General features: G+C 58.8%; 45 protein-coding genes and 1 pseudogene. 13 read left to right on the top strand and 33 right to left on the bottom strand.

Annotation, left to right across the window (positions count from 1 at the left end):
* The first annotated feature begins 95 nt into the window (after positions 1–95).
* Positions 96–1,631, top strand: coding sequence for an FAD-dependent oxidoreductase (locus tag IV01_RS08475; RefSeq protein WP_032629939.1), 1,536 nt, complete (start codon positions 96–98; stop codon positions 1,629–1,631).
* Positions 1,632–1,832: 201 nt separating this feature from the next.
* Here the strand turns inward: IV01_RS08475 and IV01_RS08470 are convergent, their stop codons facing one another.
* Positions 1,833–2,210 carry a VOC family protein gene (locus IV01_RS08470; RefSeq protein ID WP_032629940.1) on the bottom strand — a complete coding sequence of 126 codons (378 nt, stop codon included), beginning with the start codon at positions 2,208–2,210 and terminating at the stop codon, positions 1,833–1,835.
* Positions 2,211–2,486: 276 nt separating this feature from the next.
* On the opposite strand from IV01_RS08470, the gene IV01_RS08465 reads away from it, so the two are divergent.
* A complete protein-coding gene (locus tag IV01_RS08465) occupies positions 2,487–3,602 on the top strand; it encodes an alpha/beta fold hydrolase (protein ID WP_050507778.1) in 1,116 nt (371 codons plus the stop codon).
* A 115-nt stretch (positions 3,603–3,717) separates the two neighbouring features.
* Here the strand turns inward: IV01_RS08465 and IV01_RS08460 are convergent, their stop codons facing one another.
* Positions 3,718–4,431, bottom strand: coding sequence for a FadR/GntR family transcriptional regulator (locus IV01_RS08460; RefSeq protein WP_032629942.1), 714 nt, complete (start codon positions 4,429–4,431; stop codon positions 3,718–3,720).
* Positions 4,432–4,904: 473 nt separating this feature from the next.
* On the opposite strand from IV01_RS08460, the gene gudD reads away from it, so the two are divergent.
* From gudD to pncA, 4 genes are all read left to right on the top strand, one after another.
* Positions 4,905–6,245, top strand: coding sequence for a glucarate dehydratase (gudD, locus tag IV01_RS08455; protein WP_032629943.1), 1,341 nt, complete (start codon positions 4,905–4,907; stop codon positions 6,243–6,245).
* A 242-nt stretch (positions 6,246–6,487) separates the two neighbouring features.
* Positions 6,488–7,141 carry a DUF1345 domain-containing protein gene (locus tag IV01_RS08450; RefSeq protein WP_032629945.1) on the top strand — a complete coding sequence of 218 codons (654 nt, stop codon included), beginning with the start codon at positions 6,488–6,490 and terminating at the stop codon, positions 7,139–7,141.
* Positions 7,142–7,201: 60 nt separating this feature from the next.
* Positions 7,202–8,158, top strand: a complete 957-nt coding sequence (locus tag IV01_RS08445) for a D-2-hydroxyacid dehydrogenase family protein (protein WP_032629946.1) — start codon at positions 7,202–7,204, stop codon at positions 8,156–8,158.
* A gap of 133 nt (positions 8,159–8,291) precedes the next feature.
* Positions 8,292–8,927 carry a bifunctional nicotinamidase/pyrazinamidase gene (gene pncA, locus IV01_RS08440; RefSeq protein ID WP_032629947.1) on the top strand — a complete coding sequence of 212 codons (636 nt, stop codon included), beginning with the start codon at positions 8,292–8,294 and terminating at the stop codon, positions 8,925–8,927.
* A gap of 220 nt (positions 8,928–9,147) precedes the next feature.
* Here the strand turns inward: pncA and IV01_RS08435 are convergent, their stop codons facing one another.
* Together IV01_RS08435 and IV01_RS08430 are read right to left on the bottom strand one after the other, a co-directional pair.
* Positions 9,148–10,902, bottom strand: coding sequence for a S8/S53 family peptidase (locus IV01_RS08435; protein WP_418903546.1), 1,755 nt, complete (start codon positions 10,900–10,902; stop codon positions 9,148–9,150).
* A 100-nt stretch (positions 10,903–11,002) separates the two neighbouring features.
* On the bottom strand, positions 11,003–11,488 hold the full coding sequence (locus IV01_RS08430; protein WP_032629950.1) for a GNAT family N-acetyltransferase: 486 nt from the start codon (positions 11,486–11,488) through the stop codon (positions 11,003–11,005).
* A 127-nt stretch (positions 11,489–11,615) separates the two neighbouring features.
* Here IV01_RS08430 and IV01_RS08425 point away from each other — a divergent pair, with 127 nt between their 5' ends.
* The 3 genes from IV01_RS08425 (at position 11,616) to IV01_RS08415 (ending at position 14,779) form a co-directional block, all read left to right on the top strand.
* Positions 11,616–12,539, top strand: coding sequence for a formate/nitrite transporter family protein (locus tag IV01_RS08425; protein ID WP_032629951.1), 924 nt, complete (start codon positions 11,616–11,618; stop codon positions 12,537–12,539).
* A 187-nt stretch (positions 12,540–12,726) separates the two neighbouring features.
* Positions 12,727–13,410: a response regulator transcription factor gene (locus IV01_RS08420; protein ID WP_032629952.1), complete on the top strand. Its 684-nt coding sequence runs from the start codon at positions 12,727–12,729 to the stop codon at positions 13,408–13,410.
* Complete coding sequence (locus IV01_RS08415; protein ID WP_032629953.1) at positions 13,388–14,779, top strand: sensor histidine kinase; 1,392 nt, start codon at positions 13,388–13,390, stop codon at positions 14,777–14,779. Before IV01_RS08420 ends, IV01_RS08415 begins: the two co-directional genes overlap by 23 nt.
* A 227-nt stretch (positions 14,780–15,006) precedes the next feature.
* On the opposite strand, the gene IV01_RS08410 is transcribed toward IV01_RS08415, so the two are convergent.
* The 3 genes from IV01_RS08410 to IV01_RS08400 form a co-directional block, all read right to left on the bottom strand.
* Positions 15,007–15,855: an amidohydrolase family protein gene (locus tag IV01_RS08410; RefSeq protein WP_032629954.1), complete on the bottom strand. Its 849-nt coding sequence runs from the start codon at positions 15,853–15,855 to the stop codon at positions 15,007–15,009.
* 56 nt (positions 15,856–15,911) lie between these two features.
* Positions 15,912–17,201, bottom strand: coding sequence for an MFS transporter (locus IV01_RS08405; RefSeq protein WP_032629955.1), 1,290 nt, complete (start codon positions 17,199–17,201; stop codon positions 15,912–15,914).
* A gap of 208 nt (positions 17,202–17,409) precedes the next feature.
* On the bottom strand, positions 17,410–18,141 hold the full coding sequence (locus IV01_RS08400; RefSeq protein ID WP_032629956.1) for a GntR family transcriptional regulator: 732 nt from the start codon (positions 18,139–18,141) through the stop codon (positions 17,410–17,412).
* A gap of 171 nt (positions 18,142–18,312) precedes the next feature.
* Here IV01_RS08400 and IV01_RS08395 point away from each other — a divergent pair, with 171 nt between their 5' ends.
* Positions 18,313–19,314 carry a DUF4917 family protein gene (locus tag IV01_RS08395; protein WP_032629957.1) on the top strand — a complete coding sequence of 334 codons (1,002 nt, stop codon included), beginning with the start codon at positions 18,313–18,315 and terminating at the stop codon, positions 19,312–19,314.
* Between the two features lie 282 nt (positions 19,315–19,596).
* Here IV01_RS08395 and IV01_RS08390 read toward each other — a convergent pair whose 3' ends face one another.
* From IV01_RS08390 to IV01_RS08360, 7 genes are all read right to left on the bottom strand, one after another.
* A complete protein-coding gene (locus tag IV01_RS08390) occupies positions 19,597–20,907 on the bottom strand; it encodes an MSMEG_0569 family flavin-dependent oxidoreductase (protein WP_032629958.1) in 1,311 nt (436 codons plus the stop codon).
* 128 nt (positions 20,908–21,035) lie between these two features.
* Positions 21,036–21,356 (bottom strand): MSMEG_0570 family nitrogen starvation response protein, encoded by a 321-nt coding sequence (locus IV01_RS08385; RefSeq protein WP_032629959.1) that lies wholly within the window; start codon positions 21,354–21,356, stop codon positions 21,036–21,038.
* Between the two features lies 1 nt (position 21,357).
* Positions 21,358–22,386 carry a sll0787 family AIR synthase-like protein gene (locus IV01_RS08380; RefSeq protein WP_032629960.1) on the bottom strand — a complete coding sequence of 343 codons (1,029 nt, stop codon included), beginning with the start codon at positions 22,384–22,386 and terminating at the stop codon, positions 21,358–21,360.
* A complete protein-coding gene (locus IV01_RS08375) occupies positions 22,379–22,939 on the bottom strand; it encodes an MSMEG_0567/Sll0786 family nitrogen starvation N-acetyltransferase (protein ID WP_032629961.1) in 561 nt (186 codons plus the stop codon). The genes IV01_RS08380 and IV01_RS08375 overlap by 8 nt, the downstream gene beginning before the upstream one ends.
* Before the next feature lie 26 nt (positions 22,940–22,965).
* Entirely contained in the window at positions 22,966–24,048 is a 1,083-nt protein-coding gene (locus IV01_RS08370; RefSeq protein ID WP_032629962.1) for an MSMEG_0568 family radical SAM protein, read from the bottom strand.
* Positions 24,035–25,003, bottom strand: a complete 969-nt coding sequence (locus tag IV01_RS08365) for a Nit6803 family nitrilase (protein WP_032629963.1) — start codon at positions 25,001–25,003, stop codon at positions 24,035–24,037. Before IV01_RS08365 ends, IV01_RS08370 begins: the two co-directional genes overlap by 14 nt.
* Positions 25,004–25,190: 187 nt before the next feature.
* A complete protein-coding gene (locus IV01_RS08360; protein WP_004879505.1) occupies positions 25,191–25,673 on the bottom strand; it encodes an MSMEG_0572/Sll0783 family nitrogen starvation response protein in 483 nt (160 codons plus the stop codon).
* A gap of 237 nt (positions 25,674–25,910) precedes the next feature.
* Here IV01_RS08360 and IV01_RS08355 point away from each other — a divergent pair, with 237 nt between their 5' ends.
* Positions 25,911–27,815 (top strand): sigma 54-interacting transcriptional regulator, encoded by a 1,905-nt coding sequence (locus IV01_RS08355; protein WP_050507773.1) that lies wholly within the window; start codon positions 25,911–25,913, stop codon positions 27,813–27,815.
* A gap of 4 nt (positions 27,816–27,819) precedes the next feature.
* On the opposite strand, the gene IV01_RS08350 is transcribed toward IV01_RS08355, so the two are convergent.
* The 16 genes from IV01_RS08350 to IV01_RS08275 all read right to left on the bottom strand — a co-directional run bounded on the left by IV01_RS08350 (position 27,820) and on the right by IV01_RS08275 (position 42,106).
* Positions 27,820–28,467, bottom strand: coding sequence for a hypothetical protein (locus IV01_RS08350; protein WP_032629964.1), 648 nt, complete (start codon positions 28,465–28,467; stop codon positions 27,820–27,822).
* Complete coding sequence (locus tag IV01_RS08345; protein ID WP_032629965.1) at positions 28,454–29,812, bottom strand: AAA family ATPase; 1,359 nt, start codon at positions 29,810–29,812, stop codon at positions 28,454–28,456. The genes IV01_RS08350 and IV01_RS08345 overlap by 14 nt, the downstream gene beginning before the upstream one ends.
* A gap of 152 nt (positions 29,813–29,964) precedes the next feature.
* Positions 29,965–30,714: a hypothetical protein gene (locus tag IV01_RS08340; RefSeq protein ID WP_032629966.1), complete on the bottom strand. Its 750-nt coding sequence runs from the start codon at positions 30,712–30,714 to the stop codon at positions 29,965–29,967.
* Between the two features lie 144 nt (positions 30,715–30,858).
* Positions 30,859–31,584: an alpha/beta hydrolase gene (locus IV01_RS08335; protein ID WP_032629967.1), complete on the bottom strand. Its 726-nt coding sequence runs from the start codon at positions 31,582–31,584 to the stop codon at positions 30,859–30,861.
* Positions 31,585–31,660: 76 nt separating this feature from the next.
* A complete protein-coding gene (gene gspD / locus IV01_RS08330; protein ID WP_050507775.1) occupies positions 31,661–33,946 on the bottom strand; it encodes a type II secretion system secretin GspD in 2,286 nt (761 codons plus the stop codon).
* Positions 33,947–33,993: 47 nt separating this feature from the next.
* Positions 33,994–34,518 carry a general secretion pathway protein GspN gene (locus IV01_RS08325; protein WP_032629969.1) on the bottom strand — a complete coding sequence of 175 codons (525 nt, stop codon included), beginning with the start codon at positions 34,516–34,518 and terminating at the stop codon, positions 33,994–33,996.
* Positions 34,515–35,126, bottom strand: coding sequence for a type II secretion system protein GspM (gene gspM, locus IV01_RS08320; protein WP_032629970.1), 612 nt, complete (start codon positions 35,124–35,126; stop codon positions 34,515–34,517). The genes IV01_RS08325 and gspM overlap by 4 nt, the downstream gene beginning before the upstream one ends.
* The gene (locus IV01_RS08315; RefSeq protein WP_032629971.1) at positions 35,101–36,174 is read right to left on the bottom strand and encodes a type II secretion system protein GspL; all 1,074 of its coding nucleotides are present in this window, start codon (positions 36,172–36,174) and stop codon (positions 35,101–35,103) included. Before IV01_RS08315 ends, gspM begins: the two co-directional genes overlap by 26 nt.
* Positions 36,171–36,905 (bottom strand): type II secretion system protein GspK, encoded by a 735-nt coding sequence (locus IV01_RS08310; protein ID WP_032629972.1) that lies wholly within the window; start codon positions 36,903–36,905, stop codon positions 36,171–36,173. The genes IV01_RS08315 and IV01_RS08310 overlap by 4 nt, the downstream gene beginning before the upstream one ends.
* Positions 36,906–36,919: 14 nt before the next feature.
* The gene (locus IV01_RS08305) at positions 36,920–37,558 is read right to left on the bottom strand and encodes a prepilin-type N-terminal cleavage/methylation domain-containing protein (RefSeq protein WP_032629973.1); all 639 of its coding nucleotides are present in this window, start codon (positions 37,556–37,558) and stop codon (positions 36,920–36,922) included.
* Entirely contained in the window at positions 37,555–37,932 is a 378-nt protein-coding gene (locus tag IV01_RS08300) for a type II secretion system protein (protein ID WP_032629974.1), read from the bottom strand. Before IV01_RS08300 ends, IV01_RS08305 begins: the two co-directional genes overlap by 4 nt.
* On the bottom strand, positions 37,929–38,366 hold the full coding sequence (locus IV01_RS08295; RefSeq protein WP_080290354.1) for a GspH/FimT family pseudopilin: 438 nt from the start codon (positions 38,364–38,366) through the stop codon (positions 37,929–37,931). Before IV01_RS08295 ends, IV01_RS08300 begins: the two co-directional genes overlap by 4 nt.
* Positions 38,367–38,375: 9 nt before the next feature.
* Positions 38,376–38,807, bottom strand: a complete 432-nt coding sequence (gene gspG / locus IV01_RS08290; protein WP_032629975.1) for a type II secretion system major pseudopilin GspG — start codon at positions 38,805–38,807, stop codon at positions 38,376–38,378.
* 24 nt (positions 38,808–38,831) lie between these two features.
* A complete protein-coding gene (gene gspF / locus IV01_RS08285; protein WP_032629976.1) occupies positions 38,832–40,034 on the bottom strand; it encodes a type II secretion system inner membrane protein GspF in 1,203 nt (400 codons plus the stop codon).
* Positions 40,031–41,767 (bottom strand): type II secretion system ATPase GspE, encoded by a 1,737-nt coding sequence (gspE, locus tag IV01_RS08280; protein ID WP_032629977.1) that lies wholly within the window; start codon positions 41,765–41,767, stop codon positions 40,031–40,033. Before gspE ends, gspF begins: the two co-directional genes overlap by 4 nt.
* A 99-nt stretch (positions 41,768–41,866) precedes the next feature.
* Complete coding sequence (locus IV01_RS08275; protein ID WP_032629978.1) at positions 41,867–42,106, bottom strand: hypothetical protein; 240 nt, start codon at positions 42,104–42,106, stop codon at positions 41,867–41,869.
* A 514-nt stretch (positions 42,107–42,620) separates the two neighbouring features.
* Between IV01_RS08275 and IV01_RS08270 the strand changes: the two genes are divergently transcribed.
* The gene (locus tag IV01_RS08270; protein ID WP_032629980.1) at positions 42,621–45,374 is read left to right on the top strand and encodes a beta-glucosidase; all 2,754 of its coding nucleotides are present in this window, start codon (positions 42,621–42,623) and stop codon (positions 45,372–45,374) included.
* A gap of 51 nt (positions 45,375–45,425) precedes the next feature.
* Here the strand turns inward: IV01_RS08270 and IV01_RS08265 are convergent, their stop codons facing one another.
* A complete protein-coding gene (locus IV01_RS08265; RefSeq protein ID WP_154232246.1) occupies positions 45,426–46,049 on the bottom strand; it encodes a TetR/AcrR family transcriptional regulator in 624 nt (207 codons plus the stop codon).
* Positions 46,050–46,339: 290 nt separating this feature from the next.
* Between IV01_RS08265 and IV01_RS08260 the strand changes: the two genes are divergently transcribed.
* Positions 46,340–46,588, top strand: coding sequence for a hypothetical protein (locus IV01_RS08260; RefSeq protein ID WP_032629983.1), 249 nt, complete (start codon positions 46,340–46,342; stop codon positions 46,586–46,588).
* Between the two features lie 69 nt (positions 46,589–46,657).
* On the opposite strand, the gene IV01_RS08255 is transcribed toward IV01_RS08260, so the two are convergent.
* Both IV01_RS08255 and IV01_RS27115 read right to left on the bottom strand, forming a co-directional pair.
* On the bottom strand, positions 46,658–47,194 hold the full coding sequence (locus IV01_RS08255; RefSeq protein ID WP_032629984.1) for a GNAT family N-acetyltransferase: 537 nt from the start codon (positions 47,192–47,194) through the stop codon (positions 46,658–46,660).
* Between the two features lie 46 nt (positions 47,195–47,240).
* A pseudogene (locus tag IV01_RS27115) lies at positions 47,241–48,110 on the bottom strand (hypothetical protein); the annotation flags it as partial.

The following is a 48,110-nucleotide window of genomic DNA, read 5'->3' on the forward strand; positions in this document are numbered from 1 at the left end:
TTGTGTCAGAGAAAAATCTATGGCCTGACACAACGCAATCGCGGGCAAGCGCGCTCCTACAGGAGGTATGTGCCAAATTTATTCAGGAGAACCCCATGCCTCTCCATCCAGTAGCCCGCTTTGCCGATCTGCCTCTGGACCGTGCAACGCAGGTCAAGATCGGTGACAAGAAAATCGCCCTCATCCGTATCGATGATCAGATTCGCGCGTATCAGGGCGAATGCCCTCATGCCGGCGCGCCGTTGGCGAAAGGTGCGATCTGCAACGGCAAGCTGATTTGCCCGTGGCACAACGCTGCATTTGCTATCGCGGACGGCAGCCTGTGCGAGCCGCCGGCATTGGATAGCTTGCGACGCTATCCGGCCAGGGTGGTGGACGGCCAGGTGGTGATCGATGATCAGCCTTTGCCAACGGGCAAAGAAGAAAGTGCATCGGCCGATTCACGTTGCTTCGTGATCGTAGGCGCTGGCGCTGCGGGTACTGCGGCAGCGTCTGCGTTGCGGGAAATGGGCTTCGCCGGCGGGCTGGTTTTGATCGACCCGCAGCAGCAGCCAGGCTACGACCGAACCGCCTTGAGCAAATTCGTGATCGCTGGTCAGATGCCACCTGATGAAGTACCGCCGTTGCGCGACGAGAGTTTTTATAGCGAACAGCGGATCCAGCGTATTCAGGCAATGGTTACCGGCATGGACATGCCGAGTAAAATGCTGACGCTCAGCAACGGACAGCAGTTGAGGTACGACGCAGCACTGATCGCGACCGGAGGCATACCCAAGCGCCCGAAACTGCCCGGTGCAGATTTGCCGCAAGTGCTCACATTGCGCTCCCGCGATGATGCTCGCGCGCTGCTCGATGCTGCGCAGCCCGGCGGTCATGCGGTGATCATCGGCGACAGTTTTATTGGCCTGGAGGCAGCCTCGGCGCTGTGTAAACGTGGTTTGGACGTCACCGTCCTGGCCCGTCATGAAATACCCTTCGAGAAACAATTCGGCCCACGCATTGGCAAAGCGCTGCGCAAGCTCCACGAACAAAACGGCGTATTGTTTCGCACCCATGTGGAAGCGGTGAGATTCGAGGGTGAGGTGCAACTCACGGATGTGGTGCTCAATAACGGCGAGCGCTTGCCAGCCGATCTGGTACTGCTGGGAACCGGCGTACGTCCGGCGACTGATTTTCTCCACGGCGTCGCCCGCGAAGAAGACGATTCGTTGCCGGTGGATGCGGGTATGCGACTAGGCGATGCGGTTTGGGCTGCCGGAGATATTGCGACCTTTCCGCTTGCCGGAACACCTTTGCGCATCGAGCACTGGCGCGTGGCACAACAACAGGCGCGTATCGCTGCCCGAAATATGCTCGGCGGCACAGATCGCTATATTGACGTGCCGTTCTTCTGGACCTTCCATTTCGGCAAACGCATCGACTATCTAGGCCACGCCGAGCATTGGGATGACATCATCTTCAAAGGGGAACCGGAAAACTTCGATTTCATTGCGTTGATCTGCCGGGAAGGTCAAGTCGACGCGATTGTGGCCTGCCAATACGAGCGCGTTATGGCGATGTTTGCCGAAAGGATGAAGCAACCGTTGATGGCGGACGACGCCTTGGGGTTGATTGATGGATTCGCACATTGATGTGCGGGGTCGTGGGAGATTCAATTGTTTGCCCGCAAGGTGGCCTGATGACGTGGGACCGGCTTCAGCCGGGAAGAGGCCAGTACCTCCGAGCCATATTTATCGTCTGGAATGCTGCCTTCCCGGCTGAAGCCGGTCCCACGTCAGCTTGCGGGCAACCAGAAAATCTCCCACACAATAGATCGTGTGCCACCTCATCACTCACACCAACTCAGAGATCTCGATCAGGTTCAGATCCGGGTCTCGCACATACACCGAGCGAATCGGGCCGGTCGCCCCGGTGCGTAAAACCGGCCCTTCGATAATCGGCCAGTCGCAGGCTTGTAGCCGCTGGATAACTTGCTCCAGCGGGACAGCGGCGATGAAACACAGGTCCAGCGCGCCGGGCACCGGCAAGTGAGCCTTGGGCTCGAACTCTGCCCCACGAATGTGCAAATTGATCTTCTGCGCGCCGAACCTGAAAGCCATCCGGCCGGAACCAAAGGTTTCCAGTTGCATGCCCATTACCCGGACGTAAAAGTCCTGAGTGGCTTCGGCATTTGTGGCGGTCAGGACGAGATGGTCAAGGTGGTCGATCATGGATAATGCTCCTGGGTCGCACAGGCAGATGTTTTGCTGGCGCGCTGATTTGTGCGGTCAAGTTATGCCAAGAAAGGCTGCCTCACAACGAGAACCTTTTCCACACGCGCCCCTCAACAAGAAAGCACTCCGGCCAACTGGCCGTCACAACCCTGGTCATGGCACAGTGCTTGCGCTCTCAAGTATTTGAAGCCATTTGACGCGATGCACTGTCCTCCTTGAAGAGAATCACTCTTGGCCAGACCCAACATCATCTTCCTGTTTCCTGCCTTGCTCATGCTCCAGTCATGCACCTTGCTGGCCAGTGCGGACAAACCATCCCCCAGCTTCGCCGACTATCGCCAGCAGACTCTGGAGATCCTTGAGCAACGCCGCGTCTTTCAAACCAACGATCGTGCCGTCGAGCTGCAATGGAACGCGCCTCAGGAATGGCGGCCGAACGGCCAGCCCAAGGGCGGGATTCTGCTGGTTCACGGTCTGGGGGACTCGCCATGGTCTTTTCATGACGTCGGCGCCCGGCTTGCTGCCCAGGGTTTTCTGGTTCGCACCGTGCTGTTGCCTGGGCACGGCACGCAGCCGTCCGACATGCTCGATGTGACCCTTGAGCAGTGGCAGAACGTGGTTCGTGAACAGGCAAAGACCCTGAGCGAGGAAGTGCCCAAGGTGTATCTGGGCGGGTTTTCCACCGGGGCGAATCTGGTTCTGGATTACGCCTACGACCACGATGAAATTGCCGGACTGGTGTTGTTCTCACCGGCCTTTCGCTCTGATAGCCCTTATGCCTGGCTGACCCAATGGATCTCCTGGGCACGTCCGTGGCTGGCCAGCCCGAACGACCCGCTGCGCCCACTGCAAACCCCGGTGCGTTACCTGAATGTGCCCACTAACGGATTTGCGCAGTTCTATCGCAGCAGCGTGCTGGCGCAAAAGCGCCTGGATCAGCGTAGCTATGACAAACCGGTGTTCGTCGCCATTACCCAGCACGATTCGGTGCTGGATACGGGTTATGTGCTGGATACCTTCAACGCGCGCTTCACCCACCCCGCGAGTCGGCTGATCTGGTACGGGGATAGCCCGGCCCCTGCCGCAAAAAATACCCGAGTGCTGGTGCGCGAGGATTATCTGCCGCAGTACCGCATCAGCCAGTTTTCCCATATGGGTCTGCTGTTCTCCCCGGATAACGCTCTGTACGGCGTGGACGGCAAACAGCGCATCTGCTGGAACGGCCAGGAAACCCCGGACATGCAGAAATGCCTGGCGGGCCAGCCGGTCTGGTATTCGGATTGGGGCCATCGCGAAGCGGGAAAAATTCACGCACGCCTGACCTTCAATCCGTATTTCGAGTGGCAGTCAACGGTGATGATGGGGGTGTTGGGAGCTGAAGCTAAATGACTGACCTGTAGGAGCTCACGAGCACCGCGAGGCAGCGATGGCGTCCAGCCTGACACACCGCCATCGCGGCCTCGCGGTGCTCGTGCGCTCCTACAGAAAATAGCCCGTTCAACACTCACTCCAGCGGCGCCAGCCGCTCGCGGCTGTTGCTCAGGTGTGTCCACATCGCCGCGCGGGCGGCGTCGGGATCCTGGCGGCGGATGGCGGCGAGCAACGCTTCGTGCTCCAGGTTGGCCAGATAACCATGGCGCGCAAGGTTGGTGCCGGCACGTTCACTGGCATTGATCCGGCTGCGGGGTATCACCGCGCTGCCCAGGTGTTGCATGATTTCCGTGAAGTACGAGTTGCCCGTCGCCTCGGCGATCAACATGTGAAAACGCTTGTCCGCCTCCACGCAGCTGTCGGCATTGGCCAGCTGATTCTGATAATCATCCAGCGCCTGACGCATCGCGGCCAGTTGCTCGTCGGTGCGCCGCAACGCTGCCAGCGCCACCGCCTGAGTTTCCAGGCCCATGCGCAACTCAATGATGTCTCGCACGCTGGCGGCGGTCTCGACCTTCAGGTGCAGCCCGGTCTGATTGCCGCGATCAAGAACGAAGGTGCCGACCCCATGATGGGTTTCCACCAACCCCGACGCCTGCAGTTTGGAGATGGCCTCGCGCACCACCGTCCGGCTGACCCCATGCTGGCGAACGATTTCGTTTTCAGACGGCAGCTTCTGCCCCGCCGGTATCTTGCCCAACAGAATGCGCTGGCTAAGGTCCGTCACCAGATCTGTGGCGAGATTATGTTGCCGCCGCTTTGGGGCAGGCTGGGTTGGCTCTTGCATGAAGTGTTTTCCTGAACAGCCGTTCGTGAGTCGGTCTGAGGCCGTTATGTGGCTCCATGAACCCGCTTGGCAACCACAAGATGTTGCAAATATATCACCTCGCCGCTGGCACTTGTCAGACAAGCAGCCCTGTAAAACTCATCCAGCTTGTATGACAACCCGGTTAGGCGAGCTTTAACTCCAATCGCTGAAAGCCTCGAAATCAGTGACCTTGCTGTGCAAGGCCGAGATTACCCATACCTCACCCGCCCGCAAGATAAAGCCATAAACACCCGTATTCATGGGGATAAACCAGAATAAATGTACTTGTCTAGCGGACCAGGCGCGGCGGATCACCTTAATAATTCCCACCCCAAATTTCTAAAAACAAGTGAACGACTAGTTGCACACCGGCGCCTTACTTGTATGATGTCTCTCAAGGCAAGCGACAAGCGTGAGCAACCCGCATAAAAATAACGAGTGGGATTTACAACATGAATCAGAATCTGAACAAGGCACCCGTGATCACCAGCATGCAAGTCATCCCAGTGGCCGGCCACGATGACATGCTGCTCAACCTCAGCGGCGCCCACGGGCCTTACTTCACCCGCAATATCGTGATCCTGCAGGACAACGCCGGGCACACGGGTGTCGGCGAAATCCCCGGCGGTGAACGCATTCGCCAGACCCTGGAAGACGCCCGGCAACTGTTGGTAGGCAGCCCGATCGGCACCTATCAGAAAATCCTCAATGAAGTGCGCAAGACCTTTGCCGAGCGCGATTCCGGTGGTCGTGGCCTGCAGACTTTCGACTTGCGGGTGACGATCCATGCCGTGACCGGCCTGGAGGCCGCCCTCCTCGACCTGCTTGGCCAACACCTGGACGTGCCAGTCGCAGCGCTGCTTGGTGAAGGCCAGCAGCGCGATGAAGTGAAGATGCTCGGCTATCTGTTTTACGTGGGCGATCAAGGCAAGACCAATCTGGCGTATCGCCGTGAAGAAGATGCCGACAACGACTGGTTCCGCGTCCGCCACGAAGAGGCCCTGACTCCCGAAGCCGTGGTGCGTCTGGCCGAGGCTGCGCAAGCGCGCTATGGCTTCCAGGATTTCAAACTCAAAGGCGGCGTGCTCAGCGGCGATGCGGAAATCGAAGCGGTAACCGCCCTTGCCGAACGCTTCCCCGAAGCCCGTATCACACTTGATCCCAATGGCGCCTGGTCACTGAAAGAAGCCATCCGCCTGTGCCGCGATCAACATCACGTACTGGCTTACGCCGAAGACCCTTGTGGCGCTGAGAATGGTTATTCCGGTCGCGAAGTCATGGCCGAATTCCGCCGCGCCACGGGCTTGAAGACGGCCACCAACATGATCGCCACCGATTGGCGTGAAATGGGCCATGCCATTCAGTTGCAGTCAGTGGACATCCCGCTGGCGGACCCGCACTTCTGGACCATGCAGGGTTCGGTTCGGGTCGCACAGATGTGCAACGAGTGGGGCCTGACCTGGGGTTCGCATTCCAACAACCACTTTGATATTTCCCTGGCGATGTTCACCCACGTGGCCGCCGCTGCACCGGGCGATATCACGGCCATCGACACCCATTGGATCTGGCAGGACGGCCAACGCCTGACCAAGGCCCCACTGGAGATCGTCGGAGGCTGCGTGCAGGTGCCGAAAAAGCCGGGCCTGGGCGTCGAGCTGGACATGGATCAGGTCCACAAGGCTCACGAATTGTACAAAGGCATGGGCCTGGGTGCCCGCGACGACGGCGCCGCGATGCAATTCCTGGTGCCGGACTGGAAGTTCAACAATAAGCAGCCGTGTCTGGTGCGTTGATATTTTGAGCTGAATGCCTGACGCCAATCCCTGTGGGAGCGGTGCTTGCCCGCGATAAGGCCGTCTCAGATATCAGGCCAACCGCGTCTAGCCTTATCGCGGGCAAGCACCGCTCCCACAGGGGGTTTACATCTGAAGATTTGCCAAGCTGGCATACGGCGCGCAACCCCCTTGCGCGCCGTTTTTTATGCCCGCTCAACCGCGTGTTAAGGTTCGTGCTTCTCTCGTCATGAAGCCCGGACATGTCCCATATCGCTCATACCCATCCCCGTTTGAGCATCGCCGCAGGCTTTGGCCTTGCCAGCGGTATCGCAGCAGCCGTATTTGCCCCGCAGTTCTCAATTACCAGTAAATGCCTTATCGCGTGGAACGTCGGCGTGTGGATCTATCTGGCGTTGATCCTGGTGCGCACCTTCCGCACCAACGCGGCGGACGCCGAGCGTATTTCCATGGTCGAAGATGAAAACGCTGGCCTGGTGCTGGTCACCGTCTGTGTCGCGGCACTGGCCAGTCTCGCGGCAATCACCCTGGAACTGGCCGGCAGCAAGGAGATGACCAGCAACGATCGGGCGCTGCATTACGCCTTCACCGGCCTGACCATTGTCGGTTCGTGGCTGGTGACCGGGGTGATTTTCAGCCTGCACTACGCCCGGCTGTTTTACACCTGGAAAGGCAAGGAACCCGCCCTGCGCTTTGCTGATGGCGAGCGGCACCCTGACTACTGGGATTTCCTGTACTTCTCGTTCACCTTGAGCGTTGCCGTGCAAACTTCCGATGTCGGGGTTGCGACTCCGGGTCTGCGCAGGATCGTTCTCGCACAGTGCCTGATCGGATTCATCTTCAATACAGCGATTCTGGGCTTTTCCATCAATATTGCTGCCGGTCTGTTTGGCTAAGCGGCAATCTGGCGCTAATGTGGCGGCACAACCTTAAAAAGCTCTTGAAGGCGATCCGACATGACGCAAACGCAAATTGCTGTGCTCGATGACTGGCAATCCGTCGCCAGCAAAGTTGTGGACTGGTCGGTGCTCGATGGCATCGGCCAAGTGAGCTTCCTGCATGAATATCCCGCCGATACCGATACCCTGGCCGCCCGTCTGCAGGCCTTTGATGTGATCTGCGTGATGCGCGAGCGCACGGTTTTCGATGAAGCCCTGCTCGTCCAGCTGCCGCATCTCAAGCTGCTGGTAACTGGCGGCATGCGCAACGCGGCCATTGATGTTAAAGCTGCCGGACGGCTTGGTATTCAGGTCTGCGGCACCGAAAGCTACAAACATGCTGCGCCCGAACTGACCTGGGCGCTGATCATGGGTGTGACACGCAATCTGGTGGCCGAAGCCAATTCATTGCGCGACGGCCAGTGGCAGATCGGCCTGGGCAGCGACCTGCATGGCAAGACGCTGGGTATCCTCGGCTTGGGCAGCATCGGCAAATGGATCGCCCGCTACGGCCTGGCATTTGGCATGAAGGTCATCGCCTGGAGCGAAAACCTCACCACTGAGGCGGCTGCCGAATCCGGGGTGACTTACGTCAGCAAGCAGGAATTGTTCGAGCAGGCAGATATTCTGTCCATCCATCTGGTGCTCAGTGACCGCAGCCGAGGCCTCGTCGACAAGCAGGCGCTGGACTGGATGAAGTCAACGGCCTATCTGATCAATACTGCCCGCGGGCCAATTGTTGACGAGGCAGCGTTGATCGATACCCTGCAACAACGGCGGATTGCAGGCGCAGCGCTGGACGTGTTCGCCATTGAGCCGTTGCCGTCTGGCCATCCGTTACGCACGCTGGATAACCTGCTCGCCACACCCCATGTGGGGTATGTCACGGAAAACAACTATAGGATGTTCTTCAGCCAGATGATTGAAGATATCCAGGCCTGGGATGCGGGTGCGCCGATTCGGGTGTTTTCTTGAGGCGTCTGACTTCTGTGGGAGCGGTGCTTGCCCGCGATAAGGCCGGACGCGACCTAATGTGAACCGCGTTCAGACTTATCGCGGGCAAGCACCGCTCCCACAGGATCTGCGACAACAGAACAGGAGACTTACCATGACCCCATTCGACCTCGACAGCGTCCTGCTGGTCATCGACATGCAATACGACTTCATGCCCGGTGGCGCTCTGGCGGTGGCTGAAGGGGATACGCTGGTGCCGTTGATCAATCGCCTGGGGCAGCAGTTCCGGGGTGTTGTCATTACACAGGACTGGCATCCGGCCGGGCACATTTCCTTTGCTTCCAGCCATAGTGGGCGGGTCCCCTTCGAAATCACCGCCCTGCCCTATGGCCAGCAAACCTTGTGGCCGGATCACTGCATTCAGGGCAGCCAGGGTGCACAGCTGCATGCCGAACTTGACCTGCCCCACGCGCAATTAATCTTGCGCAAAGGCTGTAATTCGCATATCGACAGCTATTCGGCATTCCTTGAGGCAGACCGCACGACGCCCACCGGCCTTGCCAGCTACCTGAATGAACGTGGCGTCAAGAACGTGTTTGTGGTCGGGCTGGCACTGGACTTCTGTGTGGCGTGGTCAGCGCTGGATGCCAGGGCGGCGGGCTTCACCACCGTGGTTATAGAAGACGCCTGTCGGGCCATCGATATGAATGGCACGCTGGAAAAGGCTTGGCAGGACATGTTGGCGGCCGGGGTGACGCGTATAACCAGCAGCGAATTGCTTAACGGATGACAACACCTGCGATGGCGGTGCCGTTTTTCCGCTGGAAGCTCTATGGTTGGCTGCAAGCTGAAGTACGCCGTGGGACCGGCTTCAGCCGGGAAAGCGGTATTTCTCACGACCCATGATCAGTGATCGTCCCGGCCTCTTCCCGGCTAAAGCCGGTCCCACGTCATCGCACCAATATTGAGATTGACACCTGTGGCTTTCACTAAAAGTCACGTGCACGTGTTCAACGCTCTCGCGTAAGGCTTTGCACTGACAGATCCAAAGCCTTCTGCATATCCAGGCGCGCCGAGCGGCCAATGTTTTTGTCGTCCATCTGATAGTTGCGCTCCGAGGGCAAAATCGGTGCGGTGAGGTCGTCGGCATCCATGGCTTCGAAATCGAAATTGCCGCCGATGGGCATGGCGCTGCGGCGTAACAGCATGCGCAGTTGTTCAGGTGTCAGTTTCGGGTTGATCGACAGCATGGCCGCGACAATCCCCGTGACCATGGGCGTCGCGTAGGACGTGCCGCAATGCACCGCGCCCTGCTCGCCAGCCATCAGCGTCGAGGCCCGGGTGCAGGCGGCGGCCATGATGTCTACGCGGCTGTCGACGTTGGACGACGCGCGCTTTTCGACGTAAGCCGGGTCGTCGATGGGCAGATCGTCGTCCTTGCTACGCTGATGTCCGCCGACCACCAATAACTGCTCGGTGATGAAAGACGACGGCAACCGGTACTCATCAGTGCCGGAAAAGGATGAGCCATTGCCTGCCGAGTTGATCACCAGCACATCCGGGTGCTGGCGCCGTAACCAGAGGAAAAACTCCTCCAGCAGCTCTTCGTAACCGGACATCGCCAGACCGGAGCGAATCAGTGACTCAACTTCATCACCCTCGACATTTTTCGCCCCGACCCGATGCAAACCCCAGCTCCAGTTAATGACCCGTGCGCCGTCCTCGACCAGGTTGACCGACGCCGCAACGTTGGCCGTGATCCCGGCGTCCGAATTGCGCTCAACGATCACCTCGAAGCCCTGGCTGACGCCGTCCAGCGCTCGCAGGAAACCCGTGTTGCCGCCCTTGCCGGTATCGGCGGCGAGTATCCCGGCCACTGTCGAACCATGGCCATCGGGCTTTTTCGCATCGCGGGCGTAGAGGCAGGTGCGTGGCTTGCCGGAGTTGCAGTCACCGAGATAGTCGGCAAAGTCCGGCGCATCAAAATCCACATCACGCTCAATGATGCCGATGCGAATGGGTACTGGTTTGATGGATGAGGCTTTGGCGGGAATCCGGCGCTGGTAATAATTGACCGCGTCCATAAACCGATTCGCCGCCCACTGTTCCTGAGTAGGCTTGGGCTGCTTGCCGTCGCTGGGTGCGGCGTCGGTTTCTGACGGTTGAGTGATCTCAGGCTCAGCGGCGGATTCTTCGACCACCACCGCATCCACGCTGACCTCGCTGCCAATACGCAGGACCAGGGCGTCGCGATTTATCAGATCGTTGACCGGTAGACGCAACTGGTAGGTATTGAGCGGCGCGATAGAGCCCACCACCGTAGCGCCGAATTTGCGGGCGATGCGCTCGGCTTCCTCGGCGCCGTTGAAGCGTTCCTCGATGATCACGCTGACCAGATCGACATAACTTGTCAGGCCGTCCATATTTTTCGCCACTTGCTGTGGGGTGGCCGCCAGCACATGGCTGCCCGCCAGACTCAGCCACACCGCATTGCTGCTGCGGCCGCCCTGCTCCAGCCACAGCGGCCCGCTGCGCCAATCGGCAGCATTCAGGCGCAGCTTGAGCTGCTGGCCATCGCGTTCCAGCAGCGACTGGGACAGTGGTTTACCGTCGAGTTTGAGCTGCACGTCTTCAGACGTGAGCCCGCGCGCGCCCAGGCAGAACGTCTGTTGCTCACGACCCGTCAAATCGTCGCAGCGCTGCAGGCGCTCGACCCGCAACGGCTCGTCGGCCTGAGCGCAGGAAAGACTCGCCAGGGCGACCATGAACGCGGGGAACAAAGTACGACTGAGCATTGAGCAATCCTGAGGGACACGACGATAGCAGTCTGACTGTCGGGCCGCTGCAGGGTTCAGGGTTCAGGCTTCAGGAAACGCCGAGCGCGAAATCCTTCAGCGTTTCGCCTTCCATGCGGTAGCGCACCCACTCATCCTGCGGTACTGCGCCAATGGATTTGTAGAACTCGATGGCTGGCTCGTTCCAGTCCAGCACGCTCCATTCGAAACGCCCGCAACCGCTGTCATGAGCGATCTTCGCCAAATGGCGCAGCAACAGTTTGCCCGCACCGACCCCACGATGTTTCTGGGAAACAAACAAGTCTTCCAGGTACAGGCCTTTGCGGCCCTGCCAGGTCGAGTAATTGAAGAAGTACACGGCAAAACCGATGGGCTGGTCATTGAGCAGGCAGATCAGCGCTCGCGCGGGAGACGTTTCGTCGAACAGGCTACGCTCGATATCGGCAACGCTGGCCAGCACTTCATGCTCGGCTTTTTCATAGATCGCCAGCTCGGTAATGAAGCCTAGAATCACCTTGGCATCGGCTCGGGTGGCTTCACGAATTTGCACAGTCACAACTTTCTCCTTTTATCTGTATGGCAGCGTCGTTCAGCAGCGAACGACCGGCGGTGGATTGTGTCTCAAGCAACAGCCCGGCGCAGCATTAAAAGGTCTACGCCCTCACCCGCATTAAGGAAGTTGTATGGACGATAAGTCAGAAGGCAGAACACCCGGGTTATCCGCAGAGGAAGAGCGCGAAGTCGACGAGAACCAGCCACCCCGTGCGGCGGTGCTCCACGAGACTATCCGCATCCAGGGTGACCACGAACTGGAGCGCAGTATCGCGGCATTGTGGTGGTCGGCGCTGGCCGCTGGCCTGACCATGGGCTTGTCGTTGATGGCCATGGGTCTGTTCAAATCCCGACTGCCGGATATTGAATCCAGCCATGTGATCGCCAGCCTGGGTTATTCCGCAGGCTTTCTGGCGGTGATCCTCGCTCGCCAGCAACTGTTCACCGAAAACACCCTGACTGCGGTATTGCCGGTGATGAGCAAACCGACACTGGCCAATTTCGGTCGGTTACTCCGTTTGTGGGGCGTGGTGCTGTTCGGCAATCTGTGCGGCACCTTATTAGTGGCTTACGTGATGTTGAACCTGCCGATTTTTGACAGCCAGACTGACCACGCCTTTCTGGAAATCGGCCGCAAGGTCATGGAGAACGACGTCACCCACATGTTTTCCAAGGGCATCGTCTCCGGCTGGATGATCGCGACCATGGTCTGGATGATCGCCTCCATGGAGGCCGCGAAGATCTGGATCATCATCCTGATCACTTATCTGATGGCGTTGGGCGACTTCACCCACATCGTCGTCGGCTCGGCCGAGGCGTCTTATCTGGTGTTCGCCGGCGAGCTGTCCTGGTCGGATTTCTGGCTGGTCTTCGCGGCACCGACCCTGGCCGGCAATATCATCGGCGGCAGCTTCATCTTCGCCATCCTCAGCCATGCCCAGATCCGCAGCGAGAAAGACACCACGGCCAAGCTGGAGCGGGATCGGTTGAAAAGAATCGAAGATCGCAAGCGCGAGAAAGAAGAGAAGGACAAGGAGGAACGGTTGGCTGGCTAAGCCCCTGTTGGAGCGAGGCTTGCCCGCGAACCCGCCACCTCGGTCTGTCAGGTAGGTCGCGTCATCGTTCTTCGCGGGCAAGCCTCGCTCCAACAAGCCTACTGGGCAGATGAAAATCTTTTCAGAAACTGTTCAGGTCTTTTCCGCCAGAATACTGTTTTGGCTGTAATTCCTTTCAGGCGGCAAGATGACCCGAATTCTGACCATCGAAGATGATGCGGTGACCGCGCAGGAAATCGTCGCCGAGTTGAGCAACCACGGACTTGAGGTGGACTGGGTCGACAACGGCCGTGAAGGTCTGGCCCGCGCGGTCAGTGGCGACTATGACCTGATCACCCTGGATCGCATGCTGCCGGAAGTCGATGGCCTGGCCATCGTCACCACCCTGCGCGCCCAAGGCATCTCCACCCCGATCCTGATGATCAGCGCCCTTTCCGATGTCGACGAGCGGGTTCGGGGCCTGCGCGCCGGTGGCGATGACTATCTGGCCAAGCCTTTTGCATCCGATGAAATGGCGGCCCGGGTCGAAGTCCTGCTGCGCCGTCGCAACCCGGTGGCGGCTGCGGAGACCATTCTGCGGGTCGGGGACTTGGAACTGAACCTGATCAAGCGCGAAGCCAGTCGCGGTCAAAACCCGCTGACGCTGCTGCCCACCGAGTACAAGCTGCTGGAATTCCTGATGCGCAACAGCGGCCAGATCATTACTCGCATGATGATTTTCGAGGAAGTCTGGGGTTATCACTTCGATCCGGGGACTAACCTGATTGATGTGCACATCGGTCGCCTGCGCAAAAAGATCGACCCGCCGGGCGTGGCGCCGCTGATTCGAACCGTGCGAGGCTCGGGTTATGTCATTGCTGAACCCGTCTAAAGGCTGGCGCTCATCCAGCAGCCGCTTGTTGGGGCTTTACAGCTTCCTGTTCGTGGCCTGGAGCTGCACCCTGATCGGCGTGGTGTATTGGGAGGTCAGCACCTACCTGAACAACCTCGCCCGTCATTCCCTCATGCAACGCCAACAATTGTTCGCGCGCTTCGAAGGCGAGCAATTGATTGAGGCGCTGACCGCCAGCATCACTTTCGACATGCGCGCCGTGGACGCCTATGGCTTGTTCGACGCCAACCTGCGGCCGCTCAGCGGGCCAATCACCGCCATCCCTGCCAGCCTGCCTCTGGATGGCGAGATTCATCAGCTGAGCAATTGCATCGACACCGAAGATCCGCACATGCCGCAAGACACCTGTGATGCGGTCGCCAGCCAGACCCGGGACGGGCATTGGCTGGTGCTGGTGCGCGACAACGGCTCGCTGTTTGCGGTGACCACCCTGATCCTGCATGCCCTGCTCTGGGGCCTGTCGCTGACGATCATTCCCGGTATCGCCGGCTGGCACCTGCTACGGCGTCGGCCGCTGCAGCGTATCCGCGATATACAGGCCAGCGCCGAAGCCATCGTGGCGGGCAACCTGGGGCAGCGCCTGCCGGTTTCAGCGCGGCGTGACGAACTGGATATGCTCGCTGTGATCGTCAACGCCATGCTCGAACGCATTGAAAAACTCATGAATGAGGTCAAGGGCGTCTGCGACAACATCGCCCACGACCTGCGCACGCCGCTGACCCGCCTGCGCGCCAAGCTGTATCGCATTCAGCAGCAGTCCCCGGAAGATTCGCTGGTGGCCACGCAGATGGATCAGGTGATTGCCGAAGCGGATACCTTGATGGCGCGTTTTCGTGGATTGCTGCGTATTTCCGAGATCGAGGATCACCAGCGGCGCTCAGCGTTCGTCACCGTGGACCCGGCCGCCCTGCTGCAGGAAGTCCATGATTTCTACCTGCCATTGGCGGAAGAAGGCGGCGTCATACTCACGCTTGAGACAGAAGCGGGATTGCCACCTGTGCTCGGTGACCGCGCCTTGCTGTTCGAGGCACTGGCCAACCTGCTGAGCAACTCGATCAAGTTCAGCCCGCCCGGCGGCAAGGTGATTCTCAGCGCCCGCGCGGACGGCGACAGCACCTGCATCGAAGTCCAGGACGCGGGCCCCGGCATCCCGGAAAGCGAGCGCAAAATGGTCTTCCAACGGTTTTATCGCAGCGAAGATGGCAATCCGCAAAGCGGCTTTGGCCTGGGCCTGTCCATCGTCGCCGCCATCGTCAACCTGCACGGCTTCACCCTGAGCATCGGCAGCAGCAAGCTAGGCGGCGCGAAGCTGAGCCTGGAATGCCGGCAGACGGTGGCGGTGGTTTAAGGAAGTTTTGTGGAGGCCTTATCGCGGGCAAGCACCGCTCCCGCAGGAGATTACGTTTCGCCGTTGGAGCCGGGCTTGCCCGCGAAGAACGATAACGCGGTGTAGCTGCCACACCGCGTCGACTGATTCGCGGGCAAGTCGGAATGCCGCCCACTCGCTCCAACGCGCTCCCCGAACCTGTGGGAGCGGTGCTTGCCCGCGATAAGGTCACCCCGATTGAAGGATAATTACAATTCCTCAACCACCGAGAACCCAAACAACACCTGCGGCGCATTGATCAACAGCGCCCGGCGTACGTCGTCCGAACACCCCAACTCCCGCAACTGCTCCACCACATCGCCATAACCGATCTCACTCTCGTGCTGGGTATGGGGCCAGTCGCTGCCCCAGACCAGACGATCAAGACCAAAGCCTTCGATCAGCAATGGCAGAGCCGCCCGGGCAAACTCCGCGTTCTGCTCAGGCGTGCCATCCAGCCGGTAAACAGCCGAGACTTTGACCCACACCAAACCGCTGCTGCCGCATTCGAGAAACGCCTGAAACGCCGGATGATCCACGCCCAGGCTCGCGTCGGCCCGACCGAAGTGATCCACCACGATTTTGCAGCCAAACGGCAACAAACCGCGGATCAACGCGGGGATATCCTCGACACCCCGATGCAATTCCACATGCCAGCCTAGCGCTGCCACGTCATCGAGCAAGCGCGTCCAGGCCGGCTGAGTGAAGTCCGGTAAAGGCTTACCCATCAGGTTCAAACGAATACCGACAATGCCCTGCTCGGCCAGGCGCTCAAGCTCGGCGCGGCTGATGTCTCTATCAACCACGGCGACGCCACGCAACTGAGAGGGCGCTCGTTTCAGGGCCTCCAGCAAATATTGGTTATCGGTGCCGAGAAAACTCGGTTGCACCAGCACGCCATGGCTCAAACCATGCTCGCGAAGTTGCTCAAGGTACGCCTCGAGGGTCGCATCATAGTCCGGGGTGTAACGGCGGCCGGAAGTCAGTTGCAGATCGCGGCTGAATACATGGGCGTGACCATCGATGCCGATGATCGGGGAGTGACTGGTGTCAGGCATGGAACTCATCTATGAAGGAGGCGCGGTGCGGGACACCGCGCGGGTTTACAGCCAAGTCAGGCTTGCTGCGGCGCTTCACGTCCTTGAGTGGCATCAGGTGCGGGCGTGGTCGCATCCAGACTGCGGCCACGGGTTTCAGGCAGGCAAAGCGCAGCGATCACCGCCACGCCATACGCGATACCGGCGTCAATACCGATAGCGCTGCCCAGGGACATGGAAGCACTCATGTGGCCGACCATGAACGGGAACACTGCAGACAGGACGCGGCCAAAGTTGTAGCAAAAACCAACCCCTGCACCACGCACGTCAGCCGGGTACAGCTCGTTGAAGAACGAACCCAGGCTCGCCGGAATACCCGCCGCGAAGAACCCCAGCGGGAAGCCCAGGAACAGCATCTGGGTGTTGGTCAGCGGCAGGAACACGTAGCACTGCACGGTTATCACACAGCACAGCGCGAACAACACGATGTTCATGCGTCGGCCAATGCGATCGACCAGGAAGCCACTGGCCACACAACCGCACCAGAAGGCAAATATGATCACTGCCAGATAGCCGCCGGAGTTGAGCACTGACAGGTTGCGCTCAGTCTTGAGGAAAGTCGGCAGCCAGGTCATGACCGCGTGATAACCACCATGAGCACCCAGACCGAGGATGCCGCCGAGCAAGGTCACGCGCAGCAGTTCGGGGCGGAAGATCCCGGACATGGACTTGAAGAAACTTTTGGGCGGCGTTTTTTCTTTCTGCTGACGCTGAAAGCTGTCCGGCTCTTCAACGTTACGGCGTACCCAGATGATCAGCAGCGACGGCAACAGGCCCACCAGGAACATCAAGCGCCAGGCAATATCCTGCGGCACCAGCGAATAAATCAGGGTAAAGACCAGCACCGCCAGGCCCCAACCCACAGCCCAGGCGCTCTGCACGGTGCCCATCACCTTGCCACGGTATTTGGACTGGATGGTCTCGGCCATCAACACCGCACCCGCAGCCCACTCACCGCCGATGCCAAAGCCTTGCAGGGCTTTGACGATCAACAGTTGGTTGAAGCCAGTCACGAACGCGGAAAGGAAAGTGAAAAATGAGAACCAGAGAATCATCCATTGCAGTGTGCGGACCCGACCGTAACGGTCCGACAGCGTACCGCCAACCCAGCCACCCAGCGCCGAGGTCACCAGGGTTACACCGCTGATCAAGCCGGCGTCGCCCTTGGTCAGGGCGAATGCGGCGATCAGAGCCGGAATCGCCAGACCGAACATTTGCACTTCCAGCGCATCCAGCGACCAGCCGCCGAAGCAGGCCCAAAACGTTTTGCGCTCCCGAGGAGTGACTTGGCGATACCAACTGAACATTGTTTTTGTCCTTATGAGGGTTTACCTGGCGCCCTGACCGGGCCAGTGGGAGCGAACTCATTCGCGAAAGCGGTGTGTCAGCCCCGGATACTTCTGAGGGCTGCCGCCTTCGCGAATGAATTCGCTCCCACGGTGAATCGAATTTCAATCCAGGCAGTTTCGGGTTGTTTTCTAAAAGTGCGTTGCAGTAGAGAGCCGAGAGGGAGTCTCAGCGTATTTCGACGCTGTAGCGGAAATGGCTGGCGTGGCCGCGTGAGCGACGCCATTCCAGCGGTTCGCCGGCGTAATTACGGGCCAGACGTTCGATCACCACCACCGGGCTGTTCGCGGGAATCTGCAACAGACGGGCATGGGCATCGCCCACCGCTTCGGCGGTCAGGGTTTCTTCGGCATACGCCACGACCTGGCCACACAAGGCTTCGTAAATCGGGTACAGCAACGGGCCCTGACGCTGCAGGTCGTTATCCAGCAAGGCCTGAAATTGCAAGCGAGGCAACCAGATCTCCTCAGCCAGAACCGGCTTTGCCTCCAGCAAACGCAGACGCACCATGCGAATCACCGGCGCATCGGGGATCAGGCCGAGAGCCTGGCTGACGGCAGACGGCGCAATCATCGGCTCGATGGACAGGATCCGGCTTTCCGGCACCTGGCGAGCGCCAGACGCACTTTGAAAACGGAAGAAGCGAAACAGCGAGGACTCGAACTGCGGGCGACGAATGAAGGTGCCACGACCCTGCTGGCGCTCGAGAATGTTGTCGGCCACCAGCATGTCGATGGCTTTGCGCACCGTGCCGGTGGACAGGCAGTACTCGCTGGACAAGGCGGCTTCGGTAGGAATGGCTTCCCCCGGACGCCAGCGATTATTGGCAATCTGCTCGGCCAATTGGTCGCGCAAACGTTGATAGAGGGGTAGACGTTCATCACTGGATAATCTGTTCATATTTTTATTTATCTAGTCATCTATATGAATGTGAGACGAAGTATTGTCGCGATCATGGAAGTCGTCAAGTGCAAGCTGGCCACATTTATCCGAGTGTTTCTATAAGATGGGCGGGTTTCCAGCCCGACGACCTTTGCGTCGAGGGCGATCTTGAACCTGCGGCAAAGCGAGATGATGCAATTGACCGATACTGACGCGGCACTGGCTGACTGGAACGACCTGCGAGCTGACGGCGATGAACCCTGGGGTTTGCTGATGGGTAACGGCTCAAGTCTGGCCGTGTGGAAGAACTTCGCCTACGACTCGCTGTTCGAGCTGTCTCAGACCACTCGCAGCAACCCCATGAGCCGCACCGAGCTGGCGGTATTCAGCGCTATGGAGACGAGTAATTTCGAGCCGGTGCTGGCTGCGCTGAAATCGGCCATGCGGGTCAACGCGGCACTGACCGTCAGTTCCTCGTCGCCGCGCAATCGTTATTTCGCGATCAAGGAAGCCTTGATCCACGCCATTCGCTCGGTGCACATCCCCTGGAAGCTGATCCAGACCGACACCCTCGCCCGCCTCAATGCTGAATTGCAGCGCTACACCAGCGTTTATTCCAGCAACTATGACCTGCTGGCTTACTGGGCGGTGATGCATGCCCCGGGGCCTTTCGATGACCTGTTCAACGATGAGGCTACGTTCAACCTGCACGCGTCTCAGGCCAAGGGCACTCGAGTGCTCTATCTGCATGGCGGCATGCATCTGGTAAAGAACCTCAACGGGACGGTGCGCAAGTTGCAGTCTTCGGAAAGCACCCTATTGGGCAGCTTCGCCATCAATGCTCTGGACGATGTGCCGCTGTTCATCAGCGAAGGCAGCAGCGCGGAAAAAATGAAGATCATCCGCACCTCCGATTACCTGTCGTTCTGCCATGGGCAATTGGCGCAACATACCGATGCCCTGTGCATTTTCGGCCATTCACTGGGCAAACAGGACGCCCATATCGTGGCTGCGATTCTCCAGGCGCAACCCAAGCGCATCGCGATCTCGATCCTGCCGCGCAGTGAGGCATTCGTGATCGCTCAGAAGCGTCGCTATCGGGAGTTGTTTGCTGATGCGCAAGTCACCTTCTTCGATGCGAAGAGCCATCCGCTCGGAAATCCGGATTTACGGGTATCGGCAAATCCGTAGGAGATCCCCCGTCGTCCAGACGACGCGCTGTCGCGCAGCAAACACAGGACCTGTGGGAGCGAGCTTGCTCGCGAAGCAATGTTCCTGCCTTCAGAAATATATGCCGATGTCCCGGCCTCTTCGCGAGCAAGCTCGCTCCCACAGAAAATCATTTCAATCCAGATAGTTATCTTATGTTTGATGAGAGCGCTTGCCCTCGATGCGATTTCAAGGCTGACCTAATGTGTTGTTTTTGCGAATGTCATCGCGGGCAAGCGCGCTCCTACAGAGGAAATCGTTTCTTCAGTAATTTATGGCGTGTTTGGCAGGAACCGCCGAAGGCTGCGAAGGCGCCAACCTATCAACAATCTGCCCCACCAGATATTCAGCATCCCGCGCTACGCCTGAAAAGCGCCCTGAACCCCAGGTGTACAGCCACGGCAACCCGAGGAAATACAGACCGGGTTGTGCGGTAACGCCACGCACGTGGCCCGGGTGACCACGACCGTTGAACACCGGGGCTTCAACCCAAGTGAAATCGGGCGTGAAACCGATGCACCAGATAATACTGGTGATCCCCGCGGCGTCCAGATCCAGTTCCGTGCGCTCCTGGGACGGTGTCCACTGCGGTGAATAGACGTTGCCATCAGGCGCGTCGATGCCCTTCTCACTGATGAATTTATCGATGGATGCGTTGATCCGGTTATACACCGCATCGGCGCTGTCCAGGCTTTGCCCGAGGTTGCCGGAAAACGTCAGAACTTCACCCTGCAAGCCCTCCACACGCCCAAACAACTCCATACCTTCAGCGGCAAAACGGCGCAGATCAATATCACGTCCACCATCACGACCAGTGACGTAATGGTTGGTGTTGTCCCGCACGCCTTCACGCAGCGGATGGGTGTCGACGCCAATATCGTAGTAGCCCATTTCCGCCAGCCAATCGACAACATCCTTGCCGCGATAGAATCGCGCGCAACGGGGTGCATCGCCCACTGCGAGATAGACCTTGCGCCCAGCCAGATGCAAATCTTCGGCAATTTGCGCCCCGCTCTGGCCGGAGCCGACCACCAGTACATTGCCCTCAGGCAAAGCCTGGGCATTGCGGTATTGCTCCGAGTGGATCTGATTGATCTGTGGGGATACGCGCTCAGCCAGGCGCGGGATGATCGGCGTGTGATAGCCACCCGAAGCGACGATCACCTGATCGGCCGTGAACTCACCCAGCGATGTGTATACATGAAACCCTCCAGCAGCGCGTGGCACCACGCGCTGCACCACAACACCTTCCAGCGCCGGTGCGTTGACTGACGCGACGAAACCCGCCAGATAGTCGTTGATCTGATCCTTGGTCATGAAACCGTGAGGGTCATTACCCTGATGCTCCACGCTATAGCGATAGCCCGGCAAAGCGCACTGCCAATTGGGCGTCACCAGGCTGAAAGCATCCCAGCGCCGGTTCCGCCAAGTGTGGGTCAGGCTGTGTTTCTCCAAGACCAGATGGTCAATATCATGGGCCTGCAAATAATGGCTGGCGGATAGACCAGCCTGCCCGCCGCCGACCACGATGACGCTGTGGTGAGCTGGTTTTATTGAGGTGATGGGGGTTGGCATTCGATGATCTCCAAGAGTTTCGGGTCGTAGGAGCGCGCTTGCCCGCGATGGCGTCGTGTCAGGCGGCAGAGGGTCGCGAGGTAAATCCAATCGCGGGCAAGCGCGCTCCTACCGGATGAGGTACATGCTCAGAAAGAACTCCAGCCAGCACCGGGAATCCGTCCGCCGCCTTCGGTGCGCATACTGATCACTTGCACTGCCCCGTCTTCCTGACGCATGGCCTGACCTTTAAGAGAATTGAGCGTGTCCATGGCCGAGCTGCAATAGAAGCCCTTGACCACCTTGACCCGCTCCGAGGCGTTGTTGAGGCCGCCCTCAATGCGTTCCAGAAAGTCCGCCAACGGATAACTGGCGCCTTCCTGCAAGTGGTCATAGATCACCGTCGAGGGTGAGTAGCCTGCGGCTTCTTTGCCGTTGGGCCAGCGAATCGTGAAGTTGACAGCGGGCATGTCAGTACTCCTGTGAGAAATGTAAAGGGGACAAATCCAGATGGGCGTAGCTGAAGCCGGTAAACACCTGCTCAGCCAGATTCCAGAATTCAACACGTTGCGAATCGGCCTCAACGGTCAGCGCAGCGCTGGCGTTGACCTTGCCGATGCGCTCACAACACACGCCTTCGAAAGCAAACGCGGCCTGCACGTTGGGCCAGTCTTTTTCATCAAGGGTGATCAGGAAGCCGTAGCTGGGAAAGACTTGTAGCCAGCGACCTGGATCGGCGTCCGGCGGGCTTGGCAACCTGCTCAAATCGATATGCGCGCCACTACCGGTCGCCTCCAGCAACATCAGCAAGCTGCCCAACACGCCGGCATTGCTGATGTCCTTGGCGGCATGCAGCAGTTGCGCTTCAGCCAGTCGCGGCAGCACTTCCAGCTTGCTGCGCAGCCGTTCGGCAGGGACGCCTTCAAATGCTTTCCAATAGGTGCTGTTGGCGTGCCATTGGCCTTCAAGATCAACCGCCATGGCGATTACCTGACCCGGTGCAACGTGCAGGCTGGACAACAGTTTGCTGGCCATCCCGGTAATCGCCACTGCCAGGGCAGTCGGGTTGCCATCCGCCAGACTGGTATGCCCGCCAGCCAGAATCAGACCGTAGGCTTCACAGGCGGCACGAATGCCCGCCAGCACTTGCTGCGCGGCACCCTGTTCGTGATGCCAATAGGCATTGACTACCGCCGTAGCGCGGCCACCCATGGCGGTGATATCGCTGACGTTGGCCATCACCGCCGACCAGCCAGCAAACCACGGGGCAGCTTCAACGAATGTGGGCAACATGCCTTCGATAGCCAATAACTGGTAGTGCTCGCCGCAGGCAATGGCAGCGGTGTCGTCACCGGGCAAGGCATACAGCTGAGCGGGGCTCAGCGTTTGCGTAGCTCGGCCCATGACCTGCGCAGACTGCTGAATCGCTTGCTTGGACAGCATCGCTGGCGTGCTACGTAGCTGTTTCATCAACTGCATGAGATCCGGGACTTCACGCATGACGCGCCCCCTTCAATGCCCGCAACGAGACTTGCCGTGGCATGATCGGGTAGCTCGCCAGATCAGCTTGCATCAGGCAATGAGGGTGGCCGAGTAAATCAAGCTGCTTCAGCGTCTGCCAATGCAGGCCATGGAAATAAGCCTCGTTCGGCGCCTGGACGGTCGCGTGGAAAACGTCGCAACCCAGCTCCTTTGCCCGGGAAACCGCCTCGTTGACCAGTGCCTTGCCAATCATGCTGTGACGCCGATAGGCAGGCGCGACGCACAGGCGCCCACCGAACCATAAGCCCGTTTGTGGCTGATAAATCCGCACGGCGCCCACCACCTGATCGGCCATGCCGCAACTGCCAGCCAACGCGACGATGGGGATCGCCTGAAAGTCATGGCTGTCCTTGTCCTGTGCCAGCAGTTGCTGTTCGTCCGAGAACACCGCACGTCGCAAGGCGTAATAGGCCTGTTTCTCCCACTGTTCGGTCGCGGGCTTGACCAATAACTCACCGGCACGGAATGGCTCGAAGGTGCTGTCGACAAGGGCAAAGGCAAGGCTGGACATGAGGTTTTCTCCCTGACTGAAGCGGCTTACTCGTAATTTTTCAGCGCCGAGCAGGCACCGCATTTGGCGCAGCCGGCATTGATCTGTTCAGAGTGCAAACCATGGCGACGCAGGCTTGCGCCAATCTGCGGATAGAGACGGGCCATCATCGCGCTGTCGGGTTTGGGGTGATGGGCCAGCGGTGTGCCGTCGATGGGCACGAAGGGCACCACGAAGGGATACACACCCAACTCGCACAAGCGTTCGCTCATTTGGGTGATCGCCGCTTCGCTGTCGCCCAACCCAGCCAGAATGTAAGTGCTGACCTGGGCACGACCGAATACCTCGACGGCCGCGCTGAATGCTTCGAAATAGCGCGTCATCGGCACTTCGGCCTTGCCCGGCATGATCCGCTGGCGCACCTCGTCAGTGACGGCTTCCAGGTGCATGCCCAGCGACACCACGCCGCTGTCGCGCAGGCGCGTGAACCAGACGTCATCGTCAGGCGGCTCGCATTGGGCCTGAATCGGAAGGTCGACTGCGGCCGTCACGGCGGCAGCGGATTCACACAGAATCGCCGCGCCGCGGTCCGCTGTTTGCGGGGTGCCGGTGGTCATCACCATGTGCTTGATACCGTCCAGCTCAACGGCAGCCTTGGCCACTTCAGCCAGTTGCTGCGGACGTTTGCGGGCGATGGTCTTGCCCGCCGCCAGGGATTGACCGATGGCGCAGAATTGGCACGAGGTGCCGCGATCATTGAAGCGTATGCAGTGCTGCAACACCGTAGTCGCGAGCACATCACTGCTGTGCAACGTAGCGATTTTCCAATACGGAATGCCGTCGTCGGTACTAAGGCCATAGAACTTCGGCACACCCGGCATCTGCACCTGACCGACCTGCAAGCCCTGACGGAAAATCAGTGCCTGGCTGCCATCGGCGCTGGGTTGCGCCTGGTAGGGCGAATCCTGAGAGGCTTGATTGAGGATCGGCACCATCATGGTCCGACTGCCGAACGTCAGCGCCTTGTGGTCCGACGGCCCTGCCCCGCCCTGCCGTGACAGGCCATTCTGCGCAGCGGGCCAGCGCACGCCATGGCATTGCAGTTCAGCGAGTAGTTCATTGGTCTGCATGGGCATATTCCTCGGTTTTCAACTGGGCAGCGCGCTCATGCACATGGGCCGTTGGCGTACGGTCGATCAACAGGCTGAGCAATTCCGGACGGCTGTAATGCCCCACTGAATCCATCATCCGTTTGCGCTTGTCGATGAGCGCCATGTCCAGATCGGCAACCACCCAGCCTTCGCCCGAGCGCAGTGGTTCGCCGAGCAACTTGCCTTCGGGGGAAACAATTGCCGTGAAGCAACCGCCGGTGATTGGCCCCAGCGCGCAGCCGGTGTCCTGCATGATTTGCGCTTGTTGCTCGGCATCCAGCCAGGCAGTGGCATTGACCACAAAGCAACCCGACTCCAGCGCGTGATGGCGGATGGTGACTTCGATCTGCTCGGCAAAAATGTCTCCCACCAGCGAACCGGGGAACATCGCCACATGAATCTGCTCGCCGTCAGCCATCAGCGCATAGCGGGCCAACGGGTTGTAATGTTCCCAGCAGGCCAGCGAGCCGATGCGCCCGACTGCGCTGTCGACGGCGCGCAGCCCCGAGCCGTCGCCCTGCCCCCAGACCATCCGTTCGTGATAAGTGGGGGTGATCTTGCGGCGGTGCTGGATCAGCGTGCCATCCCGATCGAACAGCAGCTGTGCGTTATAGATCGTGCCGCCATCGCGCTCGTTGACGCCGACAGAGGCGACGATCCCGGCCTCGCGACAAGCTTCGCCGATCTGCCGGGTCACGTCCGACGGCACGATGACCGACTGCTCGAGCAGTTTGAGGTGTTCCTTGCCCATGGCGAATGGTGGCTGGACGAAGGAGAAATAGGGGTAATACGGCACCACGGTTTCTGGAAAAACCGCGAACTGCACACCCTCCCGGCCCAACTCCAGCAAGGTGTTACAGAGTTTGGCGACAGTGGCTTCCCGGGAGTACAGCACCGGGCTGAACTGTACGGCGGCGGCGCGGATGGTGGTCATTGTCAGGTCCTGAAAAGTTGTAGCTGCTTTCATCGAACAACACACAACAGTCTGATTTGAAATGAGATTCCAATGCGGGAGCGGTGCTTGCCCTCGATAATTTCAACCGAGGTCTCAGGCATGTACCGAGTTATCTTTCATCGCAGGCAAGCACCGCTCCCACAGGGTTTACATCTATCTTTCGATATCAAGCCGTCCAGGTATCAATAATCATCGCGCCTTCGCGGCGCATCAGCAGACGCAGGTCCATCACGTCCAGCGGATTGATCGGGCGAATGCCTTCGATCAGGGCTTTTTCGGTCTGGCCATAGAGGGCCTGCAAAGCAAACCGGCAGGCATAGACTTCACCGCCTTCGGACATGAATGCCTTGAGCTGGTTGTTGACCGCCAGGTGACCGGGGAAAGCTTCAGCACCCAGGGTCGGGAAACCACGCTGCACACCCAGTTGTACCCCTGGCCCGTACAGCAGAATTTTGGTCTCGAAGCCTTTGCGTAGCAGACGCTTGGCCTGAAGCATATTCACCAGGCCAATGGAGCCTTCGAAGGCGATGGTGTGGAAAGTGATCAGGACTTTTTCACCAGGTTCGGCCTTGACGTCCTCAAAGACTTTTTCTTCGTAATTGACCAGAAAGTCGCCGTCTTGGTAATGAGCAATGTCCACGGTTGGCATGTCGTCGTTCTCCAGTAAGTCGAGTTTTTATCAGCGGTGTGAGGCTGTGGGTGACAACAGGACTAGAGCGAACGGCGTGCCAAAAATAAAAGCAGGTCTGCGTTTGTCGGTAACTGATTGATTCGAATGCAGATTCAAATCTGATCCGCTTTTTCAGCCCTTTTCTGATGCTATCGCCACGCAACGCATTCCCGTAAAAATACGAATCTTCGTAAGCCTGAATCACGAGATTTCGTAATGAGCGAGCCAGATTCACTGAGCGGCTGGGCTGACCTGGCCTATTCATCGCGGCATATGGTCTTCGAGCACTGTGCAGAAGCTATTGCCTTGCTCGATCCGGTTGCCGATCGGTTTGGCGACCTGAATATCGCCGCCTGCAAATTGCTGGGCTACCCGCGCCAGGAATTGCTGGAACTGCCCGTCAGCAAACTTTTTGGCCATCAATTGGCTGACCTGATCGTGTTTACCCAGGCGGTGATGGACAAGGGTCGCGGCTGGAGCGAGGACTTGAGCTGCAATTGCAAGACAGGTGAGCGGATCGAGCTGGAACTGTCGGCCACTATCCTGCAGGTCAAAGGCAGCCCGCAGTTGATTCTGGTGATGCGCGAAGCCAGCCACGAGAAGTATCAGCGCGATCAGGCCCACACCGAACGCACCATGCGCGGGGGGCTGCTGGAATGGCGCAACATCCTCAACCTGTTCCAGGAAAGCGAGCGCGACAACCAACTCCTCCTCAGCGCCGTAGGCGACGGCATCTACAGCATCAACACCGACGGCCTGGCGACCTTCGTCAACCCGGCAGGTGCGCGCATGCTGGGTTGGGAACCGGGCGACATGATTGGCAAAAATATCCACCGTATCCATCACCACACCCACGCCGATGGCAGCCATTACCCGGTGGAAGATTGCCCGATCTATAAAGCGGTGCGCGATGGCATCGTTCATGAGGGACGCCAGGAGGTTTTCTGGCGCCGGGATGGCAGCTCATTTCCGGTGGAATTCACCAGCACCCCGGTCATTTCCGAGGGGCGCATTGCCGGGGCGGTGGTGGTGTTCCGTGACATCACCGAACGGCGCACCACAGAAAACCAGCTGCACAATGCCCTGGAAGAACTCAAGGTACTGAAGCAGCGCCTGGAAGAGCAGAACGCTTACCTGCAGGAAGAAATTCATATCGAGCATAACTTTAGGGAGATCGTCGGCCAGAGCGAGCCGATCCTGAAAATCATCAAACAGATCGATGTTGTTGCCCCTACCGATGCCAGCGTATTGATCAATGGCGAGTCCGGCACCGGCAAGGAATTGATCGCCCGCGCTATCCATCAGGCGAGTCGTCGTAGCGCTCACCCACTGATCCGGGTCAACTGCGCAGCAATCCCAACCGAACTGTTTGAGAGTGAATTCTTCGGCCACATTCGCGGCGCATTCACCGGCGCGATACGTGATCGCGTCGGACGCTTTGAGCTGGCCGATGGCGGCACGCTGTTTCTGGACGAGATTGGCGAGATCCCCCTGGAACTGCAAAGCAAACTGCTGCGGGTTCTACAGGAGGGTCAGTTCGAGCGAGTCGGTGAAGAGCGCACCCGCAAGGTAGATGTGCGGATCATCGCCGCGACCAATCGCGATTTACGTCAGGAAGTGGCCGCCAGGCATTTTCGCGAAGACCTGTATTTCCGCCTCAACGTGTTCCCGATCCAGTCACCGGCCTTGCGTGAGCGTGCGATGGACATTCCGCTGCTGGCCGCGCACTTTCTCAAGCAAACCGCCAAGCGTCTGAACATGCCTGGCCGCCGCCTGCGCAACAGCGACATCGAACGCCTGCAACGTTACTCATGGCCCGGCAATATTCGCGAACTGCAGAATGTAATCGAGCGCGCGCTGATTACTTCCCATGGTGCAGACCTGAACATGGACCTGCCCGAAGAACTCAATAAACGCGAAAGCGTATCGGCCGCGGAATCGACCAGCGCCAGCATCATGACCGACGCCCAGTTACGTGATCTGGAGCGCACCAACATGCAAGCCGCGCTGAAGGCCAGCAACGGCAAACTGTTCGGCAAAGGAGGTGCAGCAGAGTTGCTGGGATTGAAGCCGACGACACTGGCTTCGCGGTTGAAGCGGCTGGATATTGAGGTGGGCTAACCTCTTAGTTATTCCTCGAGCGCATTTGACGGATTACGTTGATCAGAACAGGAGAAAATGCCTGTAATTTCGATTGGTTATCCGGCTGACTTAAATCGTTGAGCAACGCCTGCAATACTTCATCGCAAGCTAGAGACAGCTCAGCTGGCAGGAGTCCGCCGTCGTAAATGAGCGTGTCCAGCATTTGTTTACGCTCACTAATCAAACGTCGGTTACATTTATAGTCGGCACCAAGACGGAGCACTTTTACGGTAGAGCGAGCACGCTCTGTAGTTCCGTTTACCAGGCCAGATAGCTCAAACTGTAGTTCCGTTTCGCACTCCACCATGAGCGGCGTTAGCGGCAGAGGTTGACTAGCGTGTGCTTTACCGCAACTCCCTGGTGAATTGCAGCTGGCGACCATGTTTGAGAAGTCCAACGTACGATTCTTCGCCAAGACCTGAGCTTCGAGATGCTCATTGTGAGCACTGATTTTCTCGGGCGTAACCCTGCGGCAGCAGTAAGCACAAAGCCAATATTGTTCCCCGACACACGCCTGCCGTATGGCATCTTTCACAACATCGTGCCCCACAAGGTCTCGATATTGTGCACCTGGATTCTTTCGCTTCCATGTTTCCAGCGCCGCCAAACTTCCCTTTTCAAGCTTTCGCACGACGTAGTTCCAGCTTGCGTATCAACAGTGAGGCCTTGGCCAGTTCGATATGATCTGCAGGCAATTCGTTGGTCAATGATCTGTAAAGGGTACGAGCCTCATCCAGCTCGCCCCTCACAAGAAAATGTTGCAACTCATCGAGACAGGTCTGAACGACAGGATTACGGATGTCAGTATCCATGACACTCATCAACACCTGATTGGCATCCAGGCCATAAAGACTGTCCTGCTCATGCAACTCTCCATCGTCCATCACGTACACCAATACATCCTTGGCATCGCTGATGACCAAAGGCGAGTGGGTTGTCAACAGAAATTGGCAATTAGGGAAGGTCGTGGTGAGCTGTTCGACCAATCTACGCTGCCACCGAGGATGAAGGTGTAGATCAACCTCATCGACCATCACAATACCTTTGCCATGCAAAGGGTTTCCCAGTGCCGGATTCATCATTGCGAGACGTCTGGCGATGTCTCCAACCAGAGCCATCATGGACTTCTCCCCCTGCGAGAGCTGGGAGACATTTAAGGTGGCACCCTCTTTATCAATAGCCATGTGCAAACGTGGCCTGCGCTTGACACGCAAATTGTTGAACCCCGGCATAAAGGCTTCTACCGCAACCCTTACAGCTGTTAGCTGACGATCACGCGATGAAGCGTGCTCTTGCGCCAGCAGTTTCCACATTGCGCTGTCTGGTGCGACTTTATGAGACAGATCATTTAACAGCTCTGCTGATATTCCTTTTTCATTTTCATTGTCCTCACGCTCTCTGAACCACTCAAAAAACCGGCGAAAGTCCACGCCTCTCGCGAGCGAGTTGTCATACCCATCCAGTTGATCAAACGTGTGCTTAGCGTGAATCTTCAATGGAATTTCAAGAACCGAGCGCTCAACCGGGTAGTACGCTACCAGAGGCAACGACGCCTCGTTGCTTTGAGTTAACAACGAGCGGTAACTGTCAGCCAGAAGATTCAGATCACTCAATGTAGACACCGAAGCTGCCTTACGCCCCTTTCTCGCGGTCGATATCCCCCACTTCGAAGAAGGGCTGTGGATGTCCGGATCAAAGACCACAGCATCACTTATCTCAAGGAGAATCGAGGCAGAAGAAGCATCGTTGCGCATCGCGTTCTCATCAATGCGGTTGCCACTGCCTTTCTCCGTTCGAATCCGCGCCACGAACCAACTCAGTGAAGTAGCCACCGACCTGAGCAATGTGGTTTTGCCGGCCCCGTTATTCCCGACCAGCACTGTCACCTTGGACGCATGCCTTTCAGTCGGCGCCATTGCGACCTCAAGGTCGGTAAAACGGCCCACATTAACGAGCCTGAAGCTTTTGATTTCCATGGAGTCCCTGAAAGGCTTGATCCTGAATGAGTGACGAGCCGGATTATGCCATTCATTTTCCGGCTTGAAGCGTCTACAAGGCGCAAGTTACCAAATAGAAATGCGCCTGTCAGGCAGGATAGCCAAGCCCCAGAATCCGGCTACAGCCAGCCTCAGTTGACCTTCACCTCATTGAACTTCAGTACGCTTTCATTGCTGTCCCGATTTCTAAATGTCAGTTTCAGGGCCGGTGACACTTTAACCCGAGCCTTCGTTGCCTCGAAAATCAGTGTCAAACGGGTCGGGACATTGCGAATCAACTGAAACGAGTCCCAGCGATCAAACTTGGCGTCGCCCACGCGCAACTGGGCAAGATTCAATGCCCCACCGGCCTCTTCAAACAGACTGCTAGGAGATACCAACCGGAAATTTCGGTCGGAAGTGTTGTTCGTCAGCACAAGCGTACAGGTTGGCGCCTGTCCGTTTTGCTCGCATTCCTGCAGCTCGATGCGAACATCATCAACGGTTTCCACTCGTTTACCGAACACGTTGCTGCTGTCGTTTTCCTGGATGAGTTTTTGACCGCGAGCAAATTCAAAAGATGGCTTGGCGTACTCGCTACCCAGTTTGAAGAAGACGCCGCAAAGCATCAGGGACAGAAGCAACCAGACCGTGTATTTGAGTGGGCGCGGCAGCTTGTTGGCAAGAAAGGCGATCCAGAATGCGATGAGGAATGTAACGACGCTGACCAGCGCAATCATGGTTCGCCAGTTCAGGAATTCAAGATTGATACCGAAAACACTGGGATCAGGAAAAACGTAGGTAAAAAGCCCCCACAAAACCCCAAGCAAGCTGCCTACACCTGCGCTGATTTTGGTGAAAAGCATTGAGGTTTTGCTGCGAGGAATTACTGCTGCATCCATTGCGTGTTAGGCCTTGTACGATTTCAGGAGAATTCTCGCCGCCCCCTATTAAAGATCGGGCAAGATTAGCGTCGACCAGCAATGCTGGTATTTCGCCATTATCCCGGATAAGAAGGTCAAAATGCACGTTCTGGGCAGCAAGAATCACTTCGACTTTATTTTCGACTCTAACCACACCTTCAAATCCCCCACCTCTGCCTGGCTGATGGTATGCCCGACACCCGCATAGGAATGCAGCTCGGGTTTCACCCCCAGGGTCTTCAGGTACGAATTGGCTTCGGTGGCGCCGTTGTATGGCACGCGAGGATCAGCGTTACCGTGGCCGATGAACACCTGAAGATTTTTCAAGGCTGGATCGGCTTTGAGCTCGGATTTCAGAACCGGCAACACCTTGCCACTCAACGCGGCGATGCCGCCGACCTGTTGTGGATGTCGCAGCGCAACTTCATAGGTCATCATCGCGCCTTGGCTGAAGCCCACCAGGAACACTTTCGAGGCCTGTGTGTGGTACTTCTGCGTGGCCTGCTCGATGAACTGACTGAGGGATTCACCGCTGCGCTTGAGATCAACCGTCACGCCATCGTAGTCAGCACTTTGCGGATTCTTGGTGAACCACTGGTAACGATCTTCCCCCAGACTGACCGGCGCACGCACCGACAGGTAGTTGTAGTCCTTGGAGAGCGCGTAGTTGATCCCGAACAGGTCCAGCTCATTGCTGCCATAACCATGCATGAAGATAACCAGCGGCCGGTCTTGGGCATCGGAGTTGATTTGCGCCACGTAGCTCAACGGCAAATCGGTTTGAAGTGGTAGCGCGGCCTGGGCAAAGCCGGTAAACGCCAACAGTAAAACAGCGAAGAATTTCAACATCGGAAGATGACCTCGGAAAGTGCGTTGTCCGATCAATTGGACAACGCACACGGTATGTCGTTTGCCGGAGGTCGTGTTAAAAATCGCTCATTGCCTGGTTCGCCCTGCCTGGCTTGAGCAGCTGCATTTGCTGGCGGTAGTCATCGGTGACTTGTCGCGACTGACTGCTGCTGGTGATGACGCGCGGGGTAATCAGCACGATCAGCTCGGTGCGCGCCTTGGATTTGCTGGTGGTGCCGAACAACCAGCGCAGACCGGGGATTTTCCCCAGGTACGGCACTGAGGAGCCGCTTTCTGCGTTGTCCTGCTTGATCAAACCGCCGAGCAACACCGTCTGGCCGCTTTGCACCGCTACCTGAGTGGATACCGAGCGGGTCGAGATGCTCGGGTTGGTCTGGCTGTCGGAGATCGATGCCAAATCGGCATTGCTGACCTGCTGCTGGATGTCCATGTACACCAGGCCACCTGGATTGATCCGAGGTACTACATCGAGGATCACCCCGGTCTGCACGTATTCAACGCTGCTCAAGGTGGTGTTGGAGACGTTGGTGTTGACCGTGGTCTGGCTGATCGGGATGTTGTCGCCCACTTGAATCTGTGCCTGCTGATTGTTCATCACCACCAGCGACGGCGCCGAGAGCACTTGGGTACGGCCGTTGGTTTCCAGGGCCTTGAGGGCGACCTGCAAGTTGCTGCTGACGAAAGAGTAGAACAGCGATGAGTTGCCCAGCGCTGCGCCACCCGCGCCCAGCGCACCCTGGCTGCCCGCGGTGTTTTCAATGTTGGTGGTGCTGGAGTTTCCGGCCAGTCGGCCCAGGTACCATTGCACGCCCAAGTCCAGCTCGCCGGTCAGGTTGACCTCCAGAATCCGGGTTTCGATCTGCACCTGCAGCGGCACGTTGTCCAAGCGCTTGATCGCCGACTCGATTTCCTTCCACTGCGCCGGACGGGTACGAACCAGCAACTGGTTGCTGCTTTTCTGCGCGGTGATGCGGGTGCTGGCGTCGATGCCCTTAGACGCGGTGCCGGATTCGCCGCCTTGCTCTGCGCCGCTATCCGCTTCGCTGTCGAGATTTTCCTCGCCGCCTTCGGCGTCCTGTTCTTCATCGACTGAGGCATTCTGGTTGCCGCCCATGCCCATGCCGCTGCTGTTACCCATGCCGCCGCCCAGGCCATTGCTGAGCCCTCCACTGCCGCCCATGCCGCCGGAGCTGCTGTTGGAACTGAGTGATGATAGTGAGCGGGTGCGCAGGCCCGGTGCGACCTTGGCAGCCGAGTCGTCCTTGATCGCGCCGTTGCCATAGATCTGGCGCAGGTATTTGGCCAGGTCGGTGGCCTTCATGTTGCGCACGTCGTAGACGTACATCTGCGGCTCGTTGCCGCCACCCTCGTCGATGGTGTGGATCCAGTCGCCCACTTCACGCAGGTATTCCGGCTGCGAGGAAATCGCCACCACCGAGTTGGTCCGCTCGATCGGCAGGAAACGCACCATGCCCGCCAACGGCATGCCGCTGTCCGGGCCGAACATTTTTTGCAGTTCCGGCATCAACTCGCCCACCGAGGCGCGCTGCAGGCCGAACACGCCGACGGACATGCCTTTGAGCCAGTCGACGTCGAAGGTATCGATGGTGTCCTGATAGTTGGCCAGCTCATCCGGCGTGCCGGACATGCTCAGCACATTGCGCGCAGGGTCCACCAGCAGGAATGCGTTCTCCCGGGCGAACGGCTTGAGCAGCTTCTGCATTTCCGTGGCCGAGATATAGCGCAGCGGGAACAGCCGCGCCGACATGCCTGCCGCTGGCTGGGACACGGTCATTTCCGGCACCAGCTTGCCCGCCACCGCCTGACTGGACGGCAGGATCACATAACGGTCGCCCTGCTTGATCATCGCGTTGTCAGTCCAGGACAAGAGGGTTTCCAGGATCGACATCGCCTGCTTCTTGTTCACCGGCTTGGAGGTGGAGAAGCTCACGTCACCTTTCACGCCCTGCGCGATGCTGTAATTCTCGTGCAGCAAGTCGCCCATGATGCTGTTGATCACCGCTTCGATAGGCTGGTTGGTGAAGTTGAAAACGATGTCGCCCTGCTCTTTATCTGCCGCCGGTGCTCCCCCGCGCGCCGCGGGCGCTGGTGCAGGTTTGCGAATGAACTGCTGATTGCCACGAATCAACTGTCGCGTCGGTGCAGTCGCGGCCTGGGGTTGCTGAGTGTCCGCAGGCGGCAGTTCGCTGCGCGGGTCAACCGGCGGACGTTGTGAGCCCGTGCCATTCAGGGCCTCGCGCAGCATGTCGTTGTCTTGATCGTAGGTTTTGGGCGTGGCTGCACAGCCGCCGAGGGCGACGGCGGTAGCCAGGCAAAGCATGGGGGTGCGCAAGGTGGCTATTTTACGGACTCCTGGAAGATTAGCGTTCACTGAGTGGACTCACGAGGAAGAGAAATCGGTGGGATATTGGAAGGCGGCGGTAAGCGCAGCGCACGCAGGTTCAAGCTTTGCGTGCGTCCGTCTGAAGAGAAATCGGCCTGGGTCGGGGTCAGCTTTTCCAGCTTCCAGCCGTTGGGCAGCGCCTGGCCTTGATGAACCTTGAGCGGTGGACCGTCGGCGCGCTTGATCAGGGCTACGCGCAGTTCGCCATCGATCATCACCCCGGTCAGGGTCAGGCCAGCCAGATTCGAGGCCTGGGCCTGCTGCGTGGAGCGATCAGCGCTGCGGTCGGTGCTGAACAGCGGTGCTTGCCAGGTTCCGGAAAGGCTTTCCAGGGTCGCGCTGGGTGCGACATGGGCTTTCGCGCCCGCATCTTGCGGGTTGCGGGGTGCCTGTTCCGGCAACCAGTCCGGCGAGTCGGCAACCCCGCCAAGAACACCGGCAATCACCAGGGTTAGAACGCTGGCAAGGCCCAGCAAGGCCCATTCGGTGGAGCGCAACGAACCGATCATGGCGTAGCCTCCACGACGGCAGCCGGCTGCAGGTAACCGCGAACCAGTAAGTGAGCAACGAGTTTCCCGGCCCCGCCTTTGAGGGGCGCATCAGCCCCACGGCGAATGCTCATTTCGTCAACGAACAGGAACGGCCGCTGATACTCCAGCTCATGGAGGATAGCGGTCAGCGGTTCGATGGCGCATTCCAGAGTCAGGCTGACTTTTACCTGACGATAGGGCTCGGCACCGTCCTGCTCCGGGGTGATCGGCATGCGTTGCGTCAGGCTGCAACCGCCGCCGGTGCTGGCATGACTGCTGATCAGATCGGCCACCCGCTGCATCAGGTCGGCAGCCACGGCACTGGGATCGTCGCCGGGTAACAGGCTCGTGCTGCTGGCGGGATCATTACGAGCCTGTTCCAGTTGCTGCTTGAGGGCATCGCCCTGGCTCAGTAAGCCGGCGTAGCGTTGTTGTTGCTCGCGCAGTTGGTCGGCCTGGGCATTGATGTCACGCAAGGGGCCGGCGAACCAGCTGTCGATCAATAGCCAGTAACCGGCGCACAGCACCAGTGCCAGGACGATCAGCGCGGCACCGCGACGTTCACGGCTGGTCAGTGGTCGGCGCATCGGCGGCCTCCTGATGCAGGTGAGCGCGCAAGGAAAAACGATCCTTGCCGGTCTGTGGGTCGGGCTGAATCACACCCTGAAACTGGGCGTTCTCCAGGCTGTGACAATCCTTGATCCGGCCAATCAAGGCGCTGGCCTTAGCGCTTTGCCCGGAAAAGGAAACTTCGGCACTGTCATTGATTTCAAGCTGGTCGATCCAGGTGTCGTGGGGCAGGCAGGCGGTCAGCTCGTTGAGCAATGCCACCTGGGTGGGTTGCGCGGATTTACGCTGGATCAGGTAATTGGCCGCGCCACGCGTATTGGTCAGTTGCTGACGGATCTTCTGGATCTGCGCCACTTGGGCTTTCTGCGCCTTGACGCTGGCCTGCATGTCTTCGAGCAGGCGCTGTCGGTCGTTGAGCCACAACAACATAGCGACAATCAACAAGGCGCCACACAGCCATAGCAGTTTGCGTTGCAGGCCGAGATGGTGCCCTTGCTGTCGTGGACGCAACGGCACGGGCAGCAGGTCGATGCCCAGTCGCGACTGGGCATCGTGACCGACATCAACGGCATGAGGTTGCAGACCCAAAGCTGCGCAGTCGGCAAGAATGCTATCCAGACGCTCGCGCAGGATGGCGACCAGCGTTACTTGAATAAACCCGCCGACGCGTTTGTCCTGACGGGCCACAAAGTACAGCTGTGAGGCGTCGAACGGCGTGAAGCGGTCCAGCTCGAAACCCACCACCGAGTTCAGATCACGGGCTGCCGCCAAGGGCAATTGCAGGGTTTGCACCAGCACCGACGAAGGTGGCAGCAGCAGGATCTGTTGCACCTGCGCCGACAGCGCAGGCAGCGGCCCGCTCAATGGCCAGGCATGCAGATGCTCCGGCGTGTCGTGGATCAACAGCCGCTGCAGTTTTTCCGGCATGCAGGCACGCAACTCGATCAGCCATAGCTGCCAGCCACGTTGCATCACGCTGCCGCGCCACTGTTGCGCGACGCGCTCCAGCAAAGCCACAACCGGTGCTGGCAACGACATCGGACGCAGGGAAAATAATCGATTCATTCTTGCCAACGCAGCACCCGATAAGGCTGTGCGCTTCCCTCCGATGGGCTCAATAAAACAGTAGTGTGCAGCTCGGCATGAAAGCCGCCGGGCCGCTGTGCGTGACTTTCAATCATCAGTACCTCGCCGGGATCGGCGCCGACTGCGCTCTGAGTCGGCATATTCAACGCGCGACGCAGCAGCGCCGAAGCGAAGGCCGGATCCGGGCGATCCAGACCGCTCCACAGAGTCACTTCCGGCAACATACGGGCGTACAGCGCCTGATTCATGCCAGGCAGCTGGCGGACTTCTTCAATCACTCGCAGCGGCGCCGAACCGCCACCGCGACGCTCTTCAATCAGTTGCGCCAGGGCAGTTGCCTGATCCCGTGTTGCGCCGCACGCCTGGGCCAGCCGGGCAATATCCCCGACCACTGCGCTGTTCAAGTCCAGCTTGCCCCGCTCACTGCGCACGCTGATCCGCAGCTGCGCATCATCAAAACGCAGCGCCACTTCACGGCCGTCGGCAATCCAGCGTTTGCGCTGCTGCGGGTCACTCAACCCCTGCACCGCGAGGTTCAAGCCAGCCTCAGCGGCCAATAGCGCCTGGGTGTGCTGCCGCTGCCACAGGGCCTGGCGACTCTCCAACTGAACCCAGCTGGCCAGCCCACCGAGCAGCACGCTGAGTAAAGCCAGCGCCCACAACACCAGCAGCAGCGCCACACCGCGCTGGTTTTCACTGGACGACTTCATAGGAGACTGTCTCATCAGCCCCCTGCTCCGCCGGACAAATCCAATCGCAAGGCCACCACTTCGGGCAGCCAATCCACCGGTCCCTTGACCTTGGCATCGATACGCACGGCCTTAGGCAGACGCGTCGGCCACGGCCAGTCGCTGAGCCAACCGGTGGGCTGACCTTTGGGAGTCAGGCCCTGATAACTGAAATTCAGTTGCTCGACATCCTTGAGCAGCACCTGCGGCTCGCCCCAGGGTTTGAGCACCGTGCCATTGGCGTCGGTCTGGATCTGTTCGAACGCCACTTGCAGCTGACGACGGCCTTCAGGCCCGCTCAGCTGCAAGGTATGGCGCTGAATACCGCCGCCCAATTCGCCGGGCAACGTCGAGACAAATTGCAAACGCTGGGCTGAGCCTTCAAAAAATCCACTGGTTTCGCTGTCGTCTTCCGATGTGTCCAGCGGCAGCGCCTGAGCGATGGAGCTGCGCAGAAACTTCTGCGCAGCGCGCATTTCGTCCAGGCTGACCGTGTAGCGCTGGGCCTTGAGCACCGCCCGATTAGCCCCCAGCAACGCACCACCGACCAGGGTCAGCAGCACGCCCAGCAGGCTGAGCACCAGCATGATTTCCAGCAGCGTGAAGCCTCGCTGTTGACGACCGCCGCGCTTCAAGAGCCGGCCTTGTCAGTAACGCCGCGCAACTTCAGAGTGCTGAAATGCGCCTTGCGCCTGGCTTCGCTAACCGTCAGGTCGACACGAAACAAGCGCGGCTGGCCCAGTTGCGTGGCCTGCTGGCGAACATCCAGCTGCCAGTTGATGCTGCCGGCCAACACGCCCTGCCGGGTGCCACTCTGCAACGGGCCTGCGGCTTCCTGATCCATGATCGTGCGCGCGGCGTGAGTCAGCCGGTCGCTGCGTGAAACTTGTTGCAGTGAACGTGCGCTCTGCCCAAACGCCACCAGCAACACACTGCTGCACACCGCCATCACGGTGAGAGCGGCGAGCATTTCCAGCAGGGTGAAACCCGATTGACCTGAGGGGCTCATTGCAAGGCCTTGGACTGCACACTGCCGGTCAGCCAGCCGATGTCTATGCGCCAGCGCCGATCACCGTTGACCAGCATCAGGTTGCCGCCGGTCGAACCGCCATCAGGGTAGAACTCCACTGTGGAGCCCATCTCGGCAGCCGTCTGCATGGTCACCTGCAATCCGGCTGGCCATTGGTGTGCACGCTGCCCCGGCGCCTGAAAGGCTTTCTTGCGCAGATCAAACACCGTCCTCGCCGGTTGACCGGTGACAATCGCCTTGACCCGGGTGGCCCGCAGCGCATTGACCATCTGCCCGACGGTCTGCCGCTCCTTGGCGGCGCTCAGCCCTTGTTGCAGGCCGAATCCCACCAGGCCAATGGCGATGCTCATCAGAACGATGACCACCAGCATTTCCATCAAGGTGAAACCACGGCTTGCAGCAGGCATTTTCATGACAATCAGTTATTCCCAGTTGCCAAGGTCGGCGCTGTAACCTTCGCCGCCCGCCTGGCCGTCCTGCCCGAAGAAGATCAGATCAAAAGTGCCGTGCTGACCCGGGAAGCGATAACCGAAGGCGTGGCCAAACGGATCCTTCAAATCTGACGGCTTGGCATACGGGCCAGCCCAGCCAGCAGCATTGCCCGATTTTTCCATCAACTGTTGCAGGGTCTTGGGTGGCGAACCGACGTCCAGCGCATAGCTTTCGATCTTCATGCTCAGGCTGGCCAGTTGCGCCTTGCCCGCGCCGTATTTGCCTTTGTCGACGTTGCCGCCCACTTGGCGCACCACGATGGTGGCGACGATGCCCAGCAGGACGATGACCGCGAGCATTTCCAGCAAGGTGAAACCGTTCTGGCGACGGGCAGGTTTGAAGCGATTACGGCTAAAACTCATCAGGATGGGTCCTCTTTGGAAAATTCAGATATTGCTGGTCAGGCTCATCAGCGGCAGCATGATCGCCAGCATGATCACCGCCACCATCGCCGCCATGACCACGGTGAGGGTCGGGACCAGCGCGGCAAGCATGCGGTCGATGCCGCGCTTGGCCTCCACGTCGAACACATCGGCGACCTTGAGCAGCATGCTGTCCAGTTCACCGGCCTGTTCGCCGACTTCAATCATTTGCAGGGCCAGATCCGGAAGCAGGGGTTGAGCGCCAAAGGCACTGGCCAGGGTTCCGCCGCCCTTGACCGACTCAGCGGCGTGGGCGACCTGCGCCTGCAACGCCCGGTTGGTGCAGACCTGCCGGGCGATCACCAGCGCCTGCAACAACGCCACGCCGTTATGAAGCAGCGTGCCAAGGGTGCGCGCCAGACGTGCAGCCTCGATCCTTTGCAACAGTGGACCGATGATTCGAATGCCCAATAGGCGCCGGTCATGGCGCTCGCGACGCTGGGGATCACGCATACGCAGGCTCATGCCCCAGATCAACGCGATCAGCCCGACCAGCACGGCCAGGCCGTAGGCGCTGAGAAACTCGCCCAGGTTGAGGATCACCTCAGTGATCAAAGGGATCGGCACGCCAAGGTCCTTGAAGATGGGCACGAACTGCGGCACCACGTAGGCCAGTAGTAAAGCGAGAGACCCTAGAACGCCGACAACCAGAAACGCCGGATAGATCAGGGCGTTAATGACTTCACCACGCAGCAACTGGCTGCGCTCCAGATAGTCGCTGAGCTGGCGCAAAGTGCTTTCCAGCGCGCCGCCCGCTTCGCCCGCCCGGACCATGCTTATATAAAGAGAAGAAAACTGGCTGCCCTCTTCTTCAAGCGCTGCCGACAGCGGCTTGCCAGCCTTGACCTGTTCGCGGATGCGTTCGATCAGCGCGCGGGTCTGGGGCTGGCCGGGCTGTTTGAGCAGAATGCCCAGGGAGCGCTCCAGTGGTTGACCGGCACCCAGCAGCGTCGCCAGCTGCTGGGTAAAACTCACCAGCGCCGCGCCGTTCAGCATGCCGCGACCCAGAGCATTGCGCAGCCCGCCCATGCCCGCCGCATCGATTTGCAAGACCAGCAGGCCTCGCTTTTGCAACACCGCGACGGCTGCATCCTGATCCTTGGCTTCCAGGGTGCCATTCTGGGCAACGCCCTGGCTGTCCAGCGCACGAAACTTGAACAGACTCACGCGCCATCTCCGCGAGTGACACGCAGCACTTCTTCCAGGGAGGTCACACCCGCCACGGCCTGGCGCAGGCCTTCTTCATGCAGCGTGCGCAAACCGCCACGCCGGGCCGCCTGCTCAAGAGTCGAGGCGTCGGCATGGCGCATCAGCAGGCTGCGTAATTCTTCGTTCATTACCAGCAATTCAGTGATTGCACTGCGCCCGCGATAGCCGCCCCCCGGCGCATCGGCGCGAGGTCGATAGAGCATGATCGGGCGCTGGTCAGTGAAGCGATCCAGGCCGTGTTCTTCGATCAATTCAGCGGGTGCTTCAAAGGCTTCCCGAGTCTCGGGATCCAGACGGCGCACCAGTCGCTGGGCCAGAATGCCGTTGACGGTCGAGGCAATCAGGTAACTTTCGACGCCCATATCCAGCAGCCGGGTAATACTCGCCGCCGCACTGTTGGTGTGCAGGGTCGAGAGCACCAGGTGACCGGTAAGCGACGATTGAATGGCGATCCGACAGGTTTCCAGGTCGCGCATCTCACCGATCATGATCACGTCCGGGTCCTGACGCACGATGGAGCGCAGCGCCCCGGCGAAGTCCAGGCCAATGGAAGGTTTGACCTGTATCTGGTTGATACCCTCGAGCTGGTATTCCACCGGGTCTTCGACGGTGATGATCTTGCGCTCGGCGGTATTAAGCCGCGACAGGGCCGTATAAAGGGTGGTGGTCTTGCCCGAACCCGTAGGGCCGGTCACCAGCAGAATGCCGTGCGGTCGTTCCAGCACCTCGAGGAATTCATCGAGCCGCTCGCCATCGAAACCCAGGCTCGGAAAGTCGAAGTTGATGGTCTGCCGATCCAGCAGACGCATCACCACTGACTCACCAAAACTGGTGGGCACGGTGGACACCCGCAGGTCCAGCTCCTTGCCCTGAATCCGCAGCATGATTCGCCCATCCTGAGGCAGACGGCGCTCGGCGATGTCCAGCCGGGCCATGATCTTGACTCGGGAAATCACCGCAGCGGACGAACTGGACGGCGGCGCTTCGGCTTCGTGCAGCACGCCGTCGATGCGATAACGGACCTTTAGCTGGCTTTCGAAAGGCTCGATATGAATGTCCGAGGCGCGGTGTTCCACAGCGCGCTGCAGAATCAGGTTGACCAGCCGAATGACCGGCGCTTCGGAGGCCATGTCTTTGAGGTGCTCGATGTCCTCCAGCGCGCCGCCCTCTTCGTCGAGGTTTTCGATCAGCGTACCCATGGCCGAACGGCCTTGACCGTAATAACGCTCGATCAGGGTTTCCACTTCATTGCGCGGCCCAATCGACAGCCATACAGAAACATCGCAGGCATAAGCCACCGCCTGAAATGGATAAAGCAGATTCGGGTTGGCAGCCAATACGCGCAAGCCACCCTGACTCCAGCCCAGCGGCACTATCTGATAGTGACGCATGAAGCGTTCGGTCAATGGCGGCAACGGGTCCAGCAAGGGTGGCGCGGACTCGGCCAGCACCAGTGGCGCATCAAGTAATGCAGCCCAGGCGCGGGCCAGTTCAAATTCGGATACCAGTCCCAGACGGGTCAGCAACCCCAGCAACTCATGATCTTGCGACTGCTGAGCGGACTCTTGCGACAAACGGCGGGCGCGTTCCAGATCGACGGTCTTCAAACCGGCATTTTCCATCAACCAGGCACAGACCTGCTCGGCATCAGGAATCTGCAATCGGGCGGTATCGATGGGGGCTAACGGCATGGGTATAGACATCTTTACAGATCGAAGGGGCAAGGCTCACAGCGCAGCTGCACAGGTTTGACCCGGCAGCTGCCTGCGACACAAAAAACGTTTAGACCATCAGTTGGACGTTTTCTGCGAATTGTTTTTCGTTTCGGTCAGCGGACGGCCGCCCTTGGTGTTCTGGGTAGCGCTCTGGGATTGCTGTTTTTTCACCACTTTGGCGTCGGTGGTCTGGGTCAATACCGTGGAGTCAGCGGCGCCGGATTTTGCATCGGCGTCGGTGGCTTCAGCGGCAAAAGCAGAACCGCAAAGAGCAAAACCCAACACCAGACCCGCACCCATCAAAGGCAACTTCATAAAAAAACTCCAAGCATTAGATAGTGAATAGCCACAAAAAAGGCCTTGAACAAATCTCAAGGCCATCCTGGCAACTAGTGGAAATTTCAGTCGTGCATAAAAGACAAATTAGCGAGAGACTGAAAATTCTTAAACCAATCGACCGGTAGGTTTAGCGAGAGTTCCAATATGTAACGAAAAAAATCAAAAAACACCCAAATTCAACCTTTTGTTTGACTTACTGTGTCAAGAATTGCCTTAATTAGTCCGCCAACGCGATTCAAAGTGCCACTACGCGACATCACTTTGATATCAATTTCGTTATTAGAAAACTATAATTTTTATAATATAAAACACCTGAAAAACACCAGCTATTGCAATGAGCCATCAGTTCGAAAGTTGCGAAGCAGGCAATCTATTACCTTGCGAAAGTTATGACCTGTTCACGCAACACTGCCACAACCTGGTCACGGCCAAGTTGGTAACGCACAGCAATTTAGTAATAGCAATTTAATGACAGTTGTCGGAGAGACACATGAGCAAACGGAAAATGATCGGTGCGAAGTCAGCAATGGCCTTGCTGGCACTGGCGGTATCACAGGTTTACGCGTCCACCAGCCCTGCGCTGGATGACGGCATGGTTAACCGCGCTGAAAAAGCTGCGGACAAAACCCTGGCCAAGATGACCATGGAAGAAAAACTGGCCTATATCGGCGGTACCGGTGGCTGGGACGTGAAACCGCTGACCCAGTATGGCGTTCCGCAAATTCATGGCGCAGACGGCGGCGTCGGCGTGCGTTACACCAGCGAAGGCAACGCACAAGGCGTGGTCTATCCATCCGGCCCTAACCTGGCAGCCACCTGGAACCCGCGTCGGGCTATCGACCTGGGTCGTGCATTGGGCTATGACACTGCCATCGGTGGTTACCAGTTCGTCACCGGTCCAGGCGTGAACCTGTACCGCATGCCTTACAGCGGCCGTGCATTCGAATACCTTTCCGGTGAAGATCCGTTCCTCGGCGCCAGCCTCAGCCCTGCAGTGATCAACGGCATTCAGTCTCGTGGTGTCTGGGCCAACGCCAAGCACTTCGCCGCCAACGACCAGGAAAGCAACCGCTTCCACTTGGACGAAATCATCAGCGAGCGCGTGCTGCGTGAGATGACCCTGCCTGCCTTCGAGTCCGCTTCAAAGAACAGTAAAGTGGCCATGATGATGTGCGCGTTCCAGAAAGTGAACGGCGAGTTCGCCTGCGAAAACGACCACCTGATGCGCGAAATCCTGAAGACCGAATGGGGCTATGCAGGCTTTGTCCAGAGTGACTACAACGCAGTCGTCAACGGCCTGAACGCAGCCCAGGCCGGTACCGACCTGGACATGATGGGCTATCAGATGAATAGCACCATCCTCAAGCCGCACCTGGACAGCGGTGAGTTGAGCCAGGCCACGATCGACGACAAGGTCCGTCGCATCCTGAAGCAGATCTACCTGTACAAGTTCGACACCAAGACCCCGTCCACCGTGCACAACATGAACAGCGCGACCAGCAACAAGGTTGCTTTGAATGCTGCGCGTGAAGGTATCGTTCTGCTGAAAAACCAGAACAGCCTGCTGCCGCTCGACGCCAAGAAAGTCAAAAACATTGCAGTGGTCGGCACCTTGGCCAAATACGCGCCACCAACCGGCTTCGGCAGCGCCAACGTCATGGCTGCGCACTACATCAGCGAGCTGAGTGGTCTGCAGCAACTGGCGCCGAACGCCAAAGTCGAGTTCATCGACGGCCTGTCTCTGGATCCGGCCACTACGGTCTGGAGCAGCACCAATACCAAGGGCAACGAAGTTCAAGGCCTTACCGCCGAATACTTCAGCAACGCCGACTGGTCCGGCGACGCTGCGGTAACCCGCACCGAGAAACAGATCAATCTGGACTGGGCCAACGACACTGACCTGCCGTTCGAAAGCAACACCGAAGCGTCCGACGCCTATGCCAGCAAAGGCTCGACGTCCGGCTCGCTCAATGGCGACACCTCCTCCACTTCGATTCGCTACACCGGCAAAATCACCCCGACCCAAAGCGGCGAACAAGTGTTCAAGGTCCGTGCTGACGGCGCCATTCGTTTGTGGGTCGACGGCAAGGAAATCATCAACAACGGCGAAGGCAAGCCGCTGCCTAACAACAGCATCCCGCCGACGATTCCTGAGTTCGCCAAGGTCAACCTGGAAGCCGGCAAATCCTACGACGTGAAGCTTGAGTACTCGCGCCGTGCCGGTTACCTGTCGACCATGGGCGGCCTGGTTGGCGTTCAGATGAGCTGGGCATCCCTGGCAGCTCCGCAGGACCTGTCCAAGTACGATGCTGTACTGGTTGCAGTGGGCAACAGCAATGAATACGAAGGTGAAGGTTTTGACCACGGGTTCGACTTGCCTGAGTTCCAGGGCGAGCTGATCCAGAGCATCGCCAAGGTCAACCCGAACACCGTGGTCACCCTGCACGGTGGTACCGGCCTGAAGATGAGCGACTGGATCGATCAGGTGCCGGCCGCGCTGCACGCTTTCTACCCGGGTCAGAACGGTGGTCAGGCTCTGGCCGAGATCCTGTTCGGCAAGGTCAACCCGTCGGGCAAACTGCCGATCAGTATCGAACGCAACATTGAAGATAACCCGATCTACGCGACGTTCCCGAAATGGGACAACCAGGAAACCCTGGCTGAGATGAGCTACAAGGACGACCTGTTCCTGGGCTATCGCGGTTACGAGAAGAAAGGCATCAAGCCGCTCTACCCGTTCGGTTACGGCCTGTCGTATACCACCTTCGGCTACAGCAACATCAGCGTGACGCCAGGCGTCGCCGTGGGCAATACGCCGATCAAGGTCTCCTTCGACCTGACCAACACCGGCAAGGTGGGTGGTTCCGAAGTTGCCGAGCTGTATGTCGGCCAGCAGAACCCGAAAGTGGAACGCGCCATGAAGGAGCTCAAGGGCTACAAGAAAGTGTTCCTGAATCCGGGCGAAAGCAAGCGCGTCACCATCGAGCTGAACGATCGATCGCTGGCTTACTACGACGAGAAGAGCAAGCAGTGGGTCGTGGATGCTGACAGCTTCAATCTGTCGGTGGGCTCGTCGTCTCAGGACATCCGCCTGAACGCCAAGCTGACCAACTCGTTCCGTCAGGAACTGTCGAACAGCACCAGCAACCCGCTGCCACGTTCGGCACTGAACTCGACGCTGCGGGAGTCACCAACGGTGAAAACCGGTGGTGTGCTGGATCACAACGACGAAACGGCCGAGTAATTGATCGGTTGACTCAATAAAAAGGGCTCAGAGATGAGCCCTTTTTTTGCTTTAGCGTTGTCGAATAGCCGCCTCGACCCGCGCGATGTAGCTATCAAAGCGCTCCACCAGATCAAGTTTGTCAGGGAAGCGCAGCCACTGAATCTGCAGCCCGTCCATCATCGCCAGAATCTCCTGAACCAGACCGGGCAAATCGACGTCAGCCCGCACCTCGCCCATCTGGACAAGATCATCGAATTGGCTGAACAGGCGTCCGTAGATCCCCTCATACCGGTCTTGAAACCACTGCCAGGCCGGATGGCCTTCAACCATGCTTTCCGCGTTGAGGATGGTAAAGGCTCGCACCACGCCCGGTGCAGTGGCATTAGAGCGGTTGATCGCCCGCAGACTGCCCAGCAGACCCGACAGTGATTTCTCGGAACGGACCTCATCGGCGATCTTCTGGTTGACCTCATCACGCCGTTGCAGCACGCCCATCAGCAGTGAAATCTTGCTCGGAAAGTGGTGGAGCAAACCGGCGACCGAAATCCCGACAATGCCTGCGACATGGGCCATGGATGCGCCGCTGTAGCCTTCCAGGGAAAACACCTGCAACGCGGCATCGAGCAGTTCTTCACGACGCTTTTCGCCCTTGGGCGCGCGCCGCTGCTTAGGTGTGACAACCGACTCATTCATCCCTGTCGGCGGGTTTGACTGACTCATGTACTGCTCCTTGCTAGACAGCCCAGCACCCTACCGTCAAAGGCAATAGGCCGCAATGTTCACTGCACCGGCCGGATCCAGCACCATCGTCCCAGCCTGGCACGTTAATTTCATGGTCTGCCTGGTTACCGGATTTCAGGCTACTGGCCTGTGCGGCGAAACCCGCCGCGCACCAATGCCAGCCCTGAACAGAGAATGTCGTTCCATTGCAGTGCACCCACGGTCATGCATTGCGACCCGGCCATCGAACAGGAGTTCTACCCATGTCCTATCTCATGTTGCTCAAGGAATCGCTGTTTTCCCGTGCTTCAGACAAAACAGCTGCCAGCAACCTGGACGCATCAATCCAGCCTGCACCCATCGAAGCCGTGAAGCCGGTCACCGCCGCTGATGCCGACGCTGGCGACGCCTACCTGGACGCATTTGCCGATGGCGTGGAGTGGGAAACCTTGCTGGTCGACCTTGCCTGCTTCAATGACGGCCCGGAATATTCCGCCCAGGCGCGGTTCTGATCCCCGCTTATCCGTCGCCCCGGGAGGCCGGGGTGCTGATTGGGCGGGTTACTCAACCTCTACAAAAAATCACTGATCGTCAGGCAAGCTGCGCGAACCGTCGCCGAGCTCCCGTTGCATAAGTACGGAATCGACCCATCGGCCGTGCTTGAAGCCCACCGACTCAAATACACCCACGCGGTGAAACCCGAGTTTTTCATGCAGGCGTAAAGAGCCTAGATTTTCGCTGTTGCCGATTACCGCCACCATTTGCCGCCAACCGCCCTGAGCACAGTGTTCAATGACTGCACTCAGGAGCGCCTGGCCGATCCCCTTTCCACTCATGCCGTCGGCCATGTACACCGAGTCCTCGGCGGTAAAGCGGTAACCGGGGCGAGGACGATACAGCGTGGCGTAACCATAACCGACCACTTTGCCGTCCAGCTCCGCCACCAGATAAGGCAGCTTGCGCGACAACACCTCAGCGCGGCGGCGCAGCATCTCCTCCAGTGAAGGCGGTTCCAGCTCGAAACTGGCGATACCGGTCAGCACGTGTTGCGCATAAATCGCCTGCACGGCAGGCATGTCATCCTCGCGGGCTGCGCGCAGGATCAGATCGTCATTCATTTTTGCTCTCGGGATGGCTACAGGTGCGGCAATCATGCCGAGACAGTCAGGCTTGATAAAGAGGATTGTGCTGATAGCCGGAAACCGAGGCGCCTGCATCGCGGGCAAGCCTCGCTCCAACGGAATCGGTGATCGTCTGTTGGAGCCGGGCTTGCCCGCGAAGAACGATGACGCGGTGTGTCTGCCAGAGCGAGGCGCCTGCATCGCGGGCAAGCACCGCTCCCACAGGTACCGGGATCGTCTGTTGGAGCCGGGCTTGACCGCGAAGAACGATGACGCGGTGTGTCTGCCAGAGCGAGGCGCCTGATTCGCGGGCAAGCACCGCTCCCACAGGTACCGGGATCGTCTGTTGGAGCCGGGCTTGCCCGCGAAGAACGATGACGCGGTGTGTCTGCCAGACCGAGCTGACCGGTTCGCGGGCAAGCCTCGCTCCAACGGGACCGGTGATCGCCTGTGGGAGTCGAGCTTGCCCGCGAAGAACGATGACGAGGTGTGTCTGCCAGAGCGAGGTGCTTGATTCGCGGGCAAGCCTCGCTCCCACAGGTACCGGGATCGTCTGTTGGAGCCGGGCTTGACCGCGAAGAACGATGACGCGGTGTGTCTGTAATATCGAGGTGCTTGATTCGCGGGCAAGCCTCGCTCCAACGGAATCGGTGATCGCCTGTGGGAGTCGAGCTTGCTCGCGAAGAGCGATGACGCGGTCTATCTGTAATATCGAGGTGCTTGATTCGCAGGCAAGCCTCGCTCCAACGGCATCGGTGATCTTCTGTGGGAGCGGTGCTTGCCCGCGAAGAACGATGACGCGGTCTATCTGTAATATCGAGGCCCCAGATTCGCGGGCAAGCCTCGCTCCAACGGGACCGGTGATCGTCTGTTGGAGCCGGGCTTGCTCGCGAAGAACGATGACGCGGTGTGT

This window comes from Pseudomonas syringae (genome assembly GCF_000737245.1).
Classification (GTDB): Bacteria; Pseudomonadota; Gammaproteobacteria; order Pseudomonadales; family Pseudomonadaceae; genus Aquipseudomonas; species Aquipseudomonas syringae_J.

Bases quoted from the DNA above. Each gene is read 5' to 3' on its own strand.
- IV01_RS08340 (WP_032629966.1), bottom strand. From the start codon at position 30,714: ATGGATGCAGCAGTAATTCCTCGCAGCAAAACCTCAATGCTTTTCACC.
- IV01_RS08365 (WP_032629963.1), bottom strand. From the start codon at position 25,003: ATGACCACCATCCGCGCCGCCGCCGTACAGTTCAGCCCGGTGCTGTAC.
- IV01_RS08315 (WP_032629971.1), bottom strand. From the start codon at position 36,174: ATGAATCGATTATTTTCCCTGCGTCCGATGTCGTTGCCAGCACCGGTT.
- IV01_RS08400 (WP_032629956.1), bottom strand. From the start codon at position 18,141: ATGAACAGATTATCCAGTGATGAACGTCTACCCCTCTATCAACGTTTG.
- IV01_RS08415 (WP_032629953.1), top strand. From the start codon at position 13,388: ATGTCATTGCTGAACCCGTCTAAAGGCTGGCGCTCATCCAGCAGCCGC.
- IV01_RS08465 (WP_050507778.1), top strand. From the start codon at position 2,487: ATGCTCCAGTCATGCACCTTGCTGGCCAGTGCGGACAAACCATCCCCC.
- IV01_RS08310 (WP_032629972.1), bottom strand. From the start codon at position 36,905: ATGAAGTCGTCCAGTGAAAACCAGCGCGGTGTGGCGCTGCTGCTGGTG.
- IV01_RS08385 (WP_032629959.1), bottom strand. From the start codon at position 21,356: ATGCCCGCTGTCAACTTCACGATTCGCTGGCCCAACGGCAAAGAAGCC.
- IV01_RS08355 (WP_050507773.1), top strand. From the start codon at position 25,911: ATGAGCGAGCCAGATTCACTGAGCGGCTGGGCTGACCTGGCCTATTCA.
- IV01_RS08390 (WP_032629958.1), bottom strand. From the start codon at position 20,907: ATGCCAACCCCCATCACCTCAATAAAACCAGCTCACCACAGCGTCATC.
- IV01_RS08275 (WP_032629978.1), bottom strand. From the start codon at position 42,106: ATGAAGTTGCCTTTGATGGGTGCGGGTCTGGTGTTGGGTTTTGCTCTT.
- IV01_RS08420 (WP_032629952.1), top strand. From the start codon at position 12,727: ATGACCCGAATTCTGACCATCGAAGATGATGCGGTGACCGCGCAGGAA.
- gspE (WP_032629977.1), bottom strand. From the start codon at position 41,767: ATGCCGTTAGCCCCCATCGATACCGCCCGATTGCAGATTCCTGATGCC.
- gspG (WP_032629975.1), bottom strand. From the start codon at position 38,807: ATGAGTTTTAGCCGTAATCGCTTCAAACCTGCCCGTCGCCAGAACGGT.
- IV01_RS08360 (WP_004879505.1), bottom strand. From the start codon at position 25,673: ATGCCAACCGTGGACATTGCTCATTACCAAGACGGCGACTTTCTGGTC.
- IV01_RS08380 (WP_032629960.1), bottom strand. From the start codon at position 22,386: ATGCGTGAAGTCCCGGATCTCATGCAGTTGATGAAACAGCTACGTAGC.
- IV01_RS08460 (WP_032629942.1), bottom strand. From the start codon at position 4,431: ATGCAAGAGCCAACCCAGCCTGCCCCAAAGCGGCGGCAACATAATCTC.
- IV01_RS08405 (WP_032629955.1), bottom strand. From the start codon at position 17,201: ATGTTCAGTTGGTATCGCCAAGTCACTCCTCGGGAGCGCAAAACGTTT.
- IV01_RS08470 (WP_032629940.1), bottom strand. From the start codon at position 2,210: ATGATCGACCACCTTGACCATCTCGTCCTGACCGCCACAAATGCCGAA.
- IV01_RS08425 (WP_032629951.1), top strand. From the start codon at position 11,616: ATGGACGATAAGTCAGAAGGCAGAACACCCGGGTTATCCGCAGAGGAA.
- IV01_RS08410 (WP_032629954.1), bottom strand. From the start codon at position 15,855: ATGCCTGACACCAGTCACTCCCCGATCATCGGCATCGATGGTCACGCC.
- pncA (WP_032629947.1), top strand. From the start codon at position 8,292: ATGACCCCATTCGACCTCGACAGCGTCCTGCTGGTCATCGACATGCAA.
- IV01_RS08345 (WP_032629965.1), bottom strand. From the start codon at position 29,812: ATGGAAATCAAAAGCTTCAGGCTCGTTAATGTGGGCCGTTTTACCGAC.
- IV01_RS08375 (WP_032629961.1), bottom strand. From the start codon at position 22,939: ATGTCCAGCCTTGCCTTTGCCCTTGTCGACAGCACCTTCGAGCCATTC.
- gspM (WP_032629970.1), bottom strand. From the start codon at position 35,126: ATGCGCCGACCACTGACCAGCCGTGAACGTCGCGGTGCCGCGCTGATC.
- IV01_RS08475 (WP_032629939.1), top strand. From the start codon at position 96: ATGCCTCTCCATCCAGTAGCCCGCTTTGCCGATCTGCCTCTGGACCGT.
- IV01_RS08260 (WP_032629983.1), top strand. From the start codon at position 46,340: ATGTCCTATCTCATGTTGCTCAAGGAATCGCTGTTTTCCCGTGCTTCA.
- IV01_RS08325 (WP_032629969.1), bottom strand. From the start codon at position 34,518: ATGATCGGTTCGTTGCGCTCCACCGAATGGGCCTTGCTGGGCCTTGCC.
- IV01_RS08395 (WP_032629957.1), top strand. From the start codon at position 18,313: ATGATGCAATTGACCGATACTGACGCGGCACTGGCTGACTGGAACGAC.
- IV01_RS08435 (WP_418903546.1), bottom strand. From the start codon at position 10,902: ATGGTCGCCCTGGCGAGTCTTTCCTGCGCTCAGGCCGACGAGCCGTTG.
- IV01_RS08265 (WP_154232246.1), bottom strand. From the start codon at position 46,049: ATGAATGAGTCGGTTGTCACACCTAAGCAGCGGCGCGCGCCCAAGGGC.
- IV01_RS08255 (WP_032629984.1), bottom strand. From the start codon at position 47,194: ATGAATGACGATCTGATCCTGCGCGCAGCCCGCGAGGATGACATGCCT.
- IV01_RS08370 (WP_032629962.1), bottom strand. From the start codon at position 24,048: ATGCAGACCAATGAACTACTCGCTGAACTGCAATGCCATGGCGTGCGC.
- IV01_RS08295 (WP_080290354.1), bottom strand. From the start codon at position 38,366: ATGAAAATGCCTGCTGCAAGCCGTGGTTTCACCTTGATGGAAATGCTG.
- IV01_RS08445 (WP_032629946.1), top strand. From the start codon at position 7,202: ATGACGCAAACGCAAATTGCTGTGCTCGATGACTGGCAATCCGTCGCC.
- gudD (WP_032629943.1), top strand. From the start codon at position 4,905: ATGAATCAGAATCTGAACAAGGCACCCGTGATCACCAGCATGCAAGTC.
- gspD (WP_050507775.1), bottom strand. From the start codon at position 33,946: ATGCTTTGCCTGGCTACCGCCGTCGCCCTCGGCGGCTGTGCAGCCACG.
- IV01_RS08270 (WP_032629980.1), top strand. From the start codon at position 42,621: ATGAGCAAACGGAAAATGATCGGTGCGAAGTCAGCAATGGCCTTGCTG.
- IV01_RS08450 (WP_032629945.1), top strand. From the start codon at position 6,488: ATGTCCCATATCGCTCATACCCATCCCCGTTTGAGCATCGCCGCAGGC.
- IV01_RS08300 (WP_032629974.1), bottom strand. From the start codon at position 37,932: ATGAGCCCCTCAGGTCAATCGGGTTTCACCCTGCTGGAAATGCTCGCC.
- IV01_RS08335 (WP_032629967.1), bottom strand. From the start codon at position 31,584: ATGTTGAAATTCTTCGCTGTTTTACTGTTGGCGTTTACCGGCTTTGCC.